We start from the raw sequence: 57289 nt of genomic DNA on the forward strand, positions 1-57289 counted from the left end.
GTTTCATGGCATGCACATCCTTTCCCAACACAATTTGGGGTCTGAATGGAAAATATCAAGATATTTGGTGTCGATCCCGCATTTTCTTCAGTCACTCGGCAATAGGCTAAGCAAAAAGAAAGGCGCCCCGAAAGGCGCCTTTTTTGTTTTCTCGATCAAGCCGAGTAGTACATGTCGAATTCGACAGGATGCGGTGTCATTTCGAAGCGCATGACTTCATGCATCTTCAGTTCGATGAAGGCATCGATCTGGTCGTCATCGAAGACGCCGCCAGCGGTCAGGAACTTGCGATCCTTGTCGAGGCTGTCGAGTGCTTCACGCAACGAACCGCACACCGTTGGAATCTTCTTTAGTTCCTTCGGCGGCAGATCGTAGAGATCCTTGTCCATCGGCTTGCCAGGATGGATCTTGTTCTTGATGCCATCAAGGCCAGCCATCAGCATCGCGGCAAAGCCGAGATAAGGGTTCTGGGCTGGGTCAGGGAAGCGGACTTCGACGCGCTTTGCCTTCGGGTTGGAGCCGAAAGGAATGCGGCACGAGGCAGAGCGGTTGCGGGCGGAGTAGGCCAGCAGAACCGGTGCTTCGTAGCCTGGCACCAGACGCTTATAGGAGTTGGTCGTCGGGTTGGTGAAGGCGTTGATTGCCTTGGCATGCTTGATGATGCCGCCGATGTAGTACAGGCAGCTCTCGGACAGGCCTGCATATTCATCACCAGCGAAGGTCGGCTTGCCGCCCTTCCAGATGGACTGGTGAACGTGCATGCCCGAACCGTTATCGCCGAAGATTGGCTTTGGCATGAAGGTTGCTGTCTTGCCGTAGGCGTTGGCCACCTGATGCACGACATATTTGTAGATCTGCATCTTGTCGGCGTTGCGCACCAGCGTGTCGAACTTCACACCTAGCTCATGCTGTGCGGCTGCGACTTCGTGGTGATGCTTTTCAACGACAACGCCCATTTCGCCGAGCACGGTCAGCATTTCGGAGCGCATGTCCTGGAGGCTGTCGACTGGCGGAACTGGGAAATAGCCGCCCTTGACGCGGGGACGGTGGCCAAGGTTGCCGGTTTCATAGTCGGTGTCGTCGTTGGACGGCAGCTCGGACGAATCCAGCTTGAAGCCGGTGTTGTATGGATCGGCCTTGTACTTCACGTCATCGAAGACGAAAAATTCAGGCTCGGGGCCGACGAAGATCGTATCGCCGATACCGGATGCCTTGAGATAGGCTTCGGCCTTCTTGGCGGTGCCGCGTGGGTCGCGATTGTAGGCTTCGCCCGAGACAGGGTCGAGAATGTCACAGAGAATGACCATTGTGGACTGGGCGAAAAACGGGTCCATGTGAACGGTTGCCGTGTCTGGCATCAGCACCATGTCTGACTCGTTGATGGCCTTCCAGCCGCCGATGGAGGAGCCATCGAACATGACGCCATCGGCGAACATGTCTTCATCCACGCAGGCAATGTCCATCGTGACATGCTGCAGCTTGCCCTTGGGGTCGGTAAAGCGCAGGTCTACGAACTTGACGTCGTTGTCCTTGATCTGCTTCAGAATATCGTTTGCGGTCGTCATTTGAAACTTTTCCTTGAGTGTTTTGATAACAAGGTGAAGCCCCGGCTTTCCCGGGTTCAGTCTTTTTATATGGCGTCGACGCCTGTTTCACCCGTACGGATACGAATGACTTCTTCGACGTTGGAAACAAAAATCTTTCCGTCGCCGATACGGCCTGTCTGGGCCGCGTTGCGAATGGCCTCAATCACGGCATCCGCATTTTCATCCGCGAGCACGACTTCGACTTTTACCTTCGGCAGAAAGTCTACGACATATTCTGCGCCGCGATAGAGTTCCGTATGGCCTTTTTGACGACCAAAGCCCTTAGCTTCCGTAACCGTTATTCCCTGAAGTCCGACTTCCTGAAGGGCTTCCTTCACTTCGTCGAGCTTGAAAGGCTTAATGATCGCTTCGATCTTTTTCATGAGAAAATATCTCTCCGCTTATTCCGTTAAAGCGGTCAGTTCCGCTCTGTCACAAGAATGCACGTATCGTGCCAGATCGGAAGCCGCTTTGAATAAAAAAACTTCGAAAAATGGTTGTGCGAAGCTAATTTTGGCACGTCTTCCCCTGTTTTCGTGAACTAAAATAGCGTTCTGATGAACAGGCACGATGATTTTTTCACGATTTTGCCAAATCTCCAACCTGCTCTCATGGCGCATGGTCACGGATATGAGTGGCTATTTTTTGCTCATTTGACCTTATTTTATGCACTTCGTTATGCCTAATTTTGCGTCGATTGCCTTTTGTAAGATTTTGCGCTGAATTGCCTTCATGACATTCACCACCAGACACGCTTTGATTGACCCTATCGCGATGAATCGCATCGACACTGCTGCAGAAAAAAGCGGCATTTCCATCGCGTCGCTGATGGAGCGAGCGGGACAGGCGGTTGCCGCATCCGCGCTCAAACATTATCCACAGGCCATCCGTTATGTTGCCCTTTGTGGCATCGGCAAAAATGGCGGTGACGGGTTCGTGGCGGCGCGGGCTTTGTTGGAGAGCAGTGCCGATGTTGCCGTTTACGTGTTTGGCGATGTGGCAAAGCTGAAAGGCGTCGCAAAGCAGGCTTTCGACGCGTTGGAGATATCCTCGGAGCCGCTTGATCACTACCGTCCACAAGCTGGCGACGTGGTGATCGACGCCATTTTCGGCGCGGGCCTGTCTCGCGATGTCCCTGATGGTGTGGACGCCGTGATCGACAGAGTCGAGACCGCCGGCATTCCCGTTATCGCCATCGATCTGCCGTCCGGGCTTTGCGGACGGCGCGGTGTTCCGCTCGGGCGCGCATTTCATTCACAGGTTACCGTGACATTCATGGCGCGCAAGCCGGGTCATGTTTTGATGCCGGGCCGCACGCTCTGCGGCTCAGTCGAAGTTTTCGATATCGGCATTCCGCATCGAATTCTGAGAGAGTATTGCGGGTTGATCGTTGAAAATCATCCTGCCCAATGGATGGATGCCTTCTCCAAACGCGACGAAGACACCCACAAGTTCAAGCGGGGACACCTGACGGTGTTTTCCGGCCCCTCTCATGCAACAGGCGCGGCGCGGATGGCGGCGATTGCAGGTTTTCGCGCCGGTGCAGGTATCGTTACGATCGCAGCGCCGCATGAGGCAATACCAGTCCTTTCAACAACGCTCACGGCCGTCATGGTATCGGCCATGGACAGCGAAGAGCAGTTGTTAGCTTGGCGAGATGATAAGCGGCACGGCACATATGTTCTCGGTCCGGGCTTCGGTGATGTCGAAAAGGCGCGTGGTTTCGTTTCACTTTTGAAAGACAAAGCTCTCGTACTGGATGCCGATGGTATCACCGCATTTAGGGATCGGCCGCAGCAGCTTTTCGATCTGTTTGCCAGCGATGCTCCACGCATTCTCACGCCACATGAGGGCGAATTTGGTCGTTTGTTTCCAGAAATCGCGGCAGATTCGAACCTCAGCAAAGTCGAAAAAGCGCAGGCCGCTGCGGCGCTCAGCAACGCCGTCATCGTTTATAAGGGTGCAGATACGGTGATAGCTGCGCCTGATGGACGCGCGGCGGTGAACGCCAATGCTCCGTCGTACCTCGCCACTGCCGGTTCAGGGGATGTGCTGGCAGGCATTGCGGGTGGTTTTCTGGCGCAGCACGTTCCAGCCTTTGAAGCGGCCGCTGCCGCTGTATGGCTGCATGGGAAAATCGCGCGGGAACTTGGGCCTGGAATGACCGCCGAAGATCTGGCTGCGGCGGTTCGTCCTTTTCAACCTTAATGGACGGGCTTTCCCTGGCTGGGGACGGCAGCGGCCATGCGTGATGCGCTCATCACCAGTTTGCGCTCCGCACGTTCCTGTTGCGGAGTGCGATTGTAGATTTCGCGATAACACTTCGAGAAGTGCGAAGCTGAAACGAAACCGCATGCAACGGCCACTTCCACCACGGGCATGGCGGATTGCACCAGCAAATGACGCGCCCGGTCCAGCCGGATTTCCAGATAGTAACGGGCAGGAGAGCGCCCCATCTCCTGACGGAAAAGCCGCTCCACCTGTCGGCGTGAAAGGTCCGCGTCATCTGCGATGTCGAGCAGGGACAGCGGTTCGGATAGATTGCTTTCCATCAGTTCGATGATTGAGAGAACCTTGTCGTTCTGCACGCCAAGACGGGCGCGCAGCGGCAGGCGCTGTCGGTCCTGCGGGTTACGCACCCGGTCCGTCAGTTGCTGTTCGCACACACGGTTGACGAGGTTTTCACCGAAATCCTGGCCAATCAGATTGAGCATCATGTCCAGGGAGGCGGTGCCTCCGGCGCAGGTGTAGATGTTGCCATCGACCTCGTAGAGGTCGGCATAGACTTCGACCTGCGGGAAGGCTTCGGAAAAGCCCGGCAGGTTTTCCCAATGGATCGCACAGCGCTTGCCATTCAGCAGGCCTGCCTGGGCCAGCACATGTGCGCCCGTACAGAGGCTGCCGACGGCAATGCCGCGATTGTTGGCCTCACGCAGCCAGGCATTGACCGACTTGTTGCTGTATTGCTCGATGTCGATACCGGAACAGATCAGCACCATGCTGGGTCGGTTCTCACCGCTGACATATTTTCGCTCATCCGCGAGAGACGTACTGGCGTCCAGTGCGATGCCGTTGGAAGAGGCGACCTTCTGGCCATCGACGGATGCGAGCCGCCATTCGTAAGCGGGATAGCCCAGCATTCGGTTAGCAATTCGAAGCGTTTCTACCGCAGCCGCGAAGGGCAGCATAGTGAACTGCGGAACCATAAAAAAAACAACGAGACGCTTCTTAGGAGGAGTTTTGCTCACGGCGACCATGCTCCATTGCGGAAACACAATTCCTTGCTTGGAAATGTTCCGCTGTATATCTCATTTACGACGGTTTCGGAGCAAGATACGACGTTGATGTTCTGCTGTCAAAGAAACGTGAGCGTGCGCTGCTTTTGATATACGTCAATTCAGTTGCGGCTAAACAAGGTCGCATCTATGAGCTAAAACTGATGTTTTGCATTTTATTAATATTGTTTTCAATTTTTAAGCGCAGCCTCTGAGCGATATTGCCGATTGCGCGTTCTGTTGACGTAACGGAAGAGGCGGACATCTTGATATCGCCGCTCCTTCATTCGTTTCGGAAACGCGGTTCGTGCAAGCGGGATGCGTTTCCTGTCCGGTGCCTTTAAGCGGAGTATTGCGTATGCATGAAGCTGGCCTGACCGTACTGGTCGTAGAAGACGAACCGATCATCAGATTTGCGCTGACGGATGCTCTGGAAGAAGCGGGTTATACCGTTCTGGAAGCGTCGAACGTGTTGGAGGCGGTCGCCATCATCGGCAAGGTGCCACATATTTCCGCCGTTATAACCGACATCGATATGCCAGGCGGGTTGTCTGGCCTAGATCTGATCCGCATGCTCGAAACATGTCAGGAGCATATTCCAGTCATCGTCACTTCCGGGGGACATGCGCCAGACGCGCTGGATTTGCCGGATGACGTCCGCTTCTTCAGCAAACCCTACCACTTCGACGATATCTTCTTTGCTCTTCGCGCTGCCATTTCCAGCAAAGCAAAAACAAGGAAAAAGCGCAGCATCCTCGTAGCGGGAATGCAGTTCAGCCAGCCTTGAAACGCAAAAAACGCCGGAGTTTCCTCCGGCGTTTTTTGTTTTGATGCTGTCTCAAGCGGCGCGCAGCAAGACGAGGCTGCGGCCTTCGGCGGTGTAGATTTCCCCGTTGGCAATATTGTTGGTGGTTGCCTGCGGGTCTGCGGTCGTCAGTTCCGTCATCCAGCCATGGTCGGCGTCAGGCAGTTTGAACTCGACGGCACCGTCATATGGATTGAACAGGATCAAGACGTCTTGCCACTCCTCTGCGTCATCCTGTTTGTCACGCGTCAGGCGCAGGCCGAGCGACGTGCTGCCAAGATCCTCCCACTGTTCCTTAGTCTGTTCGCCGCCGCCTGGGTTGAGCCATGTTGCGTGTGTGCCGTCACGCCAGTTCTCACGTCTGAGGATCGAATGCGCCTGACGCAACTCGATCAGCCTGGTGGTGAAGGCTCGCAACGTTTCCGCGCTGTCGGGCAAGTTTTCCCAATGAACCCAACTCAGATCGCTGTCCTGGCAATAGCCGTTGTTGTTGCCCATCTGGCTGCGGCCGAACTCATCGCCTGCCAGCAGCATCGGCGTGCCATGTGAAAGCAATAGAGTAGCAAGGAAATTGCGCTTCTGACGATCGCGTACGGCGTTGATATTGTCGTCGTCGGTCGGGCCTTCGACACCATAGTTGAAACTACGGTTGTCACCGTGGCCGTCCTTGTTGTCCTCGCCGTTCGCATCGTTATGCTTCTCATTGTAGGAGACGAGGTCGTTCAGGGTGAAGCCGTCATGCGCGGTAATAAAGTTCACGCTCGACCATGGTCGGCGGCCGCGGAGATCGTAAACATCGCCGGAACCCAACACACGAGCGGCGAAATCACCGGCAGTGCCGTCCTCGTCCTTCCAGTATTCGCGCACCGTATCGCGGTACTTGTCGTTCCATTCCGCCCAACCGGGAGGAAAGCCGCCGACCTGATAACCGCCGGGTCCGATGTCCCATGGCTCGCCAACCAGTTTCAACTTGGAAAGAACAGGGTCCTGACCGACAGCATCGAAAAAGCCGCTACGCTGATCGAAGCCTTCCGGCTCACGGCCAAGAATAGTGCCGAGATCGAAGCGGAAGCCATCAATATGCATATCCTCGGCCCAGTACCGTAGAGAGTCCGTCACCAGTTGAAGGACACGCGGGTGGGAGGTGTTGACCGTATTACCGGTGCCGGTGTCGTTTATGTAATAACGCGGCTTGTCCGGCATGGTGCGGTAATAGGAGAAGTTGTCGATACCCTTGAACGAAAGGGTTGGTCCAAGCTCGTTGCCTTCAGCGGTGTGGTTATAGACCACGTCGAGAATGACCTCGATACCGCCATCATGGAAGGCCCGCACCATATCGCGGAAGCCAGCCATGCCCTTGGGACCATAATAGCGTGATGCGGGAGAGAAGAAGCCGAGCGAGTTATAACCCCAGAAGTTCTTCAGGCCTTTTTCCAGCAGGTGCGAATCGTCTGGGAAAGAATGGATCGGCAGAAGTTCGACGGAGGTTACGCCGAGGCTCTTGATGTAATCCACGATGTCCTTGTGGCCGAGACCCTCATAGGTGCCACGCAAACTCTCTGGCACGGATGGGTGCAGCTTGGTGAAGCCCTTGACGTGAGTCTCGTAGAAAATCGTCTTGGACCACGAAACGTCAGGCTTTTTGTCGTTGCCCCAATCATAGTCGTTGGGATCGATAACACGGCACTTCGGCATCTTGGCGGCGCTGTCGCTCTCATCGAAGGAGAGGTCTTTGTCTTCGGCGTCCAGCTTGTAGCCGAACTGTTCGGTTCCCCATTCAATGTCTCCAACAAGTTCGCGTGCGTAGGGGTCGACCAGCAATTTGTTGGGATTGAAGCGGTGACCGTTCTCCGGGTCGTAGGGGCCGTGAACGCGATATCCATAGAGCGCACCGGGTTTCAGGCCGGGAATATAGCCATGCCAGATTTCATTGGTGAACTCCGGCAACGTTATACGCTCAATCTCGTTCTTTCCGCTATCGTCAAAGAGGCACAGTTCGACCCGTTCCGCATGGGCACTGAAAATTGCAAAATTAACGCCGTCATCGTCGAAATTCGCACCGAGACGGGTGAAGTCGCCGGGTAAAATGCTGGAACCGAACTGGGCCATGGATATCCTCGTGCTTGATTGGGGCAGGGGGAAATGTGGTGGCAGGGTATTTGTTCCGCAGTGCAAAAAAATGGCTCGCCAAGATCAGATCTCGCGAGCCATACTTCCTATAGGATGCAGCGATCAGTTCTTTTCGATACGCATGCGCTTGTTGTCGCTTGATGGCCATCCAATATCCTTCAATGTGTCCGTGGGTAAGGCTTCAAGGGCGCGCAGAGACTGTCTCTTACGCCATGACAAAAGTGCATCATTGCCAAGTCTTGCGAGCCAGGATGGCCATTGCAGGAGATGAAGCCGTGACCGAAGCGGCCTTTGGCTGAACTGGGTTATCGTGGTCATTTCGAACTCCTTCATGTTCCACGTTTTGTTTCAGACAAAATGGATATGCGCTCGGATTGATCATCAATCAAATAAATGAATTTAATGCATTCAATCGAAATCGGTGATGTTTCATGCGCACTCATTCGGTGTCTGTCTGGAAATAATGAGAGATCGTTGACATTCAATCAAACGAAATGATATCGATCTATTGATCAGAAAAATTGAAGGCATGTCTCATGACAGTTTCTTTCCGCCAGCCGCTGCCTTTGTTGGACAACGACATCCTGCGAACCTTTGTCGCGATTGCCGAGACCGGCAACTTCTCCACCGCTGCCGAGGTGGTGTTTCGAACGCCATCGGCAGTTTCCATGCAGATCAAGAAGCTTGAGGAGCAGTTGAAGACGACGCTCTTCCTGCGTGATGCGCGCTCTGTGACACTGACGGCGCATGGCGAGACCCTGCTTACCTATGCGCGGCGAATGATCGCGCTCTCCAATGAAGCGGTAGCGCGGTTCGTTATGCCGGAACTTTCCGGTGTCGTACGTCTCGGAGCACCGGAGGATATTGGTGAACGTGGTTTGCTGCCCGGTATCCTCAAGCGATTTGCCGAGGTTTTTCCCGCCATCATGGTTGATGTCACCATCGATAACAGTTCGCAGCTCTACAAGCGCATGGATGAAGGGCGGCTTGATCTGGCGCTCGTCAACTGTGCGTCCTTGCCGCTGCGCGACACTGGCGAAGTGCTGATGCGGGAACGACTTGTCTGGGCGGGTGCGAAATGCGGCACCGCGCATTTGCGGGATCCCTTGCCGATCTCCATCTGGGAAGATGGCTGCATCTGGCGCTCCGAAGCGATCAATTCGCTGGAAAAACAAAATCGTCGTTTTCGTGTGGCGTATCTCAGTGGGCATACAATGGCGCAAAAAGCGGCGATCGAGGCTGATCTCGCCATTGCTCCGCTGCCGCGATCCTATGTGCAGAACGGCATGGTCATTTTGAGTGAAAAGGACGGCTTGCCGGAGCTTGGTTGTTTCGACATTCGGCTTATTTTGGCGGACAAGCCAACTCGTCCGGTTCAGGCCGTGGCAGACAGCATTCGCAATGCCTTCAGGGATGTCGCGCAGGCTTTGTAATCGCGCCATATTATTTTTTTGGTGCGATGCGGAACCGGTTTTAATCTTCTGCGTTTTCTGCGCGCTATTTAGATGATCGCTTGCGCTGAGTGCGCGGGCATTAAGGGGAGTTTCAATATGTCCACACGTTTCTTCGCAGCCACCGCCGCTGTTCTTATCGCCCTAGTTTCCCTGAGCTCTTGCGGTAACACGATCCGCGGCGTTGGCAAGGATGTGGCAGGCACTGTGAATGGCACACAGGATGCCGGACGAAGCGTCGATCGTGCAGCGCGCCGTTAAGCGCTGAAACTAAACGTTTTCAAAATTTGCAAAAAGCCGGCGATATACTCGTCGGCTTTTTTATGGTCGCCACATTTTTAGAGCCATTTTTCTGAAACCAGTGATCCGGTCCTCTAAGGCCTTATTCTCGTCTTCCTCCAGCGATTTACATTTTTGAAAAATAGATCGATTCGCCACGAGGCACGATGCGCAAGCTGATTAGATACCTGCTACCGTTTTTAGTCTCGACAAGCGCGAGTGCAGCGGGACTGCCAGATTTCTGTCAGGCTATGGAGCATATGGGCGGGCGCTACACGGTTTGCAGCTTCGATCCGGCGAAGAGCAATATCCGGCTTTATCAGTGGAATCACGTTAGCGGGAAGCCATACGGTTCGTTCGAAGCTCTGTCTTCTGCGCTCTGGAGGCAGCACAGCTTCGTGACCTTTGCCATGAATGGCGGCATGTACCACCGGGATTTGTCTCCCGTCGGTCTTCATATCGAAAACGGTGTCGAGACCAATGCCATCAGCACCGGTGGCGGCTGGGGCAATTTCCATATGCAGCCCAATGGCGTCTTCTTCATGGAGGGCAAAAAAGCGGGCGTGCTGGAAACCAGCGCCTATCTCAATGCCAACATGAAGCCGGATTTTGCCACGCAGTCCGGCCCGATGCTGGTCATTGATGGAAAGCTTCATCCGAGATTTCTGCCGGAAAGCGATAGTTTGAACACCCGCAACGGCGTTGGCGTTTCGGGCGATGGTATCGTGCATTTCGCAATTTCGGAAAATGCCGTTCGTTTCTACGATTTCGCTACGCTGTTCCGCGATCGGCTGCATACACAAAACGCGCTTTATCTCGATGGCAGCATTTCCAGCGTCGATATACCCGCCGCCAAGCGGCGGGACTGGTGGCACCCCATGGGGCCGATCATCGCTGTGGTCGATAGGGTGCCTGATTAAGTCGACGTTAGATCGGTGCCTTCGGGTAGGCCTTTTCCAATCCACCTGATTTCGTCAGTCCCGCCCGAAACGCGGCGAAAGCTGCGTGCTGGCTACTTTTAGAGACTTCGTGAAGGCGGATCTGGACGCGGGCAGGTGCATTATTGCCGAACCATTCGCCACATTTTTCAAGCTTGAGGGCGTTGAGGAACCGCGCCTGCGATTGCTGGTCCAGAAACAGGTGCAGGCCTTGCAGCAGATTTTCTTCCTGCAGCGCATTTTCCAACAGCAGCTTCAGCCAAGCCTGATCTTCTTCAGTCATGGTGGCAATTTTCGACGCGACCGTTTCGCGGTCAGGAAAAGATGAAGGCGTGGCCTGCATGATGTGTCACCGTTTATGGGAGTTTACGTTCGTCCAATATGCACGATGCCGGATAATCCAGTTGCTGAGTGTGTTCAATATGACTGACAATCTATCCGTCCAAAACGCTGCCCTTGCGGTGGTTTATACACACCTGGCTGCTTCATGATGAACAAATTCATCCCGTCTTTACACTTTGGTCCAAAATGAGACGCATGTGAGGGCTGCCCTGTTTCGAAATGGGCATGTAAGTCGTTGTTTTTTATTATACCTATGCAGTGAGTGAATGGCAGGTGGGCAAATACGCCTTGCTTTAGCCGTTTTTTGCAATTGCGTTTGTCACAAGTTTTTAATAAATGGTCACCCACTGGCCGACGCATGAACGGCCCGAGAGTAACACGCTGGAGTAATCATGGACGAAACCGCACAGAAATCCTGCTGGGCCGTAACATTTCGCGCACTTGCAGGTTTTGCCGCTTTTCTCGCATTGACCTACGTTTTTGGTAGCCCGTAAAAATCTCTCTTTGAATTTTCAGATATTGCAGCACGGTTTTTCCCAGAAACCGTGCTGTTTTCGTTTGTAACGCCCGCATGTCGCAGTCGATGTAGTCCATGCCTATTTTGACATGGCGGTTTTTTCCGGTTCGGCTAGACTGGTCCAATACGTCTATACATAGGGCAGGCAGATATGTTTCTTTCGGTTTTCGATGTGTTCAAGATCGGTATTGGTCCTTCCAGTTCGCATACGATGGGACCGATGTCGGCTGCCAACCGGTTTCTCGAGACAATTCTGTCGGACGATTGGCCGAGGCCATCAGGCGCCGTCGTGGCATCCATCAATGTCAGTCTGCACGGCTCTCTTGCCTTTACCGGCATTGGGCACGGCTCTGGTCGCGCGGTGGTGCTGGGGCTGAACGGGGAGCGGCCCGATCTGGTCGATCCTGATGCGATGGATCGCATCGTTGCCGATGTCGAAACAACCGGCCGGGTTTCGCCGCCAGGTCATCCACCTTATGTTTTTCGACCTGCTGAAGATCTGATCTTCGACAAGAAGAACCCGCTGCCTGGCCATGCCAATGGCATGACTTTTTCGGCCTTTGACAAGCAGGGCCGGATGCTGCTCACACGCATCTATTATTCGGTCGGTGGCGGTTTCGTGGTAACGGACACCGAGCTTGAGGCGATGCGCCAGCGCGGTAAAACCGTCGATAACGGACCGAAGGTTCCCTATCCCTTTGCCAATGCCAATCAGATGCTTGAGATGGCTGAACGTTCAGGCCGCACGATCGCCCAAATGAAACGCGCCAATGAAGAGACGGTCATCACCCGTCAGGAACTGGACGAGCGGCTTGACCAGATATGGGAAGCGATGAACGGCTGCATTGAGCGCGGTCTCAAAGGCGAAGGCATCATGCCCGGCGGTCTCAATGTCAAACGTCGTGCACGCTCCATCCATGACAAGCTGAATGCCGAATGGCGCAGCAACCGGCTCAATCCGCTTCTGGCGAATGATTGGCTCAGCGTCTACGCCATGGCGGTCAATGAAGAGAATGCCTCCGGCGGTCGCGTGGTGACGGCCCCCACCAATGGGGCAGCAGGCGTGGTGCCGGCGACTGTTCGCTACTTCCGCCATTTTCATGACGATGCGACAGTTGACGACGTCAGAGACTTCTTACTGACGGCTGCGGCCATCGGCGGCATCATCAAGCATAATGCTTCTATTTCCGGCGCAGAGGTCGGCTGTCAGGGGGAGGTTGGGTCGGCAGCGGCCATGGCGGCTGCGGGTTTGGCGGCGGTCATGGGCGGTTCTCCCGCTCAAATCGAGAATGCCGCTGAAATTGCGCTCGAACACCACCTCGGCATGACGTGCGATCCCATTGCGGGTCTGGTTCAGGTGCCGTGCATCGAGCGCAACGCGCTTGGCGCGGTCAAGGCTGTAACGGCTGCATCGCTTGCGCTGAAAGGGAACGGCGAGCATTTCGTGCCCTTGGATGCCTGCATCGAAACTATGCGCCAGACCGGCAACGACATGAGTGAGAAATACAAGGAAACCTCCACAGGCGGCCTTGCCGTTAATGTGGTGGAATGCTGAATATCACAACTTATCAATGCTTGACGCAAGAGCCGAAACCGCCTTGATAGGCCGCATGTCTCTAAATCTTATCAAGCTTTGCGTTGGCGCTGACTCCATCGAGGATTTGCGGGAGTGGGTTTCCCGACGCGCCCTCACGGCGATTGCAGCGGGTCTGGAACCGCATAGCGTCCACACCACTCGCATGTTTCCAAAACGCGCAGAAGAGTTGCTGGATGGCGGCTCGCTCTATTGGGTCATCAAGGGCCAGGTGCAGGCGCGTCAAACGCTTCTTGATGTTCGCTCGTTCAAGGGGGAAGACGGTATCAGCCGTTGCGACCTGGTGCTTGGGCCGGAGGTAATCGAAACCTCGCCTGCGCCCAAACGTCCCTTTCAGGGCTGGCGCTACCTGAAGACGGAGGAAGCCCCGCGCGATCTTGGCGGATCTGGGATGTCCGACGATCTGCCGTCCGATCTGCGTCGCGAACTGGCTGAACTGGGCTTGCTCTAAAGCGCGTCGCGTAAAAGTGTACAGCGATTTTGCGAAAACGACATTCGTAAAAAAAGAAAAAAAGAGCCGGTCCGGGGCAACGGAACCGGCTCCAGGCGCGGTTTGGTCCAACGGGGTGAACTGACCGGCCATAAGCATGCGTTGAGAATGGGCTACTTATCCAATCTCACTTATTGATTGATACCGGCCACTGCGTTCACAGCGCGACCATCCTGTATCTTGACCCAGCGGCCCGGATTGGCGGCGTCCTGACGTTTCAGGTAGGTATATTCCGTCTCGGACCAGTCCATGACCTTGTTGCGCAGGTTATCGAGAATGAAGTCGCCACGGTCTGTCCGGACTGTGAGAACCGCGTGGCCCGAGCCATTCGGCTGAAGAACGACAGTGATCAGCAGGTCGGATGGTGAGATGCCCTTGTTCATCAGCATTTTGCGCTTCAGCAGAACGTAATCCTCGCAATCGCCGACTGTCGTCGGGTAGGCCCAGCGTTCTTCAACGCCGTAAATTTCCATATCTGTCATTGGTGTGATCGTGGTGTTGACCGTGTAGTTCACGTCCAGGATCATCTTCCAGTTTTCTTCCGTCAGTCTCAGCGGGCCTCTGTCGGCAGAAGTCGGCTGGCACTCGCTCTGATATGTCTGGCAGAATTCATAGTGACCAATCGGCGGGTTGGCCTTGCCCATGATGCGCATTGCTGCGGCTGGCGATGCTTCTGCTTGTCCCGCAAATGCACCGGCGATCAATGTTGCGATCAAAAATCCGAAACGGCTGATTTTTTTCATTTCTTGTCTCCCCGTTGTGAGGAGAAGAATGCCAGCGATATTTTGACCGCGCGCAAATAACGGCGCTCAAATTCGATGTTAAATTTAGGAAAAACAGCGCTTTATTTAAACTAGTTTTGATCTGTATTTGAGGAAAATTTGATTAGAATTTTATCGTTTCGATTAGAAATTTCAATCTTAATTTCCTCTAAGTTATTGTAAAAGTTGTGTTTATGGAGCATACTGGTTAATGGCTCTATGCCAATTTGAGGGGTGGTGGCACGTTTAAACTATTCTTTGACTATACTTCGTCGCCCCTATATGTGATTTCTATGCGTCAAAATCAATCAACGGATGTATTTTTCCACCTTTGATTGCCTTATTTGTGCCGTTTCGAAGCTATTTTTTCTGCTATTTTCCGAAAATATTTTCATTTTCCCACAATGGCACAGGTTGTTTGCGGGTTTTCGTATGCTGATTCAGGAAAGAACTGTGCATGAGCCTTGGTCTGAGGCCAGTTGAAGGCACAAAAAAAACCGGCTAACGCTTGGCGCTGCCGGCTATATTGAGCGAAAATTTTGGAGTGTCAGAGAAACTCGATCAGCGCATCGCGTGACTGGACGGAATCGAATTCGATGGCGACACCTTCCATGAAATGGCGAACGATGCGGCCAGCCATGTTGCCAAGGCGCACATTCGTGCCCATCGCCGGGCGGACATCGATCTCGACAGCGGCGCCTGAAAGCGAAAGGTCGATGATGCGGCATTGGGTCATATTGCCATCGCTCAGCATGAGATCGGCAATCGGGTTGCGCGGTGTCAGTCGGTCATGGCGGCGATCTTCCGGCAGGCCGAGAGCCTGACGTTTGGCGACCCACGCCAATTGCGCGGCCAGTTTCTCACGCTTGCGTTCGGTCGCCATGATGGCAATGGTGAAGCCATCGGCCGTCAGCGCTTTGACGATGCCTTCGATACGCCCGATATGCTGGAGATAGGCAATGATGCGATCACCATTTCTGGGGCGAACGAAACATGTGATGCGAGCCGTCTCGGCGGTCATTTCATTTGCGGTGCAATCATATTCTTCCTGAGAAGGCACCATCAACCGGCCCGACAGGCCAACGGAAACGACCTCGACAGAGTTCGGCTCCGAAGAGACACGAGCAGCGTAAGCGACAGTGGTTGACCGAGATGAGAACATGAGTGGCACATGAAGAGGAATGATCTCTCTCATGTACAATGGTCAAGTTAACAGACCGTTCTTTGGTCAGCGACGAATACTCGCATTTATTCTCAACAAAAAACGGATCGGTGGAGTGAAGCGCAAGATTCCGTTTGGTTGAACAGCCCGTAAGACGTCGGCGTTTCCAGCAGCCTGCTTCGGATCAGTTCGAGCGGTTGGAAGGGTTGGCCGAAATCCGCGAGCGGCGGGTCGGATACGAGAGCCCCAAGCAGGCGTGAAGGGAAATGCTCCTCGGCCTCCAGCGGCAAGAGCAGCATTTCGAACTCCTGGCTCGTGTGGCCGCTCACGCTTTCTGCGTAGAGGTCGAAAATAACAGGTCGTTCGTGTTGGAGCACGCCATTGGCAATGCGACATGCTTCAAGGGCCGCATCTGGTTGCCACATCTCTGAAAAGGGCGTGTTACGCAATTCGCGGGAGAAAAGATTGTAAAGGCGCGTACCGGTCAGGCGAAAGATCGGTGCGTCATCGCCAAGATCGGTCAGCACGAAAAGGTCGGGCAGTGCTTGACGAATTTGCGAAGGATCGATCTCACCGCGCAAAGGTGCGGGTCGATCACCTCTTATGTCGTTCCAATAGGAGTAAATCTCCCGGCTTGCATTCGTCTTCATGACATGGTCTCCGTCCCGCAGGGCACCTGTTCCAATTCGAAACAGATGCCGCGTTCATTTGCGGTGCTGAAGATGTCCTTGCGATTTTCATGCCACGCGCTCGGTCATCACAATTCCTGGAGGCTTCATTGGTTGCAGCTGTGACGTTTCGTCGGAGCTTCTTTTTCCGGTAGCGTTACTATATTGCTCGCAAGAGAACATGCGGAACGCGACGGTAAGGAAAATCGGCCAATGACGGACAACCAGGGTGAGATACCACAGGCGAATGATGCAGCGCCGCCGGAGGTCCGTCGGAAAACGCCGGTTTTCAACCTGCCTGGCGCGCTCGTGGCCGTTATCTGCCTGTTAGTCGCGGTCCATGTCATCTCGACTTACGTGCTGTCCGATGAAGGCTATGGCTGGTTTATCTTCACCTTCGGCTTCATCCCTTTGCGCTATGCCACGCCCTTGTCGCAGCAGGGAATGGAATGGCTCTGGACGCCTGTCACCTATTCATTTTTACATGGGGGCATAGAGCATATCCTTTTCAACGGGTTATGGCTGATGGCGTTTGGCGCACCTGTTCTGCGCCGGATCGGCACATTGCGTTTCACTTTGCTCTGGTGTGTGTCTGCCGCTGTTGCGGCCTTCGGGCACGCATTCCTCCATTGGGGGGATGCCACCGTGCTGATCGGTGCATCCGGTGTGGTGTCGGCGCTGATGGGAGCGGCGTGCCGTTTCGTGTTTCCAGCGCATGGCGGGGGCTACCATCCGGCCATCGGACACCTGCTGCCGAGGCAAAGTATTCTTCAATCCCTGTCCAATCGCACCGTCCTCATCTTCACTCTGATGTGGTTGTTCGGCAATCTGCTCATTGCTTTCGGCATTCCGCTTATGGGGGATGTCGGTGGCGAGGTTGCCTGGGACGCCCATATTTTTGGTTTCCTGCTCGGTTTCCTGTTCTTCGGCCTGTTTGATCGCAAAATCGTCATTCGCGGCTGAGAATTTGCGGTCGTCTTAATCGATTGAAGCTTTTCAGCCCACGGAAATTCATTGCTTTCCATAATCTCGTGGCGCACCATCAGCGTGTAAATGAACCATCTGCGTGGTGGAGGAGACCTTCCGCGTGGTGTGGAGATCAGCCGGACAGGAGGAAATATGGCGATATTTGTGAAAGAACTGCTCGACCTCAAAGGACGTGAGGTCGTGACGGTCAGGCCGGATTTGTCGCTCGGAGACGCCGCGATCACCCTGCATGAGCATCGTATCGGTGCTGTCGTCGTCACCGATGAAGCCGGTGCCATTCTTGGCATCTTCACAGAACGCGACATGGTCAAGGCCATCGCCGCCCATGCGTCCGCAGCTTTGCAAACCAAGGTTTCGGATGTCATGACGCAGAACGTCACCCGCTGTCATGAGGGATCAAGCACTGATGATCTCATGGAACTCATGACCGGCGGTCGTTTTCGGCATTTGCCGGTGGAGGCGGATGGCCGGTTGGTTGGCATCATCTCTATCGGTGACGTCGTTAAGGCACGCATCAGCGAAATCGAGGCCGAAGCGGAGCATATCAAGGCGTATATTGCCGGATAGGCGACCTCACGTCAGGTCTGAAAAACCTGCTGCATGCGCTGTAGCTCCGGTATTCTGGAGCGCGTTTCCTCGTATCCGCGCTCTATCGATTCGGCGGCGCGGTGAAACTCTGACAGCCCAATATGGTTGATGCGCGGATGCAACGTCAGGTCCGGCGGGTCGCCCGCCAGCTTGGCACGCGAAATTCTGTCCTGAATAATGTTGAAGGCCTGCACCATGACGCCGGGCAACCCAATGCGCGATGACGGATCGGTTGGTGCCTTGACCGTGGTTTCCTGGTTGCAAGCACCCGCGCTGTGTTTGACAACGGCAGAACGGCCAAAAATATCGTAGTTGAGGTTCACCGCCACCACCAATGTCTGTTCGTAGGCACGGCAGACGGAAACGGGAACCGGGTTGACCAGGGCGCCATCTATCAGGGTTCTGCCATTGCAGCGAACCGGCTCGAAAATGCCGGGTAGTGCGTAGGAAGCGCGAAGGGCCGTGATCAGATCGCCCTGATGCACCCATACTTCATGGCCGTTTTTAAGCTCTGTCGCGACTGCGATGAAAGGGTGTTCGAGATCTTCGATGTTGAGGCCGACGAGGTGTTCCTGCATGCGTTTGGTGAGCCGCATGCCACCAAACAAGCCGCCGCCGCCAATCGTCAGGTCCAGCAGGCCCGCGATACGGCGCATCGTGAGAGACCGTGCAAATTCCTCGAGTTCGTCCAGTTTGCCTGCGAGATAGCATCCACCGACCAAAGCGCCGATGGAAGTACCTGCGATCATGCCGATTTTGACGCCAGCCTCATCGAGTGCCCGCAAAACGCCGATATGGGCCCATCCGCGTGCCGCACCACCACCGAGTGCAAGTGCGATACGGTTGGCAGGAATTCGAGGTACCGGGGCAGGTGCTTGCTGCTCGATCTTTTCCAAACTCGCCGTTGCCGCCGGATTTTCCCGATTCAGTCCCCAACCCAACATCTCTGTCCACTCCCAAGCAGATGCACGAAGCGCCATTCTAACGCGCAAATCCTATAATATTCGTAGCAAAAGGGGACAGGACGAAAAAGATCAGTCTTTTGTGGGGAGATTTCCGGGCAAACCATAGGTTTTTGCTGGGTCGAAGTGCCTGATATCGTCCGTAATCGTCGTCACCGCCCTGTCGCCGTCCAGAGTGACGGTGCGATAAAAGCAGGAGCGTCGGCCCGTGTGGCAAGTCGCATCGTGGCCAGCCACGGAGACTTTCAGCCAAACAGCGTCCTGATCGCAATCCGTGCGGATTTCCTGCACTGTCTGGAGATTGCCTGACGTCTCGCCCTTTTTCCAAATCTTGTCGCGAGAGCGGCTGTAATAATGTGCAATGCCGGTTTCGAGTGTCAACGACAGAGCTTGCGCATTCATATGCGCCACCATCAACAATTCGCCGTCCTTCACATCCGTGACCACTGCGGTGACGAGGCCATGTGCATCGAACTTGGGCGAGAACGAACCAGCCGATTCGAGTGTTTCCTTATCCGCAGGGGCGGGGGGAAATGTGGACGACATGGAAACCTCCATTGCAGCAATGTTCCGAAAGCTTAAATAGCTTTCGAGCATTCAGATTCATGAGTAGACTTGGAGCATTGGAGGCGAGGCGGTTTTCCGCCATCGCTCTTTAGACATGGTGCTGGAATCAGCGGCTGTAGACCATGGTCATGAACCGTGCCTGCTGGGCAGGTTCTGTTTTGAACGTGCCGGTGAAACTGGTCGTCAGTGTCGTTGAACCCTGCTTGCGAACACCGCGCATGGACATGCACATATGTTCGGCATCGATCAGCACAGCTACGCCGCGTGGCTTCAATGTCGTTTCGATCGCGGTCGCAATCTGCGCCGTCATGGTTTCCTGCGTCTGCAAGCGGCGACCATAGATTTCAACGACACGTGCAATCTTGGACAGGCCCAGCACGCGGCCCGCTGGCAGGTACGCGACATGCGCCTTGCCGACGATGGGAACCATGTGGTGTTCGCAATGCGAATGGAACGGGATATCCCGCACCAGAATGATGTCGTCGTAACCGCCGACTTCCTCGAAGGTCGTGCCAAGCACGTCAGTGGCGTCAAGGTCATATCCGCTGAAGAGTTCGCGGTAGGATTTCGCGACGCGCTTCGGTGTGTCGAGCAGACCTTCGCGGTTGGGATTATCACCTGCCCAGCGTAACAGAACGCGCACGGCATCCTCGGCTTCAGCCTGGGTGGGACGCACACCGGCTGTGCCGTTTTGTGTGCCAGCACCGGGAAAATTCTTCACGATTGCATCCATCTCTTGGTCTCCCGGCGCGGTTCAAGGCCACACCTGAACGTAGGTTACGGTCTAATCACATAAGCCCGCGCCTGCTATCTGGTTGTTTTCAGGCAATTTGGCAAGTCTGTCGTCGTTTTTTCGGTGTTGGATGATTAATATCACCGCACCTTGATGACGTCGGTGTCCCATAACATATAATGATGACACCGCGCAGAACAGCCTTACAAGAGGTGACGCAGTGTTTGAAAAATCAATCCTGCGCGGATGGGCGATCAGATGGACGATATTTACAACAATCGCATCCTGGAATTCGCGGGCAATATTCCGCTGACGGGGGATATGCCGGATGCTGATGCCAGTGCGCAGAAGCACTCGAAACTGTGCGGCTCGAAGGTCAAGGTTTACATCAAGCTGACAGATGGCGTGGTGACGAATTTTTCCCATGAAGTGCGGGCTTGCGCCTTGGGGCAGGCTTCATCATCCATCATGGCCAGTCACGTCATTGGCGCCAGCAGTGCCGAAATCCAGCAGGCGCGCACGGATATGTTGTCGATGCTGACGTCAGGCGGCGAAGGCCCGGTTGGACGTTTCGAGGATATGCGCATCTTGAGGCCCGTTAAGGATTACAAAGCCCGTCACGCTTCCACGATGCTGACCTTTGACGCGATCTGCGACTGTCTCGACCAGATCGAGGCAGGTCAGCGCGTGTCGGCCTGAGACGTGTGCGAAAAATCAGACTGCGGGAACACGCGCAGGCACTCCCGCAATTGGTCCGGGCCTTTCAGGAAAACGCCGGGTCGTCTGCTTGGAATGGGCTTCATCCGCTTTTACCAGCTTGTGTTTTCCGGCTTCATCGGTAATTCCTGCCGCCACATCCCAACCTGCTCCGAATATGGTTATGAGGCCTTTGCCCGCCATGGCTTTTGGGCAGGTGGCTGGATGACACTGTTTCGCGTTGCGCGCTGCGGCCCGGGCGGTACCAGCGGGCTTGATCCGGTGGTGGAGAGTCTGGCTTCCCGGCAGAAGTGGTATTTGCCCTGGCGGTATTTCCGCCGTTCATCGCCAAGTTGAGCGAAGCGTCTTTACCCATCAAACGAACACGTTTAAAAAGCCGCCTCGACAGGTCATGAACGGCTTGTCGCTGCACATGAAACCACCCGCATTCGTTGGCGGGACTGGACAGGAGAATTATAATGTCTGAAGCCGTTTCCCTTACATTTCCCGATGGCTCCGTTCGCCAGTACCCGGTCGGCACGACGGGACGCGATGTTGCCGAATCCATTTCCAAGTCGCTTGCAAAGAAGGCCGTCGCGATTGCGCTGGATGGCACTGTGCGCGACCTTTCCGACAGCATAGTCGATGGCAAGATCGAGATCGTCACCCGTGATGACAGCAGAGCGCTTGAACTGATCCGCCACGACGCAGCCCATGTGATGGCAGAGGCCGTGCAGGAACTGTGGCCCGGCACGCAGGTGACGATCGGCCCCGTCATCGAAAACGGCTTCTACTACGACTTCGCCAAGAACGAGCCCTTCACGCCGGAAGATCTGCCGAAGATCGAAAAGAAGATGAAGGAAATCATCGGTCGCTCCAAGCCGTTTACACGCGAAATCTGGTCTCGTGAAAAGGCCAAGGAAGTCTTTTCCGCCAAGGGCGAGAACTACAAGATCGAGTTGATCGATGCCATTCCCGAAGGTCAGGACCTGAAAATTTACTATCAGGGCGACTGGTTCGACCTTTGCCGTGGCCCGCACATGGCCAATACGGGACAGATCGGCACGGCTTTCAAGTTGATGAAGGTTGCCGGTGCCTATTGGCGCGGCGATAGCAACAACCCGATGCTGACACGCATCTACGGCACCGCATGGGCCACGCAGGAAGAGCTGGATCAGTACCTCCACATTTTGGCCGAAGCTGAAAAGCGCGATCACCGTAAGCTGGGTCGCGAAATGGACCTGTTCCATTTCCAGGAAGAAGGCCCAGGCGTGGTTTTCTGGCACGGCAAGGGCTGGCGCATGTTCCAGACTTTGACGAGCTATATGCGCCGCAACCTCGAAGGCACCTATCAGGAAGTCAACGCGCCGCAGGTGCTGGATGCGTCCCTTTGGGAAACATCGGGTCACTGGGGTTGGTACCAGGAAAATATGTTCGCCGTGAAATCGGCCTACGCCTTCACCCATCCGAAGGACGAGGAAGCGGATAACCGCGTCTTCGCTTTGAAGCCGATGAACTGCCCCGGCCACGTTCAAATCTTCAAGCATGGGTTGAAGTCTTACCGCGAACTACCTGTCCGCCTTGCAGAATTCGGCAACGTCCATCGCTATGAAGCCTCCGGCGCGCTGCACGGTCTGATGCGCGTTCGCGGCTTCACGCAGGACGACGCGCACGTCTTCTGCACGGAAGAGCAGATGGCGGCGGAGTGCCTGCGCATCAACGATCTTATTCTGTCGGTCTACAAGGACTTCGGCTTCGAGGAAATCGTCGTCAAGCTGTCCACGCGCCCTGAAAAGCGCGTCGGTTCCGACGAGGTCTGGGATCGCGCCGAAAGCGTCATGACCGACGTTCTGAAATCTATCGAAGAAAAGTCCGAAGGCCGCATCAAGACCGACATTCTGCCGGGCGAGGGCGCGTTCTACGGTCCTAAGTTCGAGTACACGCTGAAAGACGCCATCGGTCGCGAATGGCAGTGCGGCACCACGCAGGTGGACTTCAACCTGCCGGAACGCTTCGGTGCCTTCTATATCGACCAAGCCTCTGAAAAGCGCCAGCCAGTGATGATCCACCGCGCCATCTGCGGCTCGATGGAGCGTTTCCTCGGTATTCTCATCGAGAACTTCGCCGGTCACATGCCGCTGTGGTTTGCACCGCAGCAGGTCGTCGTCGCCACGATCACCTCCGATGCTGACGATTACGGTCGTGAAGTCGCGGAAGCCCTTCGAGATGCCGGGCTGTCCGTCGAAACCGATTTCCGCAACGAGAAGATCAACTACAAGGTCCGCGAACACTCGGTCACAAAGGTCCCTGTCATCATCGTCTGCGGCAAAAAGGAAGCCGAAGAACGCACCGTCAACATCCGCCGCTTGGGCTCGCAGGCCCAGACATCCTACGCGCTGGACGAAGCGATTGCGAACCTCGTGGATGAAGCGACACCACCGGACGTGAAGCGCAAGCGTACGGCGAAAGCTGCTAAGGCGAAAGCCGCGTAAGCTGAGCCAAATACCCACTCTCCGTCGTCATCCTCGGGCTTGTCCCGAGGATCTGCCGCCGTTAAATTTGGGGTTATGTGGTTAGATCCTCGGTACAAGACCGAGGATGACGGCGGTGGAGGGCGGAGACTGAGACCGCCTAAAGCTTACTCAAAATCGCCTGTCGTCTCTTCCGGGGCCTGGTCCTTCATCAGCACTTCCACGTCTGAATCGCTACCGGCGGCCACTTTGAACGTGCGTTGGTAGACCTTGTCTTTGTTGCGAGCGATGGCGGTGTATTCGCCGTCGGCAAGCACCATGGTGGAGAAGGCGCTGACGCTTTCGTTGACGATGTCGCCGGAGCCGGTCAAAACCGACCATGCTGTGTCAGCAATGGCTTCGCCGCCGTGTTCGGATACGAGTTTAAGCGTTACCTGTGCGGCATGGTGCTGGAGCGTTGCTTCCGTCAGTTTGCCCGCTTCAACCTGAATATCAGCGCGCACGACGGCGTTGATGCCGCCATATTCGGATACGACATGGTAAGTCCCCGCATTAAGACGAATGACCGTGTTGGGCTTGACATCTGACATCACCAGGCGGCGCTCGCCGTCTTCCTGGGTATCTGAGGAATAGACCGAAAATTTGAGCTGGTTGGGGGAAATACGCTTGTCGGTTCCGGCCACGGCATTCAGGACGAAGCCGCCAGCATCAAGGATCAGCACCTGCTTTTCGATCTTGCCGCTGACGGGAATGTTGAGCTTCTTGGTCACGCCTGCGCGACCGAAGGACACGTTGACGAAATAGTCGCCGGGAGACAGGTGGAACTCGGCCGAGCCGCCATCGGAGCTTGCCAGCAACGGCAGCTTTCCATCCGGGCCGGGCATTGGGCTGAACACGCGCCAGGCAAGTCCCTCCATCATAGGCTGACCGTCATTGGTCAGCTTTGCTTCCATGACGATATCGCGCGATGTTGTTTTCTCGGTGTCAGGTGCGGAAGGTGCGGTGAAGGCATTCAGCTTCGGCATCTTCGGGGTGCCACCCAGTTGTTTGAAATCCTTGAAGGCATCTTGCGCAAACGCGACGTCATGCGGAAGCACGGCCGATACGAGCGCCGCGAAAAGGCCTGCCGCAATTTTGATGGACGTCATTTTACTCAACCGGATTGACTTCTTGTTTTTCTGGCACCACTTCAAGCCCAACGCGGTGGCGATTTCAAGGCCCATAATTTCATATGTACGAGAATGGAACGGTTCTGAGATGAAAGATAATATTACCCTCCTAGACTACCTGAAGGTTCGCCGTTCCACCCCGGCGTTGCAACTGGCAGAACCGGGGCCGGACCGGGCAGAACTTGAAGATATCCTGCGCCTGACCGTGCGTGTGCCAGACCATGGAAAGCTCTCACCGTGGCGCTTCATCGTTTACCGCGGCGATGAGCGCAAGCGGTTGGGGGAGGTGGCTTTGAAGCTGTCGCTTCAGAAAACACCAGACCTTGGTGCGGACCAGCAGGAGGTGGAGCGCACACGCTTTACCCGCGCGCCAGTTGTCATTGCAGTGGTCAGCACAGCAGCACCTCATGCCAAAATTCCCGAGTGGGAGCAGATCATGTCAGCGGGCGCTGTCTGCCTCAATATGTTGATGGCTGCCAATGCCCATGGATATGCGGCCAACTGGCTGTCGGAGTGGGTATCTTTCGATGAAGACATCTGGCCGGAACTTGGCGTAAAGTCTGGTGAAAAGATTGCCGGCTTTATCCACATCGGTTCCACGACATTCCCGCCCATCGAGCGTCCGCGTCCCGAACTTGCCGATGTCGTAACATGGGTGGGTGGTGACTGATGTTCTACACCACCGATACAAATCGTCACGGCCTGTCTCACGACCCGTTCAAGGCCATCGTTTCGCCGCGCCCCATTGGCTGGATCGGATCGAAGGGCCGTGATGGCTCTCTCAACCTAGCGCCATATTCGTTCTTCAACGCGGTATCAGATACGCCGAAGTTGATCATGTTCTCCTCCAGCGGCCATAAGCACAGCGTGCGTAATGTCGAGGAAAGCGGTGTCTTTACCGCGAATCTCGTCAGCCGCCACCTCGTAGATCAGATGAACGCATCGTCTGCTGCCGTGGACTACGGAGTGAATGAATTCGAGATCGCCGGGCTCACGCCAAAGCCGGGTAAGGTGGTTGATGCGCCATATGTTGCCGAAGCCTTTGCCGCGCTGGAGTGCAGGGTGACGCAAATCCTTCGTCCGGTCGATGTCGAAGGCACCGAGGCCAACACGTGGGTCGTTTTCGGACAGGTCGTGGGCATCCATATCGATGAAACCGTGATCGACAATGGCCGGATAGACATGGGTCGCGCACGCCCGGTGGCCCGCATGGGCTATATGGATTATTGCGATGGCGGCGCCGACGTTTTCCAACTCGTGCGACCGGGAACACGTTGATCTCGCTTATGTCCATCAGGTTAATTTGTATGGTGAACCAAACGTAAACCTTTTGCTCCTAGTGTCGGCTTCGGTTGGCAGGGTCGAGATTCGTGCGCGAATCGGTCCCGCTGAAACCGCCGGCATTGTCTGTTGTGGGGCGCAGGGTGATCGTAAAAGCATTTTTTCGTTGGTCTGAAAAAGCCGGGTCGACCGACAGGTCGAAGGCGGCCGCTACGCTTGCCAAAGCCTACCTGCAATCTTCCTTGCCTCAGGATCGTCACGACAGCGCGTATGACGCGATGACCTATCTGCTGGATGATCCCTCGCCGAAGGTGCGGCTCGCTCTTGCCGGTTCCCTTGCCTATTCAGAAGACGCGCCACGACATATCATCTTTTCTCTGGCGCAGGACCAGCCCGAAATTGCCTGCCTCGTCATCATCAACTCGCCGGTGTTGCGGGACACTGATCTGGTGGATCTCATCGGCAATGGCACACCTATTACGCGGGCAATGATTGCAGCGCGGCCGTTTCTTGAGACTGGCGCCTGCGCTGCCCTTGCCGAGATCGGTGAAATTCTCGAAATTTCGGTTCTGCTTGAAAATCGCAGCGCCTACATCACGCCATTCACATTACGCCGTATAGCCGATCGCCATGCGCAGGACGCAGAGATCAGAGATCTGCTGCTCCAACGCGACGATTTGCCTGCGGACGTCCGATACGCCATCGTCGGGCATGTTGGTGCGGCATTGGCGGCATCAAATCTGGTCTGCTATGCCATGACACCCCACCGTGCGCGGGACATAATTCGTGACGCGTCCGAGACCGCAACGGTGCTGATTGCCGGTGACGTCACAGGCGAATCCATGCCTGTGCTTGTTGAGCATTTGCGGGTTGGCGGCGATCTGACGCCAGCGTTCTTGATGAACACGCTTTGCTCCGGCAAGCTGGATTTCTTTGCGCAGGCCATCTCCAATCTGTCAGGGCTAGGAGAGCAGCAGGTCCGCTCCATTCTTGCGACCGGGCGACACCACGCACTGAAGGCACTGTTTCAATCCACAGGTCTATTCGGCGCAGTACTCGATATATTCATGGAGGCGACGCAATTGTGGCGCAATGCTTCCGATGGCCCCTATGCCAACCCCGTTGCAGAACTGTCGTCAGGATTGCTGGCCAAGTTTGCACATGTCGATGGCGATGCGACAATGCGTGAGCTTCTGCATATGGTCGAGAAGCTGCAGATCACCCAGCAGCGACAGCGCGCCCGTTCTCTTGCCAATGATCTGGTGGCGGAAGCGGCTTGAGCCTTACTTGGTAAAACGCCGGGCAATCCACGAGTAGCTGTCTTCCACCATGCGCACGGGCTTGCCCAGCACTTCCTTGACGCCTTCCGTGGAAGGCAGGATTTTGCGAACGCGACCGATGGCACGCTGCGTCAGGCTTTGCTCTTCCTGGGGTGCGAGTGCGGGCGCAACGTCTGACGTATCAGGCGTAGTCGTATCAGCCTTGGCAGTTGCCGTCCCGTCCTTCGGTGTCTCCGGCGTCTGGCATACCGCGACGACGACCGGATAGGATGCGTTGGCAAAATTCCCAAGCTGTTTTTCCGATTCGGCATCGCACAGCTCGATGCTGGTCCAGCGCTGCTGTAGCGTGGCTATATGCTGGCAATCGGTCGCGCTATCGTCGCAGCCGAGAATGGTCATTAAAACAAGCGCTGTTCTCATTGTCGCTCTGTTGCCTCTGGCCGGAGAGATGTCTTACAAACGGCAATGATCTAGCGGAATTACAGTCTTATTGCGACCTTGCGTTTCGCATTCGCAAAAATAAACGGGAACAGCATGTCAGTCACCATTACGCTTGAAACACCGCGCCAACCGGAGATCGGTCGGCTGCTGGAAATGTCAGATGCTTACGCTGCGTCGCTCTATCCTGCGGAGAGCAATCATCTGGTTGATATCCACACGCTTGAACAGCCGAATGTCTCGTTTTTCGCGGCGAGAAATGATGGTGAGATCGTTGGTTGCTGCGCACTTGTCGAGGCGGGTGACGGGACGGCGGAAATCAAACGTATGTTCGTAGATCCGCAGGCGCGTGGCTTGAAAATCGGCAAGCTGATGCTGGAGGCGCTGGTTGAACTCGGGCGGCAACGCGGCGTCAAAGCCATTCGTCTCGAGACAGGCATCAGTCAACCGGAAGCAATCGGCCTTTATCATAAGGCTGGATTTGAGGATATCGAACCATTCCCGCCTTACAAGCCAGATCCGCTCAGCATGTTCATGGAGTTGAAGCTCTAGGTCGCAGTTTTTCTTAACGGTGGAGGTTCATCGATCGCCACCGAGGTTTCGATCATTTCGGCTTCAATCGCGGAGATCTCAACTTCGCGCACCCATTCCCGCCACACCGCAACCAGCAGCGCCATGAGAACCGGCCCAATGAACAGGCCGAGGAAGCCCATGGTTTTCACGCCGCCGACCAGTCCGAAGAACGTGGGCAGGAACGGCAGCTTGATGGGCCCGCCCACGAGGCGCGGTCGGATGGTCTTGTCCACGATGAAAAGCTCTATCGAGCCCCACGCCAAGAGAGCAATGCCTGCGGTAAGGGAACCGCTGGCCATGAGATAGACCGAGACAAGTGTGAAGGATAGCGGCGCACCGCCGGGAATGAGTGCCATAACCCCGGTCAATACACCCAGCGTGACGGGTGAGGGGACGCCGGCGATCCAGTAGGCGATGCCCAGAATGATGCCTTCCCCGATGGCAATCAGCGTCATGCCTGTGACCGTGGAGCTGATCGTTGCCGGAACGACGCGGGAAATGCGTTCCCAGCGGGTTGGCAGAATGCGTTCTCCGACCAGATCGATCTGGCGCGCGAAGCTGACACCATTGCGATACACGAAAAACAGCGCGATCAGCATGAAGAGAAGGGTCAGAATAAGATGAAAGGCGCCGTTTCCGGCCGCCACGATGGCGCGGTAGATGTTGCCGATATTGGCGCCGCTGACGAGCTGTATGACTTCACCGATTGCCCCAGGGGTGCCGATATAGCGGACCCATTGTTCGCTCATCCACGCTCCTACGCCGGGTAGGGCGGCAATCCAGGCTGGCACGGGAGCGCCGGTTTTGTTGACCTCTACGGCCCAGCCGAACCACTCCCGAACTTCGCTTGCGGTGTAGGAGGCGGCGATGAAGATGGGTACGATCAGGAATGCGATGATGAGAAGCAGCGCGATGGTGGCGCCAACGGTCGTGTTGCCGCCGACGCGCCTTAGAAGTTCACGATAGATTGGCCAGCTGGCGAAACCGATAACGAGTGCAGCCAGAACCGGCACCAGAAAGCCGTAGAAAAAATAGATACCTGCGGCGACAATGAGAAACAGAAGCCAGCGCGCTGCGGAAATCGAAGGCACGAGCGCGGTGCGGGAATGGGAGGCCGGCCCGAGCCATCTCGGCTCTGTGCCTTTTCTATGATTGTCGATTTTCGTCAAAACAGCGTCTCTTTCGCATTCCCTGGACGGATTGTAGTCTGTCATCATTTAGTGGACAGTTTGCAACATATTACATCACCATTTCGTTTTTATAGTGTTCGCTGGTGTTATCGGGATATTTTCCTAAAAATAACGCAATGTGCCTTGGCCTCTCAAAACAAATATGAGACTTGGAGGCTGATTTGCAAATTTACGGCGGCTTCACGCCGTTATGGACAAAAACATGCTTCGCCGTTTCTTCTCCTACTATCGTCCCTACAGGGGACTGTTCATTCTTGATTTCTCCTGCGCGGTGTTGTCAGGCCTTCTGGAACTCGGTTTTCCCATGGCGGTGAAGGTGTTCGTGGATGTGCTGATGCCGGCGGGCGACTGGCCGCTCATCATGGCGGCATCCATTGGCCTTTTGGTGATTTACGTCCTGAACACGGGACTGATGGCGACGGTCACCTATTGGGGACATATGCTGGGCATTAATATCGAAACGGATATGCGCAGGCATGCGTTCGACCATCTGCAAAAGCTTTCCTTTCGGTTCTTCGATAATCAGAAAACGGGCCATCTGGTAGGACGTCTCACCAAGGATCTCGAAGAAATAGGCGAAGTGGCACACCATGGACCCGAAGACCTGTTCATTGCCGTGATGACCTTCATCGGCGCGTTTTTGCTGATGCTATCGGTGAATGTGCCACTGGCGCTGATCACAGCCGCCGTCGTGCCTGTCACCGCGTGGGTGACCAGCCGTTATGGCGGACGGATGACCAATAATTTTCGCGCGCTCTACGGACGTGTGGGCGCATTCAACGCCCGTATCGAGGAGAATGTCGGCGGTATGCGCGTTGTGCAGGCGTTTGCAAATGAAGACCACGAGCGAACGTTGTTTGATAAGGACAACCAAAATTATCGCCAGACGAAGCTCGCCGCCTACAAGATCATGGCTGCCAGCACATCGTTGAGTTACATGAGTATGCGTCTTACGCAGATGATCATCATGATCTGCGGCGCATGGTTCGTGCTGAAAGGTGACCTGACAAGTGGCGGGTTTATTGGCTTCCTCTTGCTGGTCAACGTCTTTTTCCGCCCAGTGGAGAAGATCAATTCGGTCATCGAAACCTACCCCAAGGGCATTGCCGGTTTTCGGCGCTTTACCGAACTGATCGATACCGATCCTGATATCGCCGATGCCCCCGATGCTGTCGAGGCACCGGCCCTGCGCGGCGAAATCGCCTACCAGTCGGTCAGTTTCGGCTATAGCGACGGAAAGCAGGTTCTCCGCAATATCGACCTCACCATCAAGGCGGGTGAAACGGTCGCTTTTGTTGGTCCATCCGGTGCGGGGAAAACAACGCTCTGCTCGCTGCTGCCGCGTTTTTACGAGGTGACGGGCGGCGCGATCAGTATCGATGGTATCGATATCAGGCAGATGACATTGGCATCGCTGCGCAGCCAGATCGGCATCGTCCAGCAGGACGTTTTTCTGTTTGGCGGCACCATTCGTGAAAATATCGAATATGGCCGTCTCGGTGCTGATGAGGCGGACATATGGGAGGCTGCCCGTCGCGCCAGACTGGACGCGGTGATCAAAGACATGCCTGAAGGCATGGACACAGTCATTGGCGAGCGGGGCGTGAAGCTTTCAGGCGGTCAGAAGCAGCGCATGGCCATTGCCCGCATGTTCCTGAAAAATCCACCGATTCTCATTCTCGATGAGGCAACCTCTGCGCTTGATACCGAAACGGAAAGAGCTATCCAGCAGTCGCTCGCGGAATTGGCCAAAGGTCGCACGACGCTTGTCATCGCACACAGACTGGCGACTATCCGCGATGCGTCTCGTATCGTCGTGGTTGATGTGAGCGGTATCGTTGAAACGGGCGATCATCAGGCGCTGTTAGCCAAAAAGGGACCTTACAGTCGGCTGTATGAAGCCCAGTTTGGTGCGCAATTGTCGGATTGATTTGATCTGATTATTGCTGCACTGGCGTGTCTATCGTCGGGTTTTCCTGCGGCTTGCCAGGATGTGAGGTAACCAGATACGTTACTGCAACGGCACCGGCGGCGATGATCAGGACGACGATGATCAGCATTGTGAACGTCCAAGGGCTGGATTTGCGGCGCGACCACACGACCCTTTTGCCCTTCAATCGATCCTTGTTTTTATCATTGTGATATTCCGGCCCGAGATTTTCGGTATTGGACATGGCATCCCCCGTTTTCCAATCTTGTCTAGGGCAACGCATAGCCAGTACAGAAGTTCATTTGGGTGGCCTTGCCCCGCTGGATGTCGCGGGTCATGGTGGCAAAGAAGTGCCGAGACGATTGCATGATGGAGGACTAAGGTGATTGCCAATCCACGCGCTTTGCTGGAGGAGCTGTTTTTCGCGGCAGTCAAGGCGGCTGATCCCTATGAGGCTATCCTGAGACACCTGCCAGAGCGACCGAAAGGGCGCACCATCGTCATCGGCGCGGGCAAGGCGGCTAGCCAGATGGCGCAAGCATTCGAACGCGCATGGCAGTACCCGTTCGACGGTCTCGTCGTGGCGCGGCACGGCCCGGTCGCAGACTGCCACCGCACCAAAGTGTTGCAATCTGCCCATCCCGTACCCGACGAGGCCGGGCTCAACGCGGCGCAGGCGCTGATGCAGCATGTTCAAGGGCTGACCTCGGATGATCTGGTGATAGCGCTGATCTCCGGTGGCGGTTCGGCACTCTTGCCCGCACCGCCGGATGGTTTCATGCTGGCCGACGAGATCGCGCTCAATGAAGCGTTACTGGCATCCGGTGCGCCTATTTCCGCGATGAATGTGGTGCGCAAGCATTTTTCCCGCATCAAGGGCGGCAGACTCGCGGCACTCGCGCATCCCGCCCGTGTCGTCACGCTGGTGGTATCAGATGTCCCCGGCGACAACCCCGCATTCGTTGCATCTGGCCCGACTGTGCCGGATGGAAGCGATGCTGAGGAAGCTTTGCACACTATCCTCGCTTACCGAATGGATTTGCCGGAAAAGATCGTCGACAGCATCCGGCAGGCGGCGGCGCCGAACCCGGCAGACGTTGCTTTCACCGGAAACGAGGTGCACGTCATCGCGTCGTCACGGGTGTCGCTGAACGCCGCGGCAGAACTTGCTCGGCAGCGGGGCATTCACCCTCTCATCCTGTCCGACACCATTGAGGGTGAAGCGAAGGATATCGGTCGCATGCATGCGGCGCTCGCGCGGGAATTTGTCGGGAATGGCATGTTCGACAAGCCGCTATTGCTGCTTTCCGGCGGAGAAACCACAGTGACGATCGGCAACAGTCGTTATGGCAAAGGTGGGCGTAACGCCGAATTTTTGCTGTCTGCTGCGCTCGATCTACAGGGAATCGCTGGCGTCACTGCGCTTGCGGCAGATACGGATGGCATCGACGGTTCGGAAAATAACGCAGGCGCGTTCTGCGATGGTGACAGCATCACCCGCATTCGCGCCGCAGGCGGCGATGCCCGCGCATTTCTGGCAGGCCACGACGCATGGTCGGCGTTCGATCTTGCAGGCGACCTCTTCGTACCCGGCCCGACAGGAACGAATGTCAATGATTTCAGGGCGTTTCTCCTGGAGTGATCCGGTAGACAGCGCGACGAACATATCACATCAGGAAAGTCGCTCATGACGAACATTCTCAACTTCAAGCCAGACGGAGACCTCGCCGCGGTACAGCCGGAAGACGGTGCACCAGCACCCGACCGGCTGATTTCAGGCAATCCGGAATTCACCACATGGAACATCGAGGAAGCTACCGGCGGCATCTACGCAGGAATCTGGCAGTCCACTCCCGGCAAATGGCGCGTCGAATATGACGAATGGGAATACTTCAACATCCTCGAAGGCCACTCGATCCTGACTGAAGACGGTAGCAACCCCATCCATCTCAAGGCTGGAGACCGCCACATCATTCGCCCCGGTTTTAAAGGCACTTGGGAAGTTGTGGAGATGACGCGCAAGGATTATGTGGTGAGGCTGTAGTCAGCGCAAGATGCGCTTCACCAGACCAAATCCAGCCGCTCCAACCCGTGGAAATGATAGACATCCTTCACCTTTGGCTGTTGCGCTATGCGTAGGCCGGGCAGGCGTTTGAATAGCAGCGGCAGCACGATGTTGAGTTCAAGCCTTGCCAGTGGTGCGCCGATGCAGAAGTGGATGCCGGCGCCGAAGGACAGGTTTGGGGCTTCCGCGCGATCCGGTTTGAAGGTGAGTGGATTGGTGAATTTTTGCGGATCGAGATTGGCGGCGGCGAGGATGAGGCTGACTTTGTCGCCGCGTTTGAATTCGATGCCATCAATCTCAACCGGCTCCAGCGCCCAGCGTTGAAAGATGTGAACCGGCGCACCGATGCGAAGCGTTTCTTCCACCGTGCGCTCGGTCGATTTTTCGTCCTGAAACAGCGGGGCAGGGTCAGTCCCGCTTTCGAGGATGACGCGGACGGAATTGCCGATCTGGTGAACCGTGGCCTCGTGCCCGGCATTGAGCAGAACGATGGTGGTCGAAATCAATTCGTCGTTGGTGAGGTACTGGCCTTTATGCTCCGTGTGGATCATGTGGCTGAGCAGGTCATCTTTCGGCTCCGCGCGCCGCTCTACAATCACGCTGCGGACGTAATCCGCAAATTCCTTCGCGGCGATGTCGGCTGCCAGTTCATCGTCGCGGGTGCGCTTAAACATATACATGCCGACATAGGCATGTGACCATTTCAGCAGTTGCGGGCCCATTTCGTCGGGAATGCCGATCATCCGCGCAATCATCGTCACCGGAATGATATCGGCAAATGATGACAGCAACTCCGTCTTGTCGTCTTTTTCGAAACGGTCGATTAGTCCATTTGCCAGTGTTTCGATTTCCGGTTTCATTTTCTCGACATGGCGAGAGACGAAGGCGCGGTTTACCAGCGTCCGCAGCCGCGTGTGTTCCGGCGGCTCTATCTCCAGCAGCGAATGTCGCTCGGCCGCATCAAAATGACGGACGTGTTCCAAAGGCTGCGGCAGGCCTAGCTCCTCGCGGGTCGCGACATGAAGAATCTGTCGACCGAAGCGGCGATCACGCAGCAGCGCATTCACATGGTCATAGCCGGTAAAGAACCATTGCTTCTGCTCTTCCCAGAAAAAGGTGGGACAGTGCGCATGCAACGCCGCGTAGACGGCGTTGGGGTCGCTGTAGAAAGCGGGATTGCGGGCGTCGAGCGAAACTGAGCGTTTATCGGCATCGATATAAAGGAAATCAGGCACGTTTTTCATGCCCGATCTCTAGCGCAAACCTACCCTTCACGGAAGCGATTCTATTCGCCGACGGCGACACCTTCGCGGCGCGGATCGGCACTGCCGACGAGGCCGTTGGCGGTGATTTCGATGGCGTGCAGACCGGAGTTCATCTCGCCCGGCTTCACCTCGTAACCCATTGCTTTCAGCGGCTCTGCGAACTTTTCCGCATCCGTCCCGGCTTCGATGTCGTAGGTGCCGAAACGGTTGATGAGGTGCGGTTGCGCCACGATTTTTTCGACCGGCATGCCCCAGTCGATATAGGCAATCAGCGCCTGTGCGACATAGCCGATGATCTGGCTGCCACCGGGAGAGCCGATAGCCATCAGCGGCTTTCCATCCTTCATCACGATTGTCGGGGCCATGGATGAGCGTGGACGCTTGCCGGGTTCCACGCGGTTGGCCACCGGCAGCCCGCCGTCATGGGTCTTGAAGGAGAAATCGGTCAGCTCGTTGTTCAGCAAAAAGCCGTTGGTCATCAGGCGCGAACCGAAGCCGCCTTCGATGGTGGTCGTCATGGAGAGGACATTGCCTTGCTTGTCCACGATGACGAAATGGCTGGTGGATGGCATTTCCAGCGCCGGGCCACGACCGAACATCAGGGCGTGATCCCATGTCGGCTCGCCCGCCTTGACGGCATCTGCGGGTAACGCCTTGTCTCCATCCAACAGGTATGCGCGGGTGGCGAGATACTCCTTCGTCAGCAGACCCTTTATTGGCAGGGGCATGAAATCCGGGTCTGCCAGATAGCGTTCGCGGTCCGCAAAGGCCAGACGTTGCGCATCACCGATCAGGCGCCAGCTCTCTACATTGTCAGGCCCCAGTGCCTTGATGTCGAAGTTTTCGACAACGCCGAGTATCTGACCCACGGCGACAGCACCGGAGGAGGGCGGTCCCATGCCGCAAATATCGAGTGCGCGGTATTTGGCGCAGACCGGTTCGCGTTCTTTCGTGCGATAGTTGGCCAGATCGGCGAGAGACAGGACGCCGGGATTTCTACTTGCTTCTCGAACGGTTTTGACAATCGCCTCGGCAATCGGCCCGGTATAAAACGCATCCGCGCCCTTCGTCGCAATCGTGTTCAGCGTTTGCGCATAAGCGGGGTTCTTGAGAACTGCGCCAGCCTTCAGCGGTGCGCCGTCAGCATCGTAGAAATACCCACGCGCTCCTTCATATTTCTTCAGCCTGTCTCCGTCCGATGCAATCAAGTATGCAAGGCGGGGTGAGACTTGAAAGCCTTCTTTCGCAAGCTTTTCAGCAGGGCTGAAGAGATCGGCCCAGGGTTTGCTCCCGTATTTCTTGTGCACATCGGAAAGCAATCGTACCGTTCCTGGCGTGCCGACGGAGCGCCCGCCAATCACGGCGTCCAGAAACTTCAGCGGCTGGCCGCTTTCATCGAGGAACAGCTTCGGTGTTGCTTCCATTGGCGCGGTTTCGCGCCCGTCGAATGTGGTGATCTTGTTTGCGGCGGCATTGTAATAAACGAGGAAGCTGCCACCACCAAGGCCGGAGCTTTGAGGCTCGACCAGCCCCAGAACGGTCTGCACCGCAACCATGGCATCGATGGCATTGCCGCCATCGGCGATCACCTTCCGGCCAGCCTCGGCAGCCAGCGGGTTAGCGGAGGCGACCATGTAGTTTTTCGTCTCTACACGGGCAGCGGTGGTCGTGCCTGTCGCCTTTTCCGGGGCTATCGTGTCTGATGCCTGCTGGGCCTGAACTGACCCTGCAAACACTGTCGCGGATAACAGAAGTCTGGTGAAAAACCTGACATGCATGACGAAACCTCCAACGCTTGCGCAGATGCCATGATGGGATCGCAAGCACATCGAGGTCAAGTCGTGGTTTTATCGATTGGCGATATGGGTAATGCGCGTAAGCGCTGCTACCTGACGATCGGCATTGTTGTCGCAGGGGTCTTCGTCTCGGTCGTCTGCGGGTATCACGATGTTGATAGACCCCTCACGGATGACTGTCCGGTTGCGGCCTTCTTTCTTGGCACCATACAAGGCGCGGTCGGACATCGTCAGCATCGCATCAAGATCGGCATCGGTGGCTTGTTGGCAAAAAACACCAGCGCTGACGGTTGCGAAGAACCGTTCTGTATCCGAAAAAAGTGCGAGACGGCTGAAACGGATGCGGATCGCTTCTGCAAGAATTGCAGCCTTCGATGGATCATCCGTCTCGATCAGGCATGCGAATTCCTCGCCGCCCATGCGGATCAACACACCTTGCCCTTCAACGATTTGACCGGTTTGGGCGCAGAACTGAACCAGTACATCGTCTCCACACTGGTGGCCGTACTTGTCATTGATGATTTTGAAGTGGTCGATATCGAACAATATCACGGCGATATGTTGCGAGGTGCCGCTGAGTTTGGCCTTTAACATGTCGAATGCATTGGCCATTCCGCGACGGTTCAAGGTTCCCGTTAGATGATCGGTCATGGCGAGGTGGTGCAGGCGGCGTTCGGTGTCTTCCATGAACATTTTTACGCTGATCGTCAGAAGCACGATGAAGCCGAAGGAGCCAGCTATCGCAACAGGTGCCGTCAGCGGCACGACTTGTCCGGTTGCCAGATTGTAGGGAATTACCAGCGACGCGGTTATCGCCCCCATGAAAGCCTGGACGATCAGTCCGCCGATAAGCACTTTTCGTGTTTTCGATATGTATTCGTTCGACATCACCAGAACGCCGGCTAGCATGAAATAACCGACCGCGGCACAGATGTGATAGAGAATGATCCGGGCTTCCATGCTGTCTCGAACCGGCGGGACGAACATGAAGGCAATCCAGATGAGTGCGGGAATAGCGATCCAGCCGTCGATCTTGCGGTCTTCGAGTTTTAAAAGACCAGCAAGCCAGAAACCGAATGCGGACAGCGCAATGGCATTGCCGACTTGGATTGACAGGACGTTGGGTATTTCTCCGCGCAGCAACACGAGAATGGCTCCGACGCCCACGAGCGCGAAACCGGAAGCGAAGCATAGATGATATTTTTTCGACGGATTATGCAGCCACAGAACCGCCAGAACGGCGGCGATGGTCAATGTTTGCATGGACCAGATAAGCATGCCTGTTTTAGCGTCTAGCAATGCAGTATCCCCGTCTGTCGCCGCGTGATGCGTTCACACATGCGCTCATCGTTCGGCGCTCATGATTTCCGCGTGAATAAAACCTATGGCGTCATGGAGAAGCAAATCGGTCGGGCAACATTATCGACATTCAATCCCTAAGAAGTCGTTTCTACTTTACCTTACGAAAGGTTTCGTCGTGTATATTTTGGCTGATTTTAAGAATTAGTTGACCAACATCCCGTTTCGCCGTTGATGACGGAAGCGAACGTATCAATTCGTGTGGCGTCATTTCGAGCGGCCTAGTATGGCGGCCTAGGAAATTTGCCGGGACGTCATTAAGGATATACGCCGTCGAGCCTTGAAGAACGGTGTCATCACACTCTATGTAGTGAGTAGACGAATTGAATTGATTCCGGGTGCTGATGCGTCCGGGTAAGAGTTGACAAAGGACGGACATGACAAATCCAGTTGATACCGCCATGGCTCTGGTGCCGATGGTTGTGGAGCAGACCAATCGCGGCGAACGGTCCTATGACATTTACTCACGCCTTCTGAAGGAACGCATCATCTTCCTGACCGGCCCGGTAGAAGATCACATGGCGTCGCTGGTTTGCGCACAGCTGCTGTTTCTGGAATCGGAAAATCCGAAAAAGGAAATCGCGCTCTACATCAACTCACCAGGTGGCGTCGTAACCGCCGGCATGGCGATCTATGACACGATGCAGTTTATCCGTCCGGCCGTTTCCACGCTGTGCGTTGGTCAGGCTGCGTCCATGGGCTCGCTGCTTCTCGCCGCTGGCGAAAAGGGCATGCGTTTCTGCACGCCAAATGCACGCATCATGGTTCACCAGCCGTCCGGCGGCTTCCAGGGCCAGGCATCGGACATCGAGCGTCATGCGCGCGATATCATCAAGATGAAGCGCCGCCTCAATGAAGTCTACGTGAAGCACACAGGTCGTACTCTTGACGAAGTTGAAAACACGCTGGACCGTGACCACTTTATGGACGCGGACGAGGCAAAGAACTGGGGCGTCGTCGACAAAATCCTGACGTCGCGTCAGGAAATGGAAGGCGCAATCGCCAGCTAAGCGTTTCGACTATGACAGTTGTTTGACCCCTCGAAGTGAAAATCGGGGGTTTAAACCACAAAATAAAGCGCTAATAGTAGATATTAAGGCTGTGTTGAATTTTTATGACGTAGCTTTGAGTCGCCTCGAAAAATCCGCTTTGGGTTGATGACGGGGCGAATGACGAATAAAACCGAAGCGATAGTCGCTTTGGTGGCTGAAGGGGAATTCGTTGCCGCCGTTTCAGGTTCAGAATCTGATGCGGTTAGTGCCCCGGGAACGAAGCCGATACGAAAGCTTATGGGAAGCGGACGTGTTGGCAGACGGTAAGTTGACCGCGATCCGCCTGGCGGACCAGCGGCGTGCTGGAAGGAAAGTGATATGAGCAAAGTCAGCGGCAGCAACGGCGGCGACTCTAAGAATACACTCTATTGTTCATTCTGCGGCAAGAGCCAGCACGAAGTCCGGAAACTCATTGCCGGACCGACAGTGTTCATCTGCGATGAATGCGTCGAATTGTGCATGGACATCATCCGCGAGGAGAACAAGACCTCGATGGTGAAGTCTCGCGAGGGTGTTCCTACCCCGCAGGATATCATCAAGATTCTTGACGAGTATGTTATCGGCCAGAAGCAGGCAAAGAAAATCCTGTCCGTGGCTGTTCACAACCATTACAAGCGCCTTGCGCATGCGTCGAAGAACAACGAAATCGAATTGGCGAAGTCGAACATCATGCTGGTTGGACCAACTGGCTGCGGCAAGACCTATCTTGCCCAGACGCTGGCCCGTATCATCGACGTTCCTTTCACCATGGCCGATGCAACAACGCTGACCGAAGCCGGTTACGTGGGCGAGGATGTCGAAAACATCATCCTCAAGCTGCTCCAGTCTGCCGATTATAACGTTGAACGCGCCCAGCGCGGCATCGTCTATATCGACGAAGTGGACAAGATTTCCCGCAAGTCGGACAACCCGTCCATCACGCGTGACGTGTCGGGCGAGGGCGTTCAGCAGGCGCTTCTGAAGATCATGGAAGGCACGGTTGCATCCGTTCCTCCACAGGGTGGCCGCAAGCATCCGCAACAGGAATTCCTGCAGGTGGATACGACCAACATCCTGTTCATCTGCGGCGGTGCGTTCGCCGGTCTCGACAAGATCATTTCTGCCCGCGGCGAAAAGACCTCCATTGGTTTTGGCGCAACGGTGAAGGCGGAAGACGATCGTCGTGTGGGCGAAGTGCTGCGTGAGCTGGAGCCGGAAGATCTCGTCAAGTTCGGCCTCATCCCGGAGTTCATCGGTCGTCTGCCAGTTCTGGCAACGCTCGAAGATTTGGATGAAGATGCGCTGATCCAGATTCTTTCGGAGCCGAAGAATGCTCTGATCAAGCAGTACCAGCGCCTGTTCGAAATGGAAGATGTCGAACTGACATTCCAGGGCGATGCGCTGCGTGAAATCGCGCGCAGAGCGATCACTCGCAAGACCGGTGCACGCGGACTGCGTTCGATCATGGAAAAAATCCTGCTCGACACGATGTTCGAACTGCCAACTTTGGATGGCGTTCGCGAAGTGGTCATCTCCGACGAAGTGGTGAGCGGTGCTGCGCGTCCGCTGTACATCTATGCGGATCGTCAGGAAGAAAAAGCCAACGTTTCGGCATAGGCTTCACACGCACGTTGTTGAAATGCAAAGGCCCACCGCAAGTGGGCCTTTTTGCGTGTTATGCACGGGAAAGGTCGCATTATGGCGTTGTGATCTGATTTTGCGTTTGGTGCGGATTGCGCTTTCCTGATAAAGTTTTAGAAGTGATTTGCAGCGCGATATGACGTTTTTTTGAATGTTGCTGCTTTTTCCGATTCGGTGTGGCGGGCGAAAAAACGGAAAATATAAAGCGTATTGTTGCGTGTAGCGTATTTGAAGTTTTATCCCGTCCAGGACGGAAGGGTATCTGCTCTTGTGACTTGAAAATGACGGTGGCGAACTCCACTTTCAGTCACGACAAAGAATATGCCGGAAACTCCCACAGATAGTCCGGCAAGTGTCTCTCCCAAGAGAGGCCATTGAAAGGAAATGATATGACGAACATTACGTCTGCTGCATCTGGCGGTACATATCCCGTACTCCCTCTGCGCGACATTGTCGTTTTCCCGCACATGATCGTTCCGCTGTTCGTCGGGCGGGAGAAGTCCATCCGTGCGCTGGAAGAAGTCATGGGCTCTGACAGGCAGATCATGCTGGTCACACAGATCAACGCCAGCGATGATGATCCAGACACATCCGCCATCCACAAGGTCGGTACCGTTGCCAACGTTCTGCAGCTCCTGAAGCTTCCCGATGGGACGGTCAAGGTTTTGGTTGAAGGCAAAGGCCGCGCCAAGATCGAAGAATATACAGATCGCGAAGATTTCTACGAAGCCACAGCCGTGTTGCTGGATGAGCCCGAAGAAGATCCGGTCGAGAACGAGGCTTTGTCTCGCTCAGTGGTTTCTGAGTTCGAAAGCTATGTGAAGCTCAACAAGAAGATTTCCCCGGAAGTCGTTGGCGCTGCTGGACAAATCGATGATTATTCCAAGCTCGCCGATACGGTTGCATCGCACCTGTCCATCAAGATCACCGAAAAGCAGGAAATGCTCGAAACGGTGAGCGTGAAGCAGCGTCTCGAGAAGGCTCTCGGCTTCATGGAAGGCGAGATTTCCGTTCTGCAGGTGGAAAAGCGTATCCGCTCGCGCGTCAAGCGACAGATGGAAAAGACCCAGCGCGAATATTACCTCAACGAGCAGATGAAGGCGATCCAGAAGGAACTCGGCGACGGCGAAGATGGCCGTGACGAGATGGCCGAACTGGAAGAGCGCATCGCAAAGACCAAGCTCTCCAAGGAAGCCAAGGAAAAGGCCGACGCGGAGATGAAGAAGCTGCGCCAGATGAGCCCTATGTCTGCGGAAGCGACAGTGGTGCGCAACTATCTGGATTGGCTGGTTGGTCTGCCATGGGGCAAGAAATCCAAGATCAAGACAGACCTGAACGCCGCTGAGGCCGTTCTTGAGCTGGATCATTTCGGCCTCGACAAAGTCAAGGAACGCATTGTCGAATATCTGGCTGTGCAGGCCCGTGCGTCGAAAATTCGCGGCCCGATCCTTTGCCTCGTTGGTCCTCCAGGCGTTGGCAAGACCTCGCTTGCGAAGTCTATCGCCAAGGCAACGGGACGTGAATACGTGCGTATGGCGCTCGGCGGCGTCCGCGATGAGGCGGAAATCCGCGGCCATCGCCGGACCTACATCGGTTCCATGCCGGGCAAGATCGTTCAGTCGATGAAGAAGGCCAAGAAGTCCAATCCGCTCTTCCTGCTTGATGAAATCGACAAGATGGGCCAGGATTTCCGTGGCGATCCGTCATCTGCTCTGCTGGAGGTATTGGATCCGGAACAGAACTCCACATTCATGGACCACTATCTCGAAGTGGAATATGACCTGTCGGACGTGATGTTCGTCACCACCGCCAACACGCTGAACATTCCAGGCCCGTTAATGGACCGTATGGAAGTGATCCGCATCGCGGGTTACACGGAAGACGAAAAGCGCGAAATTGCCAAGCGTCACCTGCTGCCCAAGGCAATTAAGGAACACGCGTTGCGCCCGGAAGAGTTTTCCGTCAGCGACGATGCCCTGATGGCCATCAGCCAGCAATATACCCGTGAAGCCGGTGTTCGTAGCTTTGAGCGTGAGTTGATGAAACTCGCTCGCAAGGCCGTGACCGAAATCATCAAGGGTAAGTCGACGTCCGTTGCTGTTACCGCTGCAAACATCAACGATTACCTGGGCGTTCCAAGGTATCGTCACGGCGAAGCCGAGGGCGAAGATCAGGTTGGTGTCGTCACCGGTCTGGCATGGACGGAAGTTGGCGGCGAATTGCTGACAATCGAAGGTGTCATGATGCCGGGCAAGGGTCGTATGACCGTGACCGGTAACCTGAAGGAAGTGATGAAGGAATCCATTTCGGCAGCGGCGTCTTACGTTCGCTCGCGCGCCGTGGATTTCGGGATCGAACCGCCTCGTTTCGACAAGTCGGACATCCACGTTCACGTTCCCGAAGGTGCAACTCCGAAGGATGGTCCCTCCGCAGGTGTGGCCATGGCAACCGCCATCGTTTCGATCATGACCGGTATTCCGGTGGATAAGAATGTCGCGATGACAGGCGAAATTACCCTTCGCGGACGCGTTCTGCCCATCGGCGGTCTGAAGGAAAAGCTGTTGGCGGCTCTTCGCGGCGGCATCAAGAAGGTGCTGATCCCGGAAGAGAACGCCAAGGACTTGGCCGAGATTCCTGACAACGTAAAGAACGGTATGGAAATCATCCCGGTCTCCCGTATGGGTGAAGTTCTCAAACATGCGCTGGTGCGTATGCCGGAGCCGATCGAATGGGATGGGAGCATTGAGACGCCGGTTATTGCAACCGTTGAAGGCGTCGATGATACCGGTCAGACAATCGCGCATTGATAAACGACCGTTGATCGTGATGCTAAATTAGCACAAAATCGTTGAAAGGCTGGCAGAAATGCCAGCCTTTTTTGTGAAAAGAACTCTAGACCCCTTGTTTTTCAGGTCATTCCGGCGCTTTTGGGTGGCGGTGCGCGAATAGATAAGTATTCTGCGCCGATCCAATTTGAGTCGTTTCAAACCATTGAAAGGGGTGGAAACATGAACAAGAATGAGCTCGTTTCTGCAGTTGCCGAAAAGGCTGGTCTTACGAAGGCTGATGCCGCATCTGCGGTCGACGCAGTTTTCGAAACTGTACAGAACGAACTGAAGAGCGGTGGCGATATTCGTCTCGCTGGCTTCGGCAGCTTTACCGTTAGCCGTCGCGAAGCTTCCAAGGGTCGTAACCCCTCCACGGGTGCAGAAGTCGATATTCCGGCTCGCAACGTGCCAAAGTTCTCCGCAGGCAAGGGCCTGAAGGAAGCTGTTAACTCCTAAGTTTCAAAAGGCTGTTTGTCCGCGGCGGGCGAACGGTCTTGAGGTCTACGAGGAAACATTCGGCTGTTTGCGCAGTTTTGCGAAATAACGCCGAAGAAATGCAAAGGGCCCGGCTTCAAGCCGGGCTTTTTGTTTATCAGCATGTTCTCATTGTCATTTGCCTGTCACGTCCATGTCGCAAAAGCCCTCATATGCATTTTTCCAATGCACTGAAGGGGACACCATGACATTTCGTTTTTCGAGTGCTGCGCTGACTGCGGCGCTTTGCGCCTCCGTAGCCTTTCCTGCCGCCGCAGAGCAGGTCTTCAATCGTATCGCTTCTTTTCCCGTGGCCCTGAACCTTCCTTCCGACAAGGAAGAGAAGACGGTGACGTCTGCGGAGATTATCGCGGCCAGTGAAGACGGCAACACGCTGATTTATTCGGATAGCCCACTCGGCGGCATCGGCTTCATCGACATTAGCGATGCCAAGGCACCGAAAGCGCTGGGTGCATTGATGATGGACGGCGAGCCAACCTCGGTTGCGGTATCCGGAGGAAAAGTTTTGGCGGGCGTCAACACGTCTGAAAGCTTCGTGAAACCGTCCGGCAAGCTGGTCACTGTGGACATTGCCACGAAAAAGATCGAGGCAAGTTGTGAATTGGGCGGACAGCCGGACTCCGTTGCGGTTTCGCCGGACAAGAGCTTCATGGCAATTGCCATCGAAAACGAGCGGGATGAAGAGGTTAATGGCGGTGCGATTCCACAGATGCCAGCAGGTTTCCTCGTCACCATCGGCCTGAAGGATGGTGCACCGGATTGCTCGACGCTGAAGAAGATCGACGTGACCGGGCTTGCCGAAATTGCGCCGGAAGATCCTGAGCCGGAATTCGTTTCCATCAATGCCAACGGTGAGATTGCCCTGACGCTTCAGGAAAACAACCATATCGTCATCATCAATGGTAAAAGCGGGAAGGTAACGAACCATTTTTCCGCCGGTACGGTTGATTTGACGGGCATCGATACCAAAACAGATGGTCAGCTAAAATTCACCGATAAGCAGGATGCCCGCAAACGCGAGCCGGATGCCGTGAAATGGCTGGACAATGACCGCATTGTCATCGCCAACGAAGGCGACTGGGAAGGCGGCTCACGCGGCTTCACAATTTTCGACAAAACCGGCAAGCTTGTCTACGAGGCAGGCTCATCCTTCGAGCATGCTGTTGCGGCCATCGGCCACTATCCTGAAAAACGCTCCAAGGCCAAGGGCATCGAGCCTGAAGGTCTGGAAGTAGCGACATTCGGCAGCGATAAGTATGTCTTTGTTCTGGCCGAGCGCGCCTCTGTTGTGGGTGTTTACAAGGACACAGGCGGCGAGCCGCAGTTGATGCAGATTCTTCCTTCGGGCATTTCCCCTGAAGGAGCAGTCGCCATTCCATCGCGCAACCTCCTCGTCACGGCAAACGAAGCTGATCTCGTAGCAGACGGTGCAGCGCGCTCGCACGTCATGATCTATGAACGTTCGGAAGGGAAGGCGGCTTACCCGCAGCTGACGTCCGCGACTGTCGACGGTGCACCCATCGGTTGGGGCGCACTGTCCGGCCTCGTTGGAGATCCGGAAAAAGAAGGCATTCTCTATGCCATCTCCGACTCGGTCTATGGCAACCAGCCTTCGATCTACACCATCGACGCCAACCAGAAGCCTGCACTCATCACAAGCGTCCTGCGCGTGAAGCGTGATGGTCAGCCAGCGCAGAAGCTGGATATGGAAGGCATTACGCTGGATGGTAAGGGTGGCTTCTGGGTCGCGTCGGAGGGCAACAGCGAAAAGCTAGTCCCGCATGCGCTCTACAACGTCAATGCCAAGGGCGAGATCAAGACCGAAATCGCTCTTCCGAAAGAGCTGCTGGAAGGCGAAACCCGCTTTGGCTTCGAAGGCGTCACCATGATCGGCAAGGGCGATGACGCCACGCTGTGGATGGCCGTTCAGCGCGAATGGGGCAAGAACGAAAAAGGCATGGTCAAGCTGGTATCCTACAATCTGAAGTCCAAGGAGTGGGGCGCCGTGCACTACCCGCTGGACAAGACCAAGGATGGTTGGGTCGGTCTTTCAGAAATCACCGCCCACGGCGACAATGTCTACATTGTAGAGCGTGACAACCTGATTGGCGACAAGGCAAAGATCAAGAAGCTTTACAGCGTCGCGATTGAGGACCTGAAGCCAGGCAAAATCGGTGGCGAGCTGCCGCTGGTCAAGAAGACCGAAGTTCACGATTTCCTGCCAGACTTGAAGGCCCAGACAAACGGTTACGTTGTCGACAAGCTTGAAGGTTTTGCCTTCGACAAGTCCGGCAAGGCCTTTGCTGTGACCGACAATGACGGTGTTGACGACTCGTCTGGTGAGACTCTGTTCTTCCCGGTCGATCTGAAGGGTACGAACTGATTATGCTCTCTCTCCGTCATGCCGAGTGAACTTCGGGGTGACGGAGCGTGGAGCTGCCATCTAACAAAAGCCGGGCGTCATCACTGACGCCCGGCTTTTTTCATCACGAGCTCTTTAATCGAAGACTAGACGTCCTTCAAAGCATATTGCTCCAGCGCGTCCCGATTGATCTCAATGCCGAGCCCCGGTCCATCCGGTATTTGAACCACGCCATCGACATGATCCAGCGGGCTGGTCAGCACGGCTTGGCGATACGGGTTTTCCGTGCGGTCGAACTCCAGTATCGGCGGACGCGGAGCGCGCCGGGCTGGGTCTGGCGGCAGGTAGGCCATGAATTGCAAGGCGGCGGCAATGGCCACGCCGGTTCCCCAGACATGCGGAACGACGCGAACGCCATAGAGCGTTGCGAGGTCGGTGATGCGTTTGGTTTCGGAAAAGCCGCCGCTGCCTGCAAGATCGGGCTGGAGAATGTCCACAGCACGGCTTTCCAGCGGGGCGCGCATGCCGTAACGCCCGTGCCAGGTTTCGCCGCCGGCAACGGGAATGGGCTGACCGGCGCGAACAGCCTGATAGGCCTCCAATTGCTCCGGCACCACAGGCTCTTCGAACCAGTCGATGCCGAGTGGTGCCAGCGTGTTGCCCACTTCTACCGCTTCCAGCGCATCATAGCCGTGGTTGGCGTCGATCATGATCCGCACGTCCGGGCCGACCGCTTCGCGTGCGGCTTTTATGACAGCGATGTCTTCCGCCACATCGAAACCGATCTTGATCTTCACGGCATGGAAGCCTTGGCCAGCATAACCGGCAACTTCTGCCGCGACGTCGGAGACCGCGTCCACACCGTCCTTGCGAAAGGAGCCGGTTGCGTAGGCTTTGACGCTTTCGCGGAAGCGACCGCCCAGCAGCCGAGATATCGACGTGCCGAAACGCTTGCCCTTGATATCCCAAAGCGCGATGTCGATACCGCTGAGCGCTGTCATCGTCAGTCCGCGCTGGCCCTGATCTCTGAGGACGTTGTAGAGCTGATGCCAGATGATCTCGATATCGAGCGGGTCTTTACCCAGGAGGTGAGGCGTATAGGCTGCCACCACGGCCGCGTTCGGCTTTGCCGGGCCGAGGCATTCGCCCCAACCCACGGTTCCGTCGTCGCATATGATCTCCACAAGGCAATGGATACGCCTGTCGAAGCGCATGGACGCGCTTTCAAAGGCATGAGCCAGCTTGTAGTCGAGCAGATGAGTGCGGACCGCTTCTATTTTCATGGCTTGTAAGGTCCAATCAACGCGTCCAGCATGCCCACTTCCTCTTCTGTGATGTCGGTAAGAGGCGCACGAACCGGGCCAGCATCGAACCCGACTAGACGCACCCCGGCCTTGATGGCGGAAACGGCATAACCCTTCTGGCGGTTACGAATATCCATGAACGGATAGAAGAAGTCGATCAGAATACGGTCCGTCGTTGCTCTGTCGCCTGCGCGTAGCGCCTTGTAAAACTCCTGAGCAAGCGCCGGCACAAAGTTGAACACGGCAGACGAATAGGTGGTCACGCCAGCACCCAGATAGGCATCGGCAAACAGTTCAGCTGTCGGCATGCCGCCGAGGTAGGTCAGGCGCTCGCCAACCGTTGCGGTGATTTTCCGCACCAGACCGATGTCGCCTGAGCCATCCTTGAAGCCGACAAGGTTGGGGCAATTGTCGCACAGCTTCTGCAGCGTTTCAGCCGTGAGAATGGAATTGTCACGGTTGTAGACCATCACACCAATAGATATGGAATCGCAGACCGCTTTGATATGGGCGTAAAGACCAGCCTGGGACGCATCCATAAGGTAATGCGGCAGAAGAAGAATACCATCCGCACCCGCTTTTTCAGCACTTTGGGCAATCTGCACAGCAATCTTGGTGCCGTAACCGCAACCGGACACAATCGGAACAGAGCCAGCAGCAGACTTCGCGGCCTTGACCACCGTCGCGACTTCCTCAGGCGCCAAAGAGAAAAATTCGCCCGTGCCACCAGCTGCAAACAAGACACTTGCGTCGAAGCCTGACAGCCAGTTGACGTGATCCAGATATGGCTTTTCGTTAAATTCGCCATCGGTGCTGAAGGGGGTGACGGGGAAAGAAAGAAGGCCCGCACCAAGTGCAACCTTGAGTTCCTGGGGGTCCATAGCCATAAATTTTGTATCTCCAATTGTTCGTTGTGGCGATAATATTCGAGATATTATCTTCGTCAAGAACTTATAATACAAGTTGGCTCAATTTAGAGATGAATTCTGGAGGGAAGCGCAGCGCGTAGCTCATCGAGTGAGCTCTGAATCGCAGTCGCAGCGAATTGCTTAACGTCACGGTATGTCCTTGAAATCCACCGTCATCCTAACGTAGAGATAAGATAACAGATGATTTTATGTATGACCACGCAGCACGCGTCCTTTACGCGTCGGGGTGGCGATGGAGGACACATGCTGAAAACCTTGTTGTTGACGGGCGCTGCCGGTGGCGTTGGCAAGGCTATTCGTCCCTTGCTGAAGGATGTCGCTGAAAACGTCGTACTATCCGATATGGTGGATATGGCGGATTTGGCCTCACACGAAACATTCGTAAAGTGCGACCTGTCGAACCGCGCTGAAGTGGACGAGGCTGTGGCTGGTGTCGATGGTATCATCCACTTGGGTGGTATCTCCGTGGAGAGGCCTTTCGAACTTATTCTCAAGGGCAATATCGAAGGTGTCTACAATCTTTATGAGGCGGCGCGTCACAATGGCCAGCCGCGCATCATTTTCGCCAGCTCCAATCATACGATCGGATTTTATCGCCGAGACGAAAAAATCGACAGCACATCGCCGGTCCGGCCGGATTCTCTCTACGGCGTTTCGAAATGCTTCGGTGAAAATATGGCGAGCTTCTATTTCGATAAATTCGGCCAGGAGACATTGTCGGTGCGGATAGGCTCACTGACGCAAAAACCGCAGACCACACGCATGCTGGCGACGTGGTTAAGCGCAGGTGATTTCGTCTCTCTGTGCGTGCGCGGGTTCGAAGCCCCGCGTCTTGGCCACGCCGTTGTTTATGGCGCATCCGACAATCCGGAGCGCTGGTGGGACAATGGCAATACGGCCTTCCTGGGTTGGCAACCACAGGATAGCTCGGCGAAGTGGCGCGCCGAGATACTTGCTCAGGCGGGCAAAGAGGATCCAAAGGATCCAGCCCACATCTACCAAGGCGGTGGGTTCACCACCTTCGGTCATCCGGCGGATGAATGATGTAACAGTTTGAGGCGGGGTGGGATCGGAGTACGTGTCTACTTCTGCTTGTCCTGCTTCTCCGAGTCGTACTGTACCCAGCGAAAAAAGAAGTAGATTGGCAGCGCGATCAGCGCCAGCGTGACGATCGAGTTCGCAGTCATGGTTCATCCCATTAAAACGCGACTTCATCATGAAGCCGACGTGATGATTATGCGCGATAATTTATTGAGAAATATTGAATCTAACGGGTGAATTCATGGGTTCCGAGTGGGTGTTTTGTCCCGAAGTAGCGCATCAGGGCGCAAAATAGGGACTAGCGTTAAGAAAGCGTTACTCTGGTTGAGCGGCGCCATCATGTTTTTAACAGCAGGATCGATGGCAACGTCTCCCGCTCCATCAGTCGCAGAAAGAAGTAACCGATGCCCGCTGTTCCCAGGAGCAAGCCGGGCGCTTCACCCCGCTGATGAACACCGCAGGGAAGCGGAAGCTCAGTGTCGAGATAGGTGTCCATGATGTAGTGACCGACCTGATCGGCATGTACCGCGACATCTTCACGGTTCAATTGCACACCAGCGGATAAAACGAAATCTGCCGTGCCAGCAAGGCCGTGGCACAAGCAAAGGTCCATGGTCTGCGGTGCCGCGGGCGTCGTTAGCAGGCGGGATGCATCCTGAAGCGCGATGTTGACTTCGTCCCGCGCTATTTCATCGGCTGGCAGAAGCTCCATCAGGCGCAGTCGTGAAAGGCCGATACCCGCCGAGCCATTGCACCATGTGCAGTTGCAGGTCGGCGGAAGTGCCGCGGCACCTGATGTTATGGTGTCGATGCGAAAATCCGGCCATCCCTCCTGTGAGGCGTCGAACCAGCTTCGCTCGTAACGCAACGCTTCCTCTGCGCCGTGCAAAAGCGCTTCGTTGCCACTGACGGCGTGAGCTTCCAGAAGTGCCGTCGCCATGCCTGAGACACCATGTGCGTAGCCCAGGAGATTGCGATGCTTGGGCATGAGAGATGGCCACGAAAGGCCGTTGGTATCAAGCACACCGGCCACGAGCAATTTTTCGGCATGGTGTATCGCTGCATTCGTCAGTTCTGGCCGCGCGTAGCGCTTGCCGAGATGGATGAGCGCGGGGATAGCACTGGCACATCCTGCAATCACGTCGGTCGCTTCATCGGGGAAGGCTTGGCCAGCGTGATGTTCGGCCAACGCCAACCCTTGCTCCACCCATTGCGGCCGATCCAGCGCGCCGCCGATTTCACACAGCATATAGGCCGCACCAAGGCTGCCTGTGTAAAAACCTCTCTGCGGAGGGCTGTCGAGATCAGGCAACCGGGCCTGCACCTGTCGCACTGCGCCGTCGATCGTGGCGATAAGGCGGGGCGAGGGCGCATGCACTGCAAGCCGTCCCAGAAAAAGCGCAATACCGGCGACGCCATCGTAGAGCGAGACGGAAGCTGTGCGGTAAGCCGCCGTCGCGTTGCCGTCCGCCACCGTCATTGCCCAGCCCATCCACGTGCAGCGGCCATCGTCCCACAGCGCATCGCGGCACAATTGTGCGCCGATGCGGGTGGCCGCCTCAAGAAAACGGCTCTTGTTCTGCGTGATGTGTGCCGAGGGGAATGTCATCGAATTCATCTTGGAAAATCCTTTCACGCCAACACGGCATAGATGTCATTATTGCCAGCGCTGAGATGCGGCGTGGAAAGCGAAAGGCCCGATTCGCAAAAGCGGTGCTTTAGATGCTCAAGCCTTGTCTGTGCGTTCTGGGTGCCTGCAGCCCAAGCGCTGACGATTGCGTCTGCCATCAGCATCGCCCGCACCTGGCCGAAACTCATCCCGAAACCGGGGTCGTCTGCACCCCCGATGCCGCCGACAAGTGACTTCGAGAAGAGTGGCACGTCTGGTTCGAGGTCCGGTGCCGCATCGTTGAAGAAATCCCGTAGCAACGACAGCGCAAAGGGTAGATGCCGACGTGCGAGATAAAAGACTGTGCTATCCGTGCGGTCATAGGCGGCAGGTTCCAGAAGCGTTTTGGCCCGAAACGGCATCGCATAATTGTTGAGAAGCCCGGCAATCTGCGCCATCAGAGGTGCCACGGTTGCTGCCCGTGTGTTCAGGTAGAGACGTGCCAAGGCGGCGTCGTCATGGTCCGAATGCGGTGCGTGGCCGGTGATATGGTAGAAGCCTGACTGCAGTTGTGATGACGCCAGCGGCAGGAGAACCGAGACCATGGAGTTTGCCTGCACTGGCCCTTGATATGCCAGTGTAAAGGCGCCCGGAAACACGTGGCGGCAACACTCCCCCTTGCGAACATGCACCGAACCGTTGGAATCGGTTTTGTACACCTGCCATTGCGTTGACCATCGGGAGCCCTCGGGAAAGAGGGTGCGTAGCTGCGACAGAAGATCGAGGTCTACAGGTGCCGGAAGCGGGCCGGGCGGGTCGAGGTGGAAAGGACGGGCATAAGCGGCATCATAAAGCGCTGGCCACAGAGCTTCCGACAAGAGCGCAGTTACGGGACGTGCGGTTGCAGTGGCTGCGATAGGCGGCAGCGTCGCGACTGGCCGGTTGCCGATCTGAAATTGAGACAAGCCAATAATCTTTACGGCATCGAGAATGCCCAAGAGTGATGATTGCAAAGGGGCGGGCAGGGTATCGTGGCTGGTTTGCGCGGGCAGCATGTGTTGAGTTGCGTTCATGGTCACGCTCCAATCTCGTCAAGGGCAAACAACTGGTCTATAGCGCTGCGTGGATCGTTGAAGATGCTTGCCGCCGCGCGGATGGCGAGAAGGGCCGATGCAGAGATTTCTGGCGTCGATTGGGCGATCTCGTAGGCGGTGAGAACGAGGCGGGCGGCTGCAAATCTTGCGCAGCGCTCCTTTGCAAGCGCCTGTTGTTCCCGCGTCATGGAAAAGGCTGCTGTGTAGGCTCGCCAGAAGGCTTTACAGCATGCCTGCGCTCGCGCGGTCTCATCAGCGGTTGCAGGCCCCATCGCCTGGCCTTGCGCGGAGTAGCGCCCGACGATGACCGGTTGGATGAAACTTGCCAGAACGCAGGCTACATCCCAGGCTGCGTCCCCTAAGTCGGCCAGTTCCCAGTCGATCAGCTGAACGGTGGCGCGGCCATCGCCATTTGGTTTTTGCGAAACGAGGAAATTTTCCCACTTCAGATCGCCGTGGATCAGGCATGTGCGTCTCCATTCGGCCTGAAGACACATCAGATGCGCCTTCAATTCCGGTTCTTGACGTAAAGTTGCCAGAACACCGCGCGCACCGCCGCTCATATTCGGAATCATCGCTTCGCCGAATTCGGAAAAATTGAGAATCCAGGGCGGCTGTGCCGGAAACGTACCCTGTCTCGATGGCTCTTTGAGGATGTCGGGCGACTGGGCGTGGCAGGTGGCCAGAAGTGTTCCCAACTGTGCCGCTATGTCTTCCACAGCGCCACGGATGCTGGCGGCCTGCATCTGGTAAAATGTGAGACTTTGAGAATGCGGTACCAGTTCGACTGCCAGAAGATGCCGGTTTCCATCATAGTGACGAAGCCTTGGCATCAGCGTCTTGAGGCCCGCTGCCGCTGCGTCTTTTTCAGCCAGCGCGTAAAGGGTCGCCTCTCGCTGCACCGACTGGGTGGTTTCAACGGCCATGAGGGGGATTTGTTTGACGAAGACGCCGGAACCGTCTTTGCGGAAAACCTTGAAATTCCGGTTACGCCGCCCGGCTTCCAAGATCGTGATGTCATCGGCGAGAAGGTCTGCTGCGGACAATACGCTTCGGTCAATCAGATATGGCACGAGTGTGCCGCTGGTCAGATACATTGTGTCCCCCAAGGCCGGATAAATGCGTTGCTTGAAATCATGCGGGCATCGAACCGTAATCCCGGCTCAAAACGAGCCCACCGGCCGCACGCGGCCGATGAGCAGAACTTGCATCACTTTGAAATGTGACGAAGTCTAAGCGTTCCCGTTACTGCCCAGTGCAATGCATATGGGTCGGGTTGCAGACAGTCGCGAACGTTCCGCATCCGATGGACGTCGGAGGCGTCACCGTTGCCTGTGGGGCCGCTGCCGCGCCATTGCAGACGATTGGAATGCCCGTGGAGCAGACCGGGGTGATGTTGGTGATTTGGCAAATCGGCGTCAGCGTCAGGTTCTGCTGTTGCTGATTGTTATTCGGCTGCGGACCTGTGCAATGCATATGGGTCGGGTTGCAGATGGTCGCCAAAGTTCCGCATCCGATTGAGGTCGGAGGCGTCACTGTTGCCTGTGGGGCCGCCGCCGCGCCGTTGCAGACAATTGGAATGCCCGTAGAGCAAATCGGCGTGATGTTTGTGATCTGGCAAACTGGCGTCAGCGTCAGGTTCTGCTGCTGCTGATGTGCCTGCGCCTGCGGTGCTGCTGCCGCACCATTGCAGACGATTGGAATGCCTGTCGAGCAAATCGGCGTGATGTTGGTGATCTGGCAAACTGGCGTCAGCGTCAGGTTCTGCTGCTGCTGATGTGCCTGCGCCTGCGGTGCTGCTGCCGCACCATTGCAGACGATTGGAATGCCTGTCGAGCAAATCGGCGTGATGTTGGTGATCTGGCAAACTGGCGTCAGCGTCAGGTTCTGCTGCTGCTGAGGAGCCTGCGCCTGCGGAGCCGCTGCCGCGCCGTTGCAGACGATTGGAATGCCCGTCGAGCAAATCGGCGTGATGTTTGTGATCTGGCAAACTGGCGTCAGCGTCAGGTTCTGCTGCTGCTGATGTGCCTGCGCCTGCGGTGCTGCTGCCGCACCATTGCAGACGATTGGAATGCCTGTCGAGCAAATCGGCGTGATGTTGGTGATCTGGCAAACTGGCGTCAGCGTCAGGTTCTGCTGCTGCTGAGGAGCCTGCGCCTGCGGAGCCGCTGCCGCGCCGTTGCAGACGATTGGAATGCCCGTCGAGCAAATCGGCGTGATGTTTGTGATCTGGCAAACTGGCGTCAGCGTCAGGTTCTGCTGCTGCTGATGTGCCTGCGCCTGCGGTGCTGCTGCCGCACCATTGCAGACAATTGGAATGCCCGTAGAGCAAATCGGCGTGATGTTTGTGATCTGGCAAACTGGCGTCAGCGTCAGGTTCTGCTGCTGCTGAGGAGCCTGCCCCTGCGGTGCTGCTGCCGCACCATTGCAGACAATTGGAATGCCTGTCGAGCAAACCGGGGTGATGTTGGTGATCTGGCAAATTGGCGTCAGCGTCACATTCTGTTGCTGCTGCTGGTCAGCCGTCTCTGGCGGCATGACAGTGAGTGTGGCGCAATGCCAGTACGCCGTTGGACCTACGGGTGTGCCTTGCTGCTGATCTGCGCCAGATGGTGGCTGGCAATATTGCACGGCTGTCTGGCAACCCAGCATGCTTGTTGGCTGGCAATGCCAATAGGCCGTTGGGCCTACAGTGTTTTGCGGGGGGGCTGGTTGGCAACCCCAGAATGAAGTGATGGTCATCGATCAATTCCCGAATTCATAGTTGAAGGGAGCTTTGTGACTTGTCTGGAGAGTACGGCCAGTTACGAGCAACCACCGGTAATTGCTTGAGCTAAGGCTAACTCGCCTTTGACGAGAAAATTCCTATTGTACTTTTTAAAGTTGTGCAATTAAAAAATACATGCATAACGGGTTAAAAGTAAATTCATATTCGGATTACGTGCATGAGCAATCTGTTGAATTGGCCGTAAATCCGGGCTTTTAAGTCACTCAACTGCGTCAAGGAAAAGAGCCATGACCTCAGATACAACCGCAAATCCTGATGAGAACTCTGGTGGCCCAGGCCAGCCTTCAAGCCGCTTCATCATTTCGCATCGCATGGCCCCTTATCGTGATGGCCGCGCGCGACGCTCCGCAAAGGGCAATTTCAGTGAGCGCTTACTGCGCTCCCTGGGTGGCGCGATGGATATCGTCAGCGACAATGGAATGGAGCGAGATGACGTTCGGCGTGTCCTCGTCATTCACGCGGATGAAGAGGAGTTGCTGGCGAAAACGCGCGATCTTTCTCCTGACACGATTGTAGAGCGGGAGGCCTTGCGTTGGCCGGCGTCTCTGCGGCTGGCGCCTTGGGGCAGTCCTCCGGCTGAAACCATCTGCACCGCGATGAATGCAGCCAGTACGGCGACGACGAGCCAGCCAGTCTTTACCCTCACGATAACCTCGGCTGGATCGCCGCTCGCCAACACTCTGGTGGAACTCAGCCTCATCCCGCTGTCGCCGCAGCCGGGCCAACCGGCTGGTAGTAGCGCGAGTGCGACGACCGATGCACGGGGTGTTGCCACCCTGCCGTTCGACCAGGCTCAATGGTATCCCGTCACGGCGCAGATTTCACCACATGGAAGCGCTTGGTCGGGCATGCTTGTTCACCCCTCATCGGGCGGGGGTATCGATCTCGACAGTCTTCCGACATCAGGACCTTTAGGCTGGTGGCATCAGCTTGCCGGTATCAGCGTGTTTGATCCGCTTGCGGGGGCGGGCATTCGTGTCGGCGTTATTGATTCGGGATTGGGGCCGCACCCTTATCTCAGCCATGTCGTTGCTGCCGGTGCCTTTGTCGATGGCGGCTTTCAGTCCGGCCCACAGGCGACAGCCGACATTCTGTGGCACGGTACGCACGTGTCAGGCCTCATCGCAGCCCGCCCGCCAGTCGATGGCAGGGATTTCGCCGGGCTCGCACCTGGTGCGGATGTTTTCACCGCGCGTGTGTTTGCGCCGGGCCGAGGTGCCAACCAGGGTGATATCGCAGCTGCAATCGATGCCATGGCCAATGCCCATGAGGTGGATCTTATCAATCTCAGTCTCGGCGGCGACCCGTCGGCAATCGAATATGATGCCGTACTCTCGGCCTACAGCCGAGGTTCGCTATGTATCTGCGCTGCGGGCAACAATTTCGGCCAACCCGTGCTGGCACCGGCAAGCTATCCGCTGTCTGTCGCGGTTTCGGCGGTCACCAGGCCCGGAACCTATCCTGTCAGCAATCTCGCCAACTTCACCCGACCGCAATCGACAGACCGCTACGGCAGCGGAGGGCTTTTCCTGCCGACCTATTCTAACTTTGGAAAACAGGTCGCGGTCACGGCGGCGGGATCGGCCGTTATTTCCACCATTCCGGCAGATGAGGGCGAGCCTGCTCCTTATGCCGATATGTCGGGTACATCGATGGCAACCCCGGTTACCACCGGCGCTCTCGCCGTGATGTTGTCGCGTGATACCATCTATAAAAGTCTGCAACGAACATCTGCGCGTGCCAAATACGCAAGAGCAAAGCTGGAAGGTGCGGCCCTCTCCATAGGCCTTGCGCAGTCCTATCAGGGAGATGGTCTCAGCCGCGCCGTGTGAGGGGTGCCGACCCCAACGAACGCAACGGCTCATTCGATTTATAACGAGTCGAATGAGCCGGTTCATGTCATACTGAAGTGCGTATGGGAGAACCACATGACTGAACCGGAAAAAACCTACACCGCTACATTCCGCCACAATGCCCGCCAGCCGCAGGACTGGCAGAAAACCCTGTCGCGTATACCTGGCCTAACCCTCATCTCCGCCACCGGCCGTCACGCCAGAATCAAAGGCACCCTCGAAGCCATCGCTAAACTGGGCGATGATGTCATCGTGGAAGAGGAACTGCCTCGCTATTTGTGACGGATAAAAGCAAGCTGCAATAATTTTTATTGCCACATCCGGGAGTGCAGTGCTGTTTTATGGGATTTTGTAGGAATGGTGGGCGATGACGGACTCGAACCGCCGACATCCTCGGTGTAAACGAGGCGCTCTACCAACTGAGCTAATCGCCCTTCGCGTCCTGCGGAACATGTCCGCCGCGTCGGTGGCCGTGATGTATTGGTATCGGAAAAAAACCGCAAGAGCTTTTGTGAAGTTTTTTTGTTTTTTTCGTTTTTTGTCAGTGCTGGCGGTTTTAATTTGTGGCGATTGGTCTTTTCCACAGGCGACAGCCGGGGAGGGCAGGTTCGCTGTGACAGAGTGCCCTTTTATGAGATCGCACCGCTCGATTGCAGACCAATGCGAAGCCGATTCTGTAAATCTCTCGCTCTATCGTTCTGACATTTAGCGTAAATTCGTGTTTTCTTTTCGTCGCAAGCGCTGTGGATAAATTCCAGCTTCACCGAGCAGAAAAAAGTCCAAATAAGAAAGTGCCGGGAAACCGGCGCTTCTTGCGTCTTTGCGAAACCAAAATGCTCAAGCTTATTCTTTTGTCGTGAAAGCTGCTTGACACCCCAACACGAACGTCTTAGTTAGCCGCTCAACGAACAGCCGAGGCGAGTTCGTAAGGCGGGTCTAGGCCAGTCTTTAGTAGGAATGTGCGGG

At 55.8% G+C, this 57289-nt stretch carries 53 protein-coding genes and 2 tRNA genes (2 of these 55 running past the window's edge); 28 read left to right on the plus strand and 27 right to left on the minus strand.

Annotation, left to right across the window (positions count from 1 at the left end):
* From hspQ to ATO67_RS18480, 3 genes are all read right to left on the minus strand, one after another.
* On the minus strand, positions 1-7 hold the start of the coding sequence (gene hspQ, locus ATO67_RS18470; protein ID WP_067652662.1) for a heat shock protein HspQ. The gene continues 323 nt to the left of window position 1, outside the view; only the first 7 of its 330 coding nucleotides appear in the window; the start codon lies at positions 5-7; the stop codon falls past the left edge of the window.
* Positions 8-155: 148 nt separating this feature from the next.
* A complete protein-coding gene (gene glnA, locus ATO67_RS18475; protein ID WP_067652664.1) occupies positions 156-1565 on the minus strand; it encodes a type I glutamate--ammonia ligase in 1410 nt (469 codons plus the stop codon).
* Positions 1566-1630: 65 nt separating this feature from the next.
* The gene (locus ATO67_RS18480) at positions 1631-1969 is read right to left on the minus strand and encodes a P-II family nitrogen regulator (protein ID WP_007753933.1); all 339 of its coding nucleotides are present in this window, start codon (positions 1967-1969) and stop codon (positions 1631-1633) included.
* Between the two features lie 349 nt (positions 1970-2318).
* Here ATO67_RS18480 and ATO67_RS18485 point away from each other — a divergent pair, with 349 nt between their 5' ends.
* A complete protein-coding gene (locus ATO67_RS18485; protein ID WP_067652666.1) occupies positions 2319-3794 on the plus strand; it encodes a bifunctional ADP-dependent NAD(P)H-hydrate dehydratase/NAD(P)H-hydrate epimerase in 1476 nt (491 codons plus the stop codon).
* On the opposite strand, the gene ATO67_RS18490 is transcribed toward ATO67_RS18485, so the two are convergent.
* Positions 3791-4792 carry a GlxA family transcriptional regulator gene (locus ATO67_RS18490; RefSeq protein ID WP_425352236.1) on the minus strand — a complete coding sequence of 334 codons (1002 nt, stop codon included), beginning with the start codon at positions 4790-4792 and terminating at the stop codon, positions 3791-3793. The genes ATO67_RS18485 and ATO67_RS18490 overlap by 4 nt on opposite strands.
* 427 nt (positions 4793-5219) lie before the next feature.
* On the opposite strand from ATO67_RS18490, the gene ATO67_RS18495 reads away from it, so the two are divergent.
* The gene (locus tag ATO67_RS18495) at positions 5220-5648 is read left to right on the plus strand and encodes a response regulator (protein ID WP_067652670.1); all 429 of its coding nucleotides are present in this window, start codon (positions 5220-5222) and stop codon (positions 5646-5648) included.
* Positions 5649-5699: 51 nt separating this feature from the next.
* Here the strand turns inward: ATO67_RS18495 and glgX are convergent, their stop codons facing one another.
* Positions 5700-7775 (minus strand): glycogen debranching protein GlgX, encoded by a 2076-nt coding sequence (gene glgX, locus ATO67_RS18500; RefSeq protein ID WP_067652672.1) that lies wholly within the window; start codon positions 7773-7775, stop codon positions 5700-5702.
* A 123-nt stretch (positions 7776-7898) separates the two neighbouring features.
* A complete protein-coding gene (locus ATO67_RS18505; RefSeq protein WP_157940896.1) occupies positions 7899-8114 on the minus strand; it encodes a hypothetical protein in 216 nt (71 codons plus the stop codon).
* A 218-nt stretch (positions 8115-8332) separates the two neighbouring features.
* Here ATO67_RS18505 and ATO67_RS18510 point away from each other — a divergent pair, with 218 nt between their 5' ends.
* From ATO67_RS18510 to ATO67_RS18520, 3 genes are all read left to right on the plus strand, one after another.
* Positions 8333-9229, plus strand: coding sequence for a LysR family transcriptional regulator (locus ATO67_RS18510; RefSeq protein ID WP_067652674.1), 897 nt, complete (start codon positions 8333-8335; stop codon positions 9227-9229).
* Positions 9230-9346: 117 nt separating this feature from the next.
* Positions 9347-9508 (plus strand): entericidin domain-containing protein, encoded by a 162-nt coding sequence (locus ATO67_RS18515; protein WP_067652676.1) that lies wholly within the window; start codon positions 9347-9349, stop codon positions 9506-9508.
* 185 nt (positions 9509-9693) lie between these two features.
* Complete coding sequence (locus ATO67_RS18520) at positions 9694-10446, plus strand: phosphodiester glycosidase family protein (protein WP_067652681.1); 753 nt, start codon at positions 9694-9696, stop codon at positions 10444-10446.
* Positions 10447-10453: 7 nt separating this feature from the next.
* On the opposite strand, the gene ATO67_RS18525 is transcribed toward ATO67_RS18520, so the two are convergent.
* On the minus strand, positions 10454-10807 hold the full coding sequence (locus tag ATO67_RS18525) for a hypothetical protein (RefSeq protein ID WP_067652682.1): 354 nt from the start codon (positions 10805-10807) through the stop codon (positions 10454-10456).
* Positions 10808-11474: 667 nt separating this feature from the next.
* Between ATO67_RS18525 and ATO67_RS18535 the strand changes: the two genes are divergently transcribed.
* Together ATO67_RS18535 and ATO67_RS18540 are read left to right on the plus strand one after the other, a co-directional pair.
* Positions 11475-12878: an L-serine ammonia-lyase gene (locus tag ATO67_RS18535; protein ID WP_067652686.1), complete on the plus strand. Its 1404-nt coding sequence runs from the start codon at positions 11475-11477 to the stop codon at positions 12876-12878.
* Positions 12879-12933: 55 nt separating this feature from the next.
* Positions 12934-13368: a DUF1489 family protein gene (locus ATO67_RS18540; protein ID WP_067652822.1), complete on the plus strand. Its 435-nt coding sequence runs from the start codon at positions 12934-12936 to the stop codon at positions 13366-13368.
* Between the two features lie 170 nt (positions 13369-13538).
* On the opposite strand, the gene ATO67_RS18545 is transcribed toward ATO67_RS18540, so the two are convergent.
* The 3 genes from ATO67_RS18545 to ATO67_RS18555 form a co-directional block, all read right to left on the minus strand.
* Positions 13539-14150 carry a transglutaminase-like cysteine peptidase gene (locus ATO67_RS18545; protein ID WP_067652691.1) on the minus strand — a complete coding sequence of 204 codons (612 nt, stop codon included), beginning with the start codon at positions 14148-14150 and terminating at the stop codon, positions 13539-13541.
* 565 nt (positions 14151-14715) lie between these two features.
* On the minus strand, positions 14716-15330 hold the full coding sequence (locus tag ATO67_RS18550; RefSeq protein ID WP_067652693.1) for a PilZ domain-containing protein: 615 nt from the start codon (positions 15328-15330) through the stop codon (positions 14716-14718).
* A gap of 92 nt (positions 15331-15422) precedes the next feature.
* A complete protein-coding gene (locus ATO67_RS18555; protein WP_067652696.1) occupies positions 15423-15980 on the minus strand; it encodes a PAS domain-containing protein in 558 nt (185 codons plus the stop codon).
* 231 nt (positions 15981-16211) lie between these two features.
* On the opposite strand from ATO67_RS18555, the gene ATO67_RS18560 reads away from it, so the two are divergent.
* Together ATO67_RS18560 and ATO67_RS18565 are read left to right on the plus strand one after the other, a co-directional pair.
* Positions 16212-16961, plus strand: a complete 750-nt coding sequence (locus ATO67_RS18560; protein WP_067652698.1) for a rhomboid family intramembrane serine protease — start codon at positions 16212-16214, stop codon at positions 16959-16961.
* Between the two features lie 156 nt (positions 16962-17117).
* Positions 17118-17552, plus strand: a complete 435-nt coding sequence (locus tag ATO67_RS18565; protein ID WP_067652699.1) for a CBS domain-containing protein — start codon at positions 17118-17120, stop codon at positions 17550-17552.
* An 11-nt stretch (positions 17553-17563) separates the two neighbouring features.
* On the opposite strand, the gene ATO67_RS18570 is transcribed toward ATO67_RS18565, so the two are convergent.
* The 3 genes from ATO67_RS18570 to folE form a co-directional block, all read right to left on the minus strand.
* Positions 17564-18517: a patatin-like phospholipase family protein gene (locus ATO67_RS18570; protein WP_067652701.1), complete on the minus strand. Its 954-nt coding sequence runs from the start codon at positions 18515-18517 to the stop codon at positions 17564-17566.
* 90 nt (positions 18518-18607) lie between these two features.
* On the minus strand, positions 18608-19081 hold the full coding sequence (gene hisI, locus ATO67_RS18575) for a phosphoribosyl-AMP cyclohydrolase (protein WP_067652824.1): 474 nt from the start codon (positions 19079-19081) through the stop codon (positions 18608-18610).
* 127 nt (positions 19082-19208) lie between these two features.
* Positions 19209-19835: a GTP cyclohydrolase I FolE gene (gene folE / locus ATO67_RS18580; protein WP_067652703.1), complete on the minus strand. Its 627-nt coding sequence runs from the start codon at positions 19833-19835 to the stop codon at positions 19209-19211.
* Positions 19836-20093: 258 nt separating this feature from the next.
* Here folE and ATO67_RS18585 point away from each other — a divergent pair, with 258 nt between their 5' ends.
* The 3 genes from ATO67_RS18585 (at position 20094) to thrS (ending at position 23023) form a co-directional block, all read left to right on the plus strand.
* Complete coding sequence (locus tag ATO67_RS18585; RefSeq protein ID WP_067652826.1) at positions 20094-20534, plus strand: iron-sulfur cluster assembly scaffold protein; 441 nt, start codon at positions 20094-20096, stop codon at positions 20532-20534.
* Positions 20535-20537: 3 nt separating this feature from the next.
* Positions 20538-20888, plus strand: coding sequence for a membrane protein insertion efficiency factor YidD (gene yidD, locus ATO67_RS18590; protein ID WP_067652705.1), 351 nt, complete (start codon positions 20538-20540; stop codon positions 20886-20888).
* Positions 20889-21010: 122 nt separating this feature from the next.
* Positions 21011-23023 (plus strand): threonine--tRNA ligase, encoded by a 2013-nt coding sequence (gene thrS / locus ATO67_RS18595; protein ID WP_067652707.1) that lies wholly within the window; start codon positions 21011-21013, stop codon positions 23021-23023.
* A gap of 146 nt (positions 23024-23169) precedes the next feature.
* On the opposite strand, the gene ATO67_RS18600 is transcribed toward thrS, so the two are convergent.
* Positions 23170-24150 (minus strand): hypothetical protein, encoded by a 981-nt coding sequence (locus tag ATO67_RS18600; protein WP_067652828.1) that lies wholly within the window; start codon positions 24148-24150, stop codon positions 23170-23172.
* 109 nt (positions 24151-24259) lie between these two features.
* Between ATO67_RS18600 and ATO67_RS18605 the strand changes: the two genes are divergently transcribed.
* The 3 genes from ATO67_RS18605 (at position 24260) to ATO67_RS18615 (ending at position 26732) form a co-directional block, all read left to right on the plus strand.
* Complete coding sequence (locus ATO67_RS18605) at positions 24260-24841, plus strand: nitroreductase family protein (protein ID WP_067652709.1); 582 nt, start codon at positions 24260-24262, stop codon at positions 24839-24841.
* On the plus strand, positions 24841-25449 hold the full coding sequence (locus ATO67_RS18610) for a flavin reductase family protein (RefSeq protein ID WP_067652711.1): 609 nt from the start codon (positions 24841-24843) through the stop codon (positions 25447-25449). The genes ATO67_RS18605 and ATO67_RS18610 overlap by 1 nt, the downstream gene beginning before the upstream one ends.
* Before the next feature lie 92 nt (positions 25450-25541).
* The gene (locus ATO67_RS18615; RefSeq protein WP_245304030.1) at positions 25542-26732 is read left to right on the plus strand and encodes a DUF2336 domain-containing protein; all 1191 of its coding nucleotides are present in this window, start codon (positions 25542-25544) and stop codon (positions 26730-26732) included.
* A gap of 3 nt (positions 26733-26735) precedes the next feature.
* Here the strand turns inward: ATO67_RS18615 and ATO67_RS18620 are convergent, their stop codons facing one another.
* Positions 26736-27152 (minus strand): hypothetical protein, encoded by a 417-nt coding sequence (locus ATO67_RS18620; protein ID WP_067652713.1) that lies wholly within the window; start codon positions 27150-27152, stop codon positions 26736-26738.
* Positions 27153-27266: 114 nt separating this feature from the next.
* Between ATO67_RS18620 and ATO67_RS18625 the strand changes: the two genes are divergently transcribed.
* The gene (locus ATO67_RS18625; RefSeq protein ID WP_067652715.1) at positions 27267-27722 is read left to right on the plus strand and encodes a GNAT family N-acetyltransferase; all 456 of its coding nucleotides are present in this window, start codon (positions 27267-27269) and stop codon (positions 27720-27722) included.
* Here ATO67_RS18625 and ATO67_RS18630 read toward each other — a convergent pair.
* A complete protein-coding gene (locus tag ATO67_RS18630) occupies positions 27719-28912 on the minus strand; it encodes an AI-2E family transporter (protein WP_067652832.1) in 1194 nt (397 codons plus the stop codon). The genes ATO67_RS18625 and ATO67_RS18630 overlap by 4 nt on opposite strands.
* A 223-nt stretch (positions 28913-29135) precedes the next feature.
* Here ATO67_RS18630 and ATO67_RS18635 point away from each other — a divergent pair, with 223 nt between their 5' ends.
* Entirely contained in the window at positions 29136-30863 is a 1728-nt protein-coding gene (locus ATO67_RS18635; protein WP_067652834.1) for an ABC transporter ATP-binding protein, read from the plus strand.
* A gap of 10 nt (positions 30864-30873) precedes the next feature.
* Here ATO67_RS18635 and ATO67_RS18640 read toward each other — a convergent pair whose 3' ends face one another.
* A complete protein-coding gene (locus ATO67_RS18640; RefSeq protein WP_067652717.1) occupies positions 30874-31107 on the minus strand; it encodes a hypothetical protein in 234 nt (77 codons plus the stop codon).
* Positions 31108-31245: 138 nt separating this feature from the next.
* On the opposite strand from ATO67_RS18640, the gene ATO67_RS18645 reads away from it, so the two are divergent.
* Positions 31246-32505, plus strand: coding sequence for a glycerate kinase type-2 family protein (locus tag ATO67_RS18645; protein WP_067652719.1), 1260 nt, complete (start codon positions 31246-31248; stop codon positions 32503-32505).
* A gap of 45 nt (positions 32506-32550) precedes the next feature.
* Positions 32551-32907, plus strand: coding sequence for a cupin domain-containing protein (locus ATO67_RS18650; RefSeq protein WP_067652721.1), 357 nt, complete (start codon positions 32551-32553; stop codon positions 32905-32907).
* Between the two features lie 17 nt (positions 32908-32924).
* On the opposite strand, the gene ATO67_RS18655 is transcribed toward ATO67_RS18650, so the two are convergent.
* The 3 genes from ATO67_RS18655 to ATO67_RS18665 form a co-directional block, all read right to left on the minus strand.
* Positions 32925-34172, minus strand: coding sequence for a cytochrome P450 (locus ATO67_RS18655; protein ID WP_067652723.1), 1248 nt, complete (start codon positions 34170-34172; stop codon positions 32925-32927).
* A 41-nt stretch (positions 34173-34213) separates the two neighbouring features.
* Positions 34214-35971, minus strand: coding sequence for a gamma-glutamyltransferase (gene ggt / locus ATO67_RS18660; RefSeq protein WP_067652725.1), 1758 nt, complete (start codon positions 35969-35971; stop codon positions 34214-34216).
* Positions 35972-36040: 69 nt separating this feature from the next.
* Entirely contained in the window at positions 36041-37288 is a 1248-nt protein-coding gene (locus ATO67_RS18665; RefSeq protein WP_067652727.1) for a GGDEF domain-containing protein, read from the minus strand.
* Between the two features lie 437 nt (positions 37289-37725).
* On the opposite strand from ATO67_RS18665, the gene clpP reads away from it, so the two are divergent.
* The 5 genes from clpP to ATO67_RS18690 all read left to right on the plus strand — a co-directional run bounded on the left by clpP (position 37726) and on the right by ATO67_RS18690 (position 45726).
* Positions 37726-38358, plus strand: a complete 633-nt coding sequence (clpP, locus tag ATO67_RS18670) for an ATP-dependent Clp endopeptidase proteolytic subunit ClpP (RefSeq protein WP_067652729.1) — start codon at positions 37726-37728, stop codon at positions 38356-38358.
* Positions 38359-38718: 360 nt separating this feature from the next.
* Positions 38719-39996 (plus strand): ATP-dependent Clp protease ATP-binding subunit ClpX, encoded by a 1278-nt coding sequence (clpX, locus tag ATO67_RS18675; RefSeq protein ID WP_067652731.1) that lies wholly within the window; start codon positions 38719-38721, stop codon positions 39994-39996.
* A 413-nt stretch (positions 39997-40409) separates the two neighbouring features.
* Entirely contained in the window at positions 40410-42827 is a 2418-nt protein-coding gene (gene lon / locus ATO67_RS18680; protein WP_067652733.1) for an endopeptidase La, read from the plus strand.
* Positions 42828-43010: 183 nt separating this feature from the next.
* Positions 43011-43304 (plus strand): DNA-binding protein HupB, encoded by a 294-nt coding sequence (gene hupB / locus ATO67_RS18685; RefSeq protein ID WP_448726493.1) that lies wholly within the window; start codon positions 43011-43013, stop codon positions 43302-43304.
* 223 nt (positions 43305-43527) lie between these two features.
* Positions 43528-45726: an esterase-like activity of phytase family protein gene (locus tag ATO67_RS18690; protein ID WP_067652738.1), complete on the plus strand. Its 2199-nt coding sequence runs from the start codon at positions 43528-43530 to the stop codon at positions 45724-45726.
* 125 nt (positions 45727-45851) lie between these two features.
* Here ATO67_RS18690 and ATO67_RS18695 read toward each other — a convergent pair whose 3' ends face one another.
* Complete coding sequence (locus tag ATO67_RS18695) at positions 45852-46988, minus strand: mandelate racemase/muconate lactonizing enzyme family protein (RefSeq protein ID WP_067652740.1); 1137 nt, start codon at positions 46986-46988, stop codon at positions 45852-45854.
* A complete protein-coding gene (kdgD, locus tag ATO67_RS18700) occupies positions 46985-47890 on the minus strand; it encodes a 5-dehydro-4-deoxyglucarate dehydratase (RefSeq protein WP_067652836.1) in 906 nt (301 codons plus the stop codon). The genes ATO67_RS18695 and kdgD overlap by 4 nt, the downstream gene beginning before the upstream one ends.
* Before the next feature lie 240 nt (positions 47891-48130).
* Between kdgD and ATO67_RS18705 the strand changes: the two genes are divergently transcribed.
* Positions 48131-48982: an NAD-dependent epimerase/dehydratase family protein gene (locus ATO67_RS18705; protein WP_425352234.1), complete on the plus strand. Its 852-nt coding sequence runs from the start codon at positions 48131-48133 to the stop codon at positions 48980-48982.
* A 334-nt stretch (positions 48983-49316) separates the two neighbouring features.
* Here the strand turns inward: ATO67_RS18705 and ATO67_RS18710 are convergent, their stop codons facing one another.
* From ATO67_RS18710 to ATO67_RS18725, 4 genes are all read right to left on the minus strand, one after another.
* Complete coding sequence (locus ATO67_RS18710) at positions 49317-50597, minus strand: lanthionine synthetase LanC family protein (protein ID WP_067652744.1); 1281 nt, start codon at positions 50595-50597, stop codon at positions 49317-49319.
* Between the two features lie 14 nt (positions 50598-50611).
* Positions 50612-51661: a T3SS effector HopA1 family protein gene (locus ATO67_RS18715; RefSeq protein ID WP_067652746.1), complete on the minus strand. Its 1050-nt coding sequence runs from the start codon at positions 51659-51661 to the stop codon at positions 50612-50614.
* A gap of 2 nt (positions 51662-51663) precedes the next feature.
* Positions 51664-52779 (minus strand): phosphotransferase family protein, encoded by a 1116-nt coding sequence (locus ATO67_RS18720; RefSeq protein ID WP_067652748.1) that lies wholly within the window; start codon positions 52777-52779, stop codon positions 51664-51666.
* A 148-nt stretch (positions 52780-52927) separates the two neighbouring features.
* Positions 52928-54424 carry a hypothetical protein gene (locus ATO67_RS18725; RefSeq protein WP_158667375.1) on the minus strand — a complete coding sequence of 499 codons (1497 nt, stop codon included), beginning with the start codon at positions 54422-54424 and terminating at the stop codon, positions 52928-52930.
* Positions 54425-54697: 273 nt separating this feature from the next.
* Between ATO67_RS18725 and ATO67_RS18730 the strand changes: the two genes are divergently transcribed.
* Both ATO67_RS18730 and ATO67_RS18735 read left to right on the plus strand, forming a co-directional pair.
* Positions 54698-56302: a S8 family serine peptidase gene (locus ATO67_RS18730; protein ID WP_067652752.1), complete on the plus strand. Its 1605-nt coding sequence runs from the start codon at positions 54698-54700 to the stop codon at positions 56300-56302.
* A 96-nt stretch (positions 56303-56398) separates the two neighbouring features.
* Complete coding sequence (locus ATO67_RS18735; protein WP_067652754.1) at positions 56399-56605, plus strand: hypothetical protein; 207 nt, start codon at positions 56399-56401, stop codon at positions 56603-56605.
* 76 nt (positions 56606-56681) lie between these two features.
* Here ATO67_RS18735 and ATO67_RS18740 read toward each other — a convergent pair.
* Positions 56682-56757: transfer RNA gene (locus ATO67_RS18740), tRNA-Val, on the minus strand.
* A 527-nt stretch (positions 56758-57284) separates the two neighbouring features.
* Between ATO67_RS18740 and ATO67_RS18745 the strand changes: the two genes are divergently transcribed.
* Positions 57285-57289 (plus strand) — tRNA-Asp (locus ATO67_RS18745); it runs 72 nt beyond the window's last position.

Source organism: Agrobacterium bohemicum (assembly GCF_001562555.1).
GTDB lineage: Bacteria > Pseudomonadota > Alphaproteobacteria > Rhizobiales > Rhizobiaceae > Agrobacterium > Agrobacterium bohemicum.

Excerpts from the sequence above, each read along its gene's own strand:
- glnA (WP_067652664.1), bottom strand. The coding sequence starts at position 1,565 with ATGACGACCGCAAACGATATTCTGAAGCAGATCAAGGACAACGACGTC.
- ATO67_RS18480 (WP_007753933.1), bottom strand. The coding sequence starts at position 1,969 with ATGAAAAAGATCGAAGCGATCATTAAGCCTTTCAAGCTCGACGAAGTG.
- ATO67_RS18485 (WP_067652666.1), top strand. The coding sequence starts at position 2,319 with ATGACATTCACCACCAGACACGCTTTGATTGACCCTATCGCGATGAAT.
- ATO67_RS18490 (WP_425352236.1), bottom strand. The coding sequence starts at position 4,792 with ATGGTTCCGCAGTTCACTATGCTGCCCTTCGCGGCTGCGGTAGAAACG.
- ATO67_RS18495 (WP_067652670.1), top strand. The coding sequence starts at position 5,220 with ATGCATGAAGCTGGCCTGACCGTACTGGTCGTAGAAGACGAACCGATC.
- glgX (WP_067652672.1), bottom strand. The coding sequence starts at position 7,775 with ATGGCCCAGTTCGGTTCCAGCATTTTACCCGGCGACTTCACCCGTCTC.
- ATO67_RS18505 (WP_157940896.1), bottom strand. The coding sequence starts at position 8,114 with ATGACCACGATAACCCAGTTCAGCCAAAGGCCGCTTCGGTCACGGCTT.
- ATO67_RS18510 (WP_067652674.1), top strand. The coding sequence starts at position 8,333 with ATGACAGTTTCTTTCCGCCAGCCGCTGCCTTTGTTGGACAACGACATC.
- ATO67_RS18515 (WP_067652676.1), top strand. The coding sequence starts at position 9,347 with ATGTCCACACGTTTCTTCGCAGCCACCGCCGCTGTTCTTATCGCCCTA.
- ATO67_RS18520 (WP_067652681.1), top strand. The coding sequence starts at position 9,694 with ATGCGCAAGCTGATTAGATACCTGCTACCGTTTTTAGTCTCGACAAGC.
- ATO67_RS18525 (WP_067652682.1), bottom strand. The coding sequence starts at position 10,807 with ATGCAGGCCACGCCTTCATCTTTTCCTGACCGCGAAACGGTCGCGTCG.
- ATO67_RS18535 (WP_067652686.1), top strand. The coding sequence starts at position 11,475 with ATGTTTCTTTCGGTTTTCGATGTGTTCAAGATCGGTATTGGTCCTTCC.
- ATO67_RS18540 (WP_067652822.1), top strand. The coding sequence starts at position 12,934 with ATGTCTCTAAATCTTATCAAGCTTTGCGTTGGCGCTGACTCCATCGAG.
- ATO67_RS18545 (WP_067652691.1), bottom strand. The coding sequence starts at position 14,150 with ATGAAAAAAATCAGCCGTTTCGGATTTTTGATCGCAACATTGATCGCC.
- ATO67_RS18550 (WP_067652693.1), bottom strand. The coding sequence starts at position 15,330 with ATGTTCTCATCTCGGTCAACCACTGTCGCTTACGCTGCTCGTGTCTCT.
- ATO67_RS18555 (WP_067652696.1), bottom strand. The coding sequence starts at position 15,980 with ATGAAGACGAATGCAAGCCGGGAGATTTACTCCTATTGGAACGACATA.
- ATO67_RS18560 (WP_067652698.1), top strand. The coding sequence starts at position 16,212 with ATGACGGACAACCAGGGTGAGATACCACAGGCGAATGATGCAGCGCCG.
- ATO67_RS18565 (WP_067652699.1), top strand. The coding sequence starts at position 17,118 with ATGGCGATATTTGTGAAAGAACTGCTCGACCTCAAAGGACGTGAGGTC.
- ATO67_RS18570 (WP_067652701.1), bottom strand. The coding sequence starts at position 18,517 with ATGTTGGGTTGGGGACTGAATCGGGAAAATCCGGCGGCAACGGCGAGT.
- hisI (WP_067652824.1), bottom strand. The coding sequence starts at position 19,081 with ATGTCGTCCACATTTCCCCCCGCCCCTGCGGATAAGGAAACACTCGAA.
- folE (WP_067652703.1), bottom strand. The coding sequence starts at position 19,835 with ATGGATGCAATCGTGAAGAATTTTCCCGGTGCTGGCACACAAAACGGC.
- ATO67_RS18585 (WP_067652826.1), top strand. The coding sequence starts at position 20,094 with ATGGACGATATTTACAACAATCGCATCCTGGAATTCGCGGGCAATATT.
- thrS (WP_067652707.1), top strand. The coding sequence starts at position 21,011 with ATGTCTGAAGCCGTTTCCCTTACATTTCCCGATGGCTCCGTTCGCCAG.
- ATO67_RS18600 (WP_067652828.1), bottom strand. The coding sequence starts at position 24,150 with ATGACGTCCATCAAAATTGCGGCAGGCCTTTTCGCGGCGCTCGTATCG.
- ATO67_RS18605 (WP_067652709.1), top strand. The coding sequence starts at position 24,260 with ATGAAAGATAATATTACCCTCCTAGACTACCTGAAGGTTCGCCGTTCC.
- ATO67_RS18610 (WP_067652711.1), top strand. The coding sequence starts at position 24,841 with ATGTTCTACACCACCGATACAAATCGTCACGGCCTGTCTCACGACCCG.
- ATO67_RS18620 (WP_067652713.1), bottom strand. The coding sequence starts at position 27,152 with ATGAGAACAGCGCTTGTTTTAATGACCATTCTCGGCTGCGACGATAGC.
- ATO67_RS18625 (WP_067652715.1), top strand. The coding sequence starts at position 27,267 with ATGTCAGTCACCATTACGCTTGAAACACCGCGCCAACCGGAGATCGGT.
- ATO67_RS18635 (WP_067652834.1), top strand. The coding sequence starts at position 29,136 with ATGCTTCGCCGTTTCTTCTCCTACTATCGTCCCTACAGGGGACTGTTC.
- ATO67_RS18640 (WP_067652717.1), bottom strand. The coding sequence starts at position 31,107 with ATGTCCAATACCGAAAATCTCGGGCCGGAATATCACAATGATAAAAAC.
- ATO67_RS18650 (WP_067652721.1), top strand. The coding sequence starts at position 32,551 with ATGACGAACATTCTCAACTTCAAGCCAGACGGAGACCTCGCCGCGGTA.
- ATO67_RS18655 (WP_067652723.1), bottom strand. The coding sequence starts at position 34,172 with ATGAAAAACGTGCCTGATTTCCTTTATATCGATGCCGATAAACGCTCA.
- ggt (WP_067652725.1), bottom strand. The coding sequence starts at position 35,971 with ATGCATGTCAGGTTTTTCACCAGACTTCTGTTATCCGCGACAGTGTTT.
- clpP (WP_067652729.1), top strand. The coding sequence starts at position 37,726 with ATGACAAATCCAGTTGATACCGCCATGGCTCTGGTGCCGATGGTTGTG.
- clpX (WP_067652731.1), top strand. The coding sequence starts at position 38,719 with ATGAGCAAAGTCAGCGGCAGCAACGGCGGCGACTCTAAGAATACACTC.
- lon (WP_067652733.1), top strand. The coding sequence starts at position 40,410 with ATGACGAACATTACGTCTGCTGCATCTGGCGGTACATATCCCGTACTC.
- ATO67_RS18690 (WP_067652738.1), top strand. The coding sequence starts at position 43,528 with ATGACATTTCGTTTTTCGAGTGCTGCGCTGACTGCGGCGCTTTGCGCC.
- ATO67_RS18695 (WP_067652740.1), bottom strand. The coding sequence starts at position 46,988 with ATGAAAATAGAAGCGGTCCGCACTCATCTGCTCGACTACAAGCTGGCT.
- kdgD (WP_067652836.1), bottom strand. The coding sequence starts at position 47,890 with ATGGACCCCCAGGAACTCAAGGTTGCACTTGGTGCGGGCCTTCTTTCT.
- ATO67_RS18705 (WP_425352234.1), top strand. The coding sequence starts at position 48,131 with ATGACCACGCAGCACGCGTCCTTTACGCGTCGGGGTGGCGATGGAGGA.
- ATO67_RS18710 (WP_067652744.1), bottom strand. The coding sequence starts at position 50,597 with ATGAATTCGATGACATTCCCCTCGGCACACATCACGCAGAACAAGAGC.
- ATO67_RS18715 (WP_067652746.1), bottom strand. The coding sequence starts at position 51,661 with ATGAACGCAACTCAACACATGCTGCCCGCGCAAACCAGCCACGATACC.
- ATO67_RS18720 (WP_067652748.1), bottom strand. The coding sequence starts at position 52,779 with ATGTATCTGACCAGCGGCACACTCGTGCCATATCTGATTGACCGAAGC.
- ATO67_RS18725 (WP_158667375.1), bottom strand. The coding sequence starts at position 54,424 with ATGACCATCACTTCATTCTGGGGTTGCCAACCAGCCCCCCCGCAAAAC.
- ATO67_RS18730 (WP_067652752.1), top strand. The coding sequence starts at position 54,698 with ATGACCTCAGATACAACCGCAAATCCTGATGAGAACTCTGGTGGCCCA.
- ATO67_RS18735 (WP_067652754.1), top strand. The coding sequence starts at position 56,399 with ATGACTGAACCGGAAAAAACCTACACCGCTACATTCCGCCACAATGCC.